Origin of the sequence: Curtobacterium sp. MCBA15_008 (assembly GCF_001865065.1) — a bacterium.
Lineage (GTDB): Bacteria > Actinomycetota > Actinomycetes > Actinomycetales > Microbacteriaceae > Curtobacterium.
This window is the reverse complement of record NZ_MJGN01000002.1, coordinates 1-55,184: the sequence shown is the minus strand read 5'-3', so window position 1 is coordinate 55,184 and position 55,184 is coordinate 1. Positions and strand designations below refer to the sequence as shown.

At 71.7% G+C, this 55,184-nt stretch carries 56 protein-coding genes and 1 tRNA gene (1 of these 57 running past the window's edge); 17 read left to right on the top strand and 40 right to left on the bottom strand.

The window, feature by feature from the left end; all coding sequences use genetic code 11:
• Positions 1–788, top strand: partial view of an MFS transporter gene (locus BIU96_RS01425; RefSeq protein ID WP_071290823.1) — the 3' portion only. Its footprint begins 406 nt before the window's first position; 788 of the gene's 1,194 nt are visible here — the last part of the coding sequence; its start codon lies off the left edge, out of view; it ends in the stop codon at positions 786–788.
• Positions 789–856: 68 nt separating this feature from the next.
• Here BIU96_RS01425 and BIU96_RS01420 read toward each other — a convergent pair whose 3' ends face one another.
• Positions 857–1,618 carry a DUF3800 domain-containing protein gene (locus tag BIU96_RS01420; protein ID WP_071290822.1) on the bottom strand — a complete coding sequence of 254 codons (762 nt, stop codon included), beginning with the start codon at positions 1,616–1,618 and terminating at the stop codon, positions 857–859.
• 113 nt (positions 1,619–1,731) lie between these two features.
• On the opposite strand from BIU96_RS01420, the gene BIU96_RS01415 reads away from it, so the two are divergent.
• Positions 1,732–2,160, top strand: coding sequence for a BLUF domain-containing protein (locus BIU96_RS01415; protein WP_083402567.1), 429 nt, complete (start codon positions 1,732–1,734; stop codon positions 2,158–2,160).
• Positions 2,161–2,205: 45 nt separating this feature from the next.
• Here BIU96_RS01415 and BIU96_RS01410 read toward each other — a convergent pair whose 3' ends face one another.
• The 7 genes from BIU96_RS01410 to BIU96_RS01380 form a co-directional block, all read right to left on the bottom strand.
• Complete coding sequence (locus BIU96_RS01410; RefSeq protein ID WP_254785900.1) at positions 2,206–2,655, bottom strand: luciferase family protein; 450 nt, start codon at positions 2,653–2,655, stop codon at positions 2,206–2,208.
• A complete protein-coding gene (locus tag BIU96_RS01405) occupies positions 2,652–2,912 on the bottom strand; it encodes a hypothetical protein (protein WP_071290821.1) in 261 nt (86 codons plus the stop codon). The genes BIU96_RS01410 and BIU96_RS01405 overlap by 4 nt, the downstream gene beginning before the upstream one ends.
• Before the next feature lie 4 nt (positions 2,913–2,916).
• Positions 2,917–3,528 (bottom strand): ScbR family autoregulator-binding transcription factor, encoded by a 612-nt coding sequence (locus BIU96_RS01400; RefSeq protein WP_071290820.1) that lies wholly within the window; start codon positions 3,526–3,528, stop codon positions 2,917–2,919.
• Between the two features lie 90 nt (positions 3,529–3,618).
• Positions 3,619–4,089 carry a BLUF domain-containing protein gene (locus BIU96_RS01395; RefSeq protein ID WP_071290819.1) on the bottom strand — a complete coding sequence of 157 codons (471 nt, stop codon included), beginning with the start codon at positions 4,087–4,089 and terminating at the stop codon, positions 3,619–3,621.
• A gap of 94 nt (positions 4,090–4,183) precedes the next feature.
• Entirely contained in the window at positions 4,184–5,563 is a 1,380-nt protein-coding gene (locus BIU96_RS01390; RefSeq protein WP_071290870.1) for a sugar ABC transporter substrate-binding protein, read from the bottom strand.
• A gap of 23 nt (positions 5,564–5,586) precedes the next feature.
• Positions 5,587–6,528 carry a carbohydrate ABC transporter permease gene (locus BIU96_RS01385; RefSeq protein ID WP_071290818.1) on the bottom strand — a complete coding sequence of 314 codons (942 nt, stop codon included), beginning with the start codon at positions 6,526–6,528 and terminating at the stop codon, positions 5,587–5,589.
• Positions 6,529–6,544: 16 nt separating this feature from the next.
• Positions 6,545–7,516 (bottom strand): carbohydrate ABC transporter permease, encoded by a 972-nt coding sequence (locus BIU96_RS01380; protein WP_254785899.1) that lies wholly within the window; start codon positions 7,514–7,516, stop codon positions 6,545–6,547.
• A gap of 198 nt (positions 7,517–7,714) precedes the next feature.
• On the opposite strand from BIU96_RS01380, the gene BIU96_RS01375 reads away from it, so the two are divergent.
• A complete protein-coding gene (locus tag BIU96_RS01375; RefSeq protein ID WP_139199685.1) occupies positions 7,715–8,950 on the top strand; it encodes a Gfo/Idh/MocA family protein in 1,236 nt (411 codons plus the stop codon).
• 75 nt (positions 8,951–9,025) lie between these two features.
• Positions 9,026–10,039 carry a LacI family DNA-binding transcriptional regulator gene (locus BIU96_RS01370; RefSeq protein WP_254785898.1) on the top strand — a complete coding sequence of 338 codons (1,014 nt, stop codon included), beginning with the start codon at positions 9,026–9,028 and terminating at the stop codon, positions 10,037–10,039.
• Between the two features lie 88 nt (positions 10,040–10,127).
• On the opposite strand, the gene BIU96_RS01365 is transcribed toward BIU96_RS01370, so the two are convergent.
• Genes BIU96_RS01365 through melA form a run of 6 tightly spaced genes read right to left on the bottom strand, consistent with a single transcriptional unit; the run spans position 10,128 to position 16,871 of the window.
• Positions 10,128–11,117 (bottom strand): N-acetylglucosamine kinase, encoded by a 990-nt coding sequence (locus BIU96_RS01365; RefSeq protein WP_083402564.1) that lies wholly within the window; start codon positions 11,115–11,117, stop codon positions 10,128–10,130.
• Positions 11,114–12,262, bottom strand: coding sequence for an SIS domain-containing protein (locus tag BIU96_RS01360; RefSeq protein ID WP_071290815.1), 1,149 nt, complete (start codon positions 12,260–12,262; stop codon positions 11,114–11,116). The genes BIU96_RS01365 and BIU96_RS01360 overlap by 4 nt, the downstream gene beginning before the upstream one ends.
• A gap of 44 nt (positions 12,263–12,306) precedes the next feature.
• Positions 12,307–13,209, bottom strand: a complete 903-nt coding sequence (locus tag BIU96_RS01355) for a carbohydrate ABC transporter permease (RefSeq protein WP_083402563.1) — start codon at positions 13,207–13,209, stop codon at positions 12,307–12,309.
• Entirely contained in the window at positions 13,209–14,165 is a 957-nt protein-coding gene (locus BIU96_RS01350) for a carbohydrate ABC transporter permease (protein WP_071290814.1), read from the bottom strand. The genes BIU96_RS01355 and BIU96_RS01350 overlap by 1 nt, the downstream gene beginning before the upstream one ends.
• Positions 14,166–14,173: 8 nt before the next feature.
• Complete coding sequence (locus tag BIU96_RS01345; RefSeq protein ID WP_254785897.1) at positions 14,174–15,514, bottom strand: extracellular solute-binding protein; 1,341 nt, start codon at positions 15,512–15,514, stop codon at positions 14,174–14,176.
• A 40-nt stretch (positions 15,515–15,554) separates the two neighbouring features.
• Positions 15,555–16,871 (bottom strand): alpha-galactosidase, encoded by a 1,317-nt coding sequence (gene melA, locus BIU96_RS01340; RefSeq protein ID WP_071290813.1) that lies wholly within the window; start codon positions 16,869–16,871, stop codon positions 15,555–15,557.
• Positions 16,872–16,956: 85 nt separating this feature from the next.
• Between melA and BIU96_RS01335 the strand changes: the two genes are divergently transcribed.
• Positions 16,957–17,796 (top strand): DeoR/GlpR family DNA-binding transcription regulator, encoded by an 840-nt coding sequence (locus BIU96_RS01335; RefSeq protein ID WP_071290812.1) that lies wholly within the window; start codon positions 16,957–16,959, stop codon positions 17,794–17,796.
• Positions 17,797–17,893: 97 nt separating this feature from the next.
• Positions 17,894–19,432, top strand: a complete 1,539-nt coding sequence (locus BIU96_RS01330; RefSeq protein WP_139199675.1) for a glycoside hydrolase family 36 protein — start codon at positions 17,894–17,896, stop codon at positions 19,430–19,432.
• A gap of 90 nt (positions 19,433–19,522) precedes the next feature.
• Here the strand turns inward: BIU96_RS01330 and BIU96_RS01325 are convergent, their stop codons facing one another.
• Positions 19,523–19,984 carry a helix-turn-helix domain-containing protein gene (locus BIU96_RS01325; protein WP_071290811.1) on the bottom strand — a complete coding sequence of 154 codons (462 nt, stop codon included), beginning with the start codon at positions 19,982–19,984 and terminating at the stop codon, positions 19,523–19,525.
• An 84-nt stretch (positions 19,985–20,068) separates the two neighbouring features.
• Here BIU96_RS01325 and BIU96_RS01320 point away from each other — a divergent pair, with 84 nt between their 5' ends.
• Together BIU96_RS01320 and BIU96_RS01315 are read left to right on the top strand one after the other, a co-directional pair.
• Positions 20,069–20,767, top strand: coding sequence for an SDR family oxidoreductase (locus BIU96_RS01320; protein WP_071290810.1), 699 nt, complete (start codon positions 20,069–20,071; stop codon positions 20,765–20,767).
• A 37-nt stretch (positions 20,768–20,804) separates the two neighbouring features.
• Complete coding sequence (locus tag BIU96_RS01315; RefSeq protein ID WP_139199673.1) at positions 20,805–21,209, top strand: hypothetical protein; 405 nt, start codon at positions 20,805–20,807, stop codon at positions 21,207–21,209.
• An 18-nt stretch (positions 21,210–21,227) separates the two neighbouring features.
• Here the strand turns inward: BIU96_RS01315 and BIU96_RS01310 are convergent, their stop codons facing one another.
• The 4 genes from BIU96_RS01310 to serS form a co-directional block, all read right to left on the bottom strand.
• Complete coding sequence (locus BIU96_RS01310; RefSeq protein ID WP_071290808.1) at positions 21,228–21,788, bottom strand: GrpB family protein; 561 nt, start codon at positions 21,786–21,788, stop codon at positions 21,228–21,230.
• Between the two features lie 13 nt (positions 21,789–21,801).
• A tRNA-Ser gene (locus BIU96_RS01305) sits at positions 21,802–21,886 on the bottom strand.
• Between the two features lie 87 nt (positions 21,887–21,973).
• Positions 21,974–22,828 (bottom strand): HAD family hydrolase, encoded by an 855-nt coding sequence (locus BIU96_RS01300; RefSeq protein WP_083402561.1) that lies wholly within the window; start codon positions 22,826–22,828, stop codon positions 21,974–21,976.
• Entirely contained in the window at positions 22,825–24,093 is a 1,269-nt protein-coding gene (gene serS / locus BIU96_RS01295; RefSeq protein WP_071290807.1) for a serine--tRNA ligase, read from the bottom strand. Before serS ends, BIU96_RS01300 begins: the two co-directional genes overlap by 4 nt.
• A gap of 140 nt (positions 24,094–24,233) precedes the next feature.
• Here serS and BIU96_RS01290 point away from each other — a divergent pair, with 140 nt between their 5' ends.
• Positions 24,234–25,307 carry a diacylglycerol kinase family protein gene (locus BIU96_RS01290; RefSeq protein ID WP_083402560.1) on the top strand — a complete coding sequence of 358 codons (1,074 nt, stop codon included), beginning with the start codon at positions 24,234–24,236 and terminating at the stop codon, positions 25,305–25,307.
• A 147-nt stretch (positions 25,308–25,454) separates the two neighbouring features.
• Here the strand turns inward: BIU96_RS01290 and pheA are convergent, their stop codons facing one another.
• Genes pheA through BIU96_RS01270 form a run of 4 tightly spaced genes read right to left on the bottom strand, consistent with a single transcriptional unit; the run spans position 25,455 to position 28,805 of the window.
• The gene (gene pheA, locus BIU96_RS01285; RefSeq protein WP_071290806.1) at positions 25,455–26,411 is read right to left on the bottom strand and encodes a prephenate dehydratase; all 957 of its coding nucleotides are present in this window, start codon (positions 26,409–26,411) and stop codon (positions 25,455–25,457) included.
• Positions 26,412–26,463: 52 nt separating this feature from the next.
• Positions 26,464–27,009, bottom strand: a complete 546-nt coding sequence (locus tag BIU96_RS01280) for a MarR family winged helix-turn-helix transcriptional regulator (protein WP_071290805.1) — start codon at positions 27,007–27,009, stop codon at positions 26,464–26,466.
• 9 nt (positions 27,010–27,018) lie between these two features.
• Positions 27,019–27,474: a hypothetical protein gene (locus BIU96_RS01275; protein ID WP_071290804.1), complete on the bottom strand. Its 456-nt coding sequence runs from the start codon at positions 27,472–27,474 to the stop codon at positions 27,019–27,021.
• On the bottom strand, positions 27,471–28,805 hold the full coding sequence (locus tag BIU96_RS01270; protein WP_071290803.1) for a molybdopterin-dependent oxidoreductase: 1,335 nt from the start codon (positions 28,803–28,805) through the stop codon (positions 27,471–27,473). Before BIU96_RS01270 ends, BIU96_RS01275 begins: the two co-directional genes overlap by 4 nt.
• A 54-nt stretch (positions 28,806–28,859) precedes the next feature.
• On the opposite strand from BIU96_RS01270, the gene BIU96_RS01265 reads away from it, so the two are divergent.
• From BIU96_RS01265 to BIU96_RS01255, 3 genes are read left to right on the top strand one after another with little or no spacing between them, the layout of a single operon-like run.
• A complete protein-coding gene (locus BIU96_RS01265) occupies positions 28,860–30,272 on the top strand; it encodes a glycosyltransferase family 87 protein (protein ID WP_139199671.1) in 1,413 nt (470 codons plus the stop codon).
• 5 nt (positions 30,273–30,277) lie between these two features.
• On the top strand, positions 30,278–31,366 hold the full coding sequence (moaA, locus tag BIU96_RS01260; RefSeq protein WP_071290801.1) for a GTP 3',8-cyclase MoaA: 1,089 nt from the start codon (positions 30,278–30,280) through the stop codon (positions 31,364–31,366).
• A 2-nt stretch (positions 31,367–31,368) separates the two neighbouring features.
• Complete coding sequence (locus tag BIU96_RS01255; RefSeq protein WP_254785896.1) at positions 31,369–31,608, top strand: MoaD/ThiS family protein; 240 nt, start codon at positions 31,369–31,371, stop codon at positions 31,606–31,608.
• 129 nt (positions 31,609–31,737) lie between these two features.
• On the opposite strand, the gene BIU96_RS01250 is transcribed toward BIU96_RS01255, so the two are convergent.
• Genes BIU96_RS01250 through BIU96_RS01225 form a run of 6 tightly spaced genes read right to left on the bottom strand, consistent with a single transcriptional unit; the run spans position 31,738 to position 36,994 of the window.
• The gene (locus tag BIU96_RS01250) at positions 31,738–32,838 is read right to left on the bottom strand and encodes a calcium:proton antiporter (RefSeq protein WP_071290800.1); all 1,101 of its coding nucleotides are present in this window, start codon (positions 32,836–32,838) and stop codon (positions 31,738–31,740) included.
• Positions 32,838–33,866, bottom strand: a complete 1,029-nt coding sequence (locus BIU96_RS01245) for an ABC transporter ATP-binding protein (RefSeq protein ID WP_071290799.1) — start codon at positions 33,864–33,866, stop codon at positions 32,838–32,840. The genes BIU96_RS01250 and BIU96_RS01245 overlap by 1 nt, the downstream gene beginning before the upstream one ends.
• The gene (locus BIU96_RS01240) at positions 33,863–34,663 is read right to left on the bottom strand and encodes an ABC transporter permease (RefSeq protein ID WP_071290798.1); all 801 of its coding nucleotides are present in this window, start codon (positions 34,661–34,663) and stop codon (positions 33,863–33,865) included. The genes BIU96_RS01245 and BIU96_RS01240 overlap by 4 nt, the downstream gene beginning before the upstream one ends.
• A 17-nt stretch (positions 34,664–34,680) precedes the next feature.
• On the bottom strand, positions 34,681–35,502 hold the full coding sequence (gene modA, locus BIU96_RS01235; RefSeq protein WP_071290797.1) for a molybdate ABC transporter substrate-binding protein: 822 nt from the start codon (positions 35,500–35,502) through the stop codon (positions 34,681–34,683).
• Positions 35,503–35,528: 26 nt separating this feature from the next.
• A complete protein-coding gene (locus tag BIU96_RS01230; RefSeq protein WP_071290796.1) occupies positions 35,529–36,590 on the bottom strand; it encodes a ThiF family adenylyltransferase in 1,062 nt (353 codons plus the stop codon).
• A complete protein-coding gene (locus tag BIU96_RS01225; protein WP_071290795.1) occupies positions 36,587–36,994 on the bottom strand; it encodes a molybdopterin-binding protein in 408 nt (135 codons plus the stop codon). Before BIU96_RS01225 ends, BIU96_RS01230 begins: the two co-directional genes overlap by 4 nt.
• Before the next feature lie 91 nt (positions 36,995–37,085).
• On the opposite strand from BIU96_RS01225, the gene BIU96_RS01220 reads away from it, so the two are divergent.
• Positions 37,086–38,747 carry a glycosyltransferase family 39 protein gene (locus BIU96_RS01220; protein WP_175477426.1) on the top strand — a complete coding sequence of 554 codons (1,662 nt, stop codon included), beginning with the start codon at positions 37,086–37,088 and terminating at the stop codon, positions 38,745–38,747.
• Between the two features lie 3 nt (positions 38,748–38,750).
• Here BIU96_RS01220 and BIU96_RS01215 read toward each other — a convergent pair whose 3' ends face one another.
• From BIU96_RS01215 to BIU96_RS01195, 5 genes are all read right to left on the bottom strand, one after another.
• Positions 38,751–39,683 (bottom strand): 4-(cytidine 5'-diphospho)-2-C-methyl-D-erythritol kinase, encoded by a 933-nt coding sequence (locus BIU96_RS01215; protein ID WP_071290793.1) that lies wholly within the window; start codon positions 39,681–39,683, stop codon positions 38,751–38,753.
• A 9-nt stretch (positions 39,684–39,692) separates the two neighbouring features.
• Positions 39,693–41,000 (bottom strand): O-acetylhomoserine aminocarboxypropyltransferase/cysteine synthase family protein, encoded by a 1,308-nt coding sequence (locus tag BIU96_RS01210; RefSeq protein ID WP_071290792.1) that lies wholly within the window; start codon positions 40,998–41,000, stop codon positions 39,693–39,695.
• Positions 41,000–42,052 carry an LLM class flavin-dependent oxidoreductase gene (locus BIU96_RS01205; RefSeq protein WP_071290791.1) on the bottom strand — a complete coding sequence of 351 codons (1,053 nt, stop codon included), beginning with the start codon at positions 42,050–42,052 and terminating at the stop codon, positions 41,000–41,002. The genes BIU96_RS01210 and BIU96_RS01205 overlap by 1 nt, the downstream gene beginning before the upstream one ends.
• An 88-nt stretch (positions 42,053–42,140) precedes the next feature.
• Complete coding sequence (locus BIU96_RS01200; protein WP_071290790.1) at positions 42,141–43,139, bottom strand: RimK family alpha-L-glutamate ligase; 999 nt, start codon at positions 43,137–43,139, stop codon at positions 42,141–42,143.
• A gap of 52 nt (positions 43,140–43,191) precedes the next feature.
• Positions 43,192–44,046, bottom strand: a complete 855-nt coding sequence (locus BIU96_RS01195; protein ID WP_071290789.1) for a helix-turn-helix transcriptional regulator — start codon at positions 44,044–44,046, stop codon at positions 43,192–43,194.
• A gap of 101 nt (positions 44,047–44,147) precedes the next feature.
• Between BIU96_RS01195 and BIU96_RS01190 the strand changes: the two genes are divergently transcribed.
• The gene (locus tag BIU96_RS01190) at positions 44,148–44,888 is read left to right on the top strand and encodes an SDR family oxidoreductase (RefSeq protein ID WP_071290861.1); all 741 of its coding nucleotides are present in this window, start codon (positions 44,148–44,150) and stop codon (positions 44,886–44,888) included.
• 30 nt (positions 44,889–44,918) lie between these two features.
• Here the strand turns inward: BIU96_RS01190 and BIU96_RS19655 are convergent, their stop codons facing one another.
• Complete coding sequence (locus tag BIU96_RS19655) at positions 44,919–45,404, bottom strand: hypothetical protein (protein WP_071290788.1); 486 nt, start codon at positions 45,402–45,404, stop codon at positions 44,919–44,921.
• Positions 45,405–45,585: 181 nt separating this feature from the next.
• Here BIU96_RS19655 and BIU96_RS01180 point away from each other — a divergent pair, with 181 nt between their 5' ends.
• A complete protein-coding gene (locus BIU96_RS01180) occupies positions 45,586–46,518 on the top strand; it encodes a pentapeptide repeat-containing protein (protein WP_083402559.1) in 933 nt (310 codons plus the stop codon).
• Here the strand turns inward: BIU96_RS01180 and rsmA are convergent.
• From rsmA to rsmI, 4 genes are all read right to left on the bottom strand, one after another.
• Positions 46,463–47,314 (bottom strand): 16S rRNA (adenine(1518)-N(6)/adenine(1519)-N(6))-dimethyltransferase RsmA, encoded by an 852-nt coding sequence (rsmA, locus tag BIU96_RS01175; protein WP_071290860.1) that lies wholly within the window; start codon positions 47,312–47,314, stop codon positions 46,463–46,465. The genes BIU96_RS01180 and rsmA overlap by 56 nt on opposite strands.
• A gap of 2 nt (positions 47,315–47,316) precedes the next feature.
• Positions 47,317–48,225 carry a TatD family hydrolase gene (locus BIU96_RS01170; RefSeq protein ID WP_071290786.1) on the bottom strand — a complete coding sequence of 303 codons (909 nt, stop codon included), beginning with the start codon at positions 48,223–48,225 and terminating at the stop codon, positions 47,317–47,319.
• Complete coding sequence (metG, locus tag BIU96_RS01165; protein ID WP_071290785.1) at positions 48,222–49,799, bottom strand: methionine--tRNA ligase; 1,578 nt, start codon at positions 49,797–49,799, stop codon at positions 48,222–48,224. The genes BIU96_RS01170 and metG overlap by 4 nt, the downstream gene beginning before the upstream one ends.
• Before the next feature lie 120 nt (positions 49,800–49,919).
• Complete coding sequence (rsmI, locus tag BIU96_RS01160; RefSeq protein ID WP_071290784.1) at positions 49,920–50,741, bottom strand: 16S rRNA (cytidine(1402)-2'-O)-methyltransferase; 822 nt, start codon at positions 50,739–50,741, stop codon at positions 49,920–49,922.
• Between the two features lie 53 nt (positions 50,742–50,794).
• Here rsmI and BIU96_RS01155 point away from each other — a divergent pair, with 53 nt between their 5' ends.
• Complete coding sequence (locus BIU96_RS01155; RefSeq protein ID WP_071290783.1) at positions 50,795–52,426, top strand: dolichyl-phosphate-mannose--protein mannosyltransferase; 1,632 nt, start codon at positions 50,795–50,797, stop codon at positions 52,424–52,426.
• A 159-nt stretch (positions 52,427–52,585) separates the two neighbouring features.
• On the opposite strand, the gene BIU96_RS01150 is transcribed toward BIU96_RS01155, so the two are convergent.
• Positions 52,586–53,242: a TetR/AcrR family transcriptional regulator gene (locus BIU96_RS01150; protein ID WP_071290782.1), complete on the bottom strand. Its 657-nt coding sequence runs from the start codon at positions 53,240–53,242 to the stop codon at positions 52,586–52,588.
• 157 nt (positions 53,243–53,399) lie between these two features.
• Here BIU96_RS01150 and BIU96_RS01145 point away from each other — a divergent pair, with 157 nt between their 5' ends.
• Complete coding sequence (locus BIU96_RS01145) at positions 53,400–54,941, top strand: MFS transporter (protein WP_071290781.1); 1,542 nt, start codon at positions 53,400–53,402, stop codon at positions 54,939–54,941.
• Positions 54,942–55,184 lie beyond the last annotated feature (243 nt).

Below are 55,184 nucleotides of genomic sequence, written 5' to 3'. Positions count from 1 at the left end.
ACGCCTGCTTCAGCCTCGGCACCGTGATCGGCGGCGTCGTGGGCATCGCCCTCACCGCGGTCCGGACACCCGTCCTCGTGCACCTGCTCATCGCGACGGTGGTGATGGCCGGGCTCGCGACCTTCGCGGCGACCAACCTCCGCCCGCTCCCCCGCACGACCCCCGCCGAGCCGTCCGACGTCGCCGCCGCCACGCCCCGGCTCCGCGCCGTCATCACCGTGCAGGTCCTGCTCATCGCGGTGATCACCCTGGCGATGGCCTTCGCCGAGGGGGCGGCGAGCGACTGGCTCCCCCTCCTCATGACGACCGACCACGACGCCCCGGAGGTCACCGGCTCCCTGGTCTTCACCGGCTTCGCCCTGGCGATGTTCGTCGGACGCTCGGCAGGATCGCCGCTCGTGGCGCGGTTCGGTCGGGCGCCCGTCATCCGGGTGTGCGCGATCGTCGGGGTCGTCGGGGTGCTGCTCGTCGTCGTGTCGCCCAGCCCCTGGCTCACCGCGGCCTCCGCCGGCGTGTGGGGTCTCGGGATCGCCCTGGGCTTCCCGCTCGCGATCTCGGCCGCCGGCGACCACCCCACCGACGGCGACCGGCGGGTGTCCGTCGTGGCGACCGCGGGCTACATCGCGTTCCTGGCCGGGCCGCCCGCGCTCGGCTTCCTCGGCGAGCACCTCGGCCTGCAGACCGCGATGCTCGTGCCCGCGGCGCTGCTCGTCGTCGCGCTGCTGGCGGCGCCGGCCACCCGCGGTCGGGCCCACACGGAGACCGCGCGCACGACGGTGGGCACCTGACGACCGGTTGCCGCCCGAACGCTGGTATGGCAGTATTGCGAGTGCAGACCCCCCCGCGGTACCGCGGATCAGGGGGTCTCGCTGTTTCTCTGGCGGTTCCCTGCGCCGACGAACTGCGACTGATCGGCGAGGTCGAGCGGCGCGCGGTCCGGATCACGAGCCGACAGGTAGTGGTCGTACCAGCCCCACGCGAACTCGTGCCGCGACGGTCGCTCGACCGACGTGTACGCGCTCCACGCGACGAGGTCTGCGATCTGCACGAACTGCGACTGCGCCGAGTCGGTCATCACCGGATCCTCGATGACTCGCCGGTCGCGGAGCTCGAGGGCTCGATGCGCCGTTCGGTAACTGTGATCGGTGCCGTTCCCGTCGACGAACACCAGCGCGAGCCCACCTTCGGCCGCCAGTTGCTCCTCCCAGCGGCCGACGAGCTTCCGGTAGACAGACGCTTTCGTGTCCTGGTCCGGATGCGGCGCAAATCGCTGGAAGACGGCCCCCAACGTCAGCCCCTCGAGCGAACCGATCTCTCCGAGCAACAGCCTTGCGACGTCCTGCCCGAAATCCTTCCAGTAGACCCCGCCGCCATGGTGGTATCGGAGCGGAACGCGCTTCGAGACTCTTCCGCGCCCGTTCACGAGGTCGGTCGCGTGCAGTTCCGAGTCGACGTCGATGCCGTACTCCTGCTGCAGAAGCCTCCGTACGTCGAGCCAACGACCGAGAACCGCCGCCCATCGGTCCGGTGCGAAGTGCACCCAGCCGTACACGCACAAGCCTGACGACTGATGACCGGAGTCATCCACGTAGATGAGTCGGGAGAGCGGATCGGGCACGCGGCGAGTGTACGAACGTCGGCTCCCGGAATCGGACTTGTCCACATGTCGGATGCGAAGGCGGATCGCGGACATGATTCGCGCGACCGTGCCCCGTCCACCAGGATGAACCCGTGCTCGTCTCCATCGTCTACATGAGCCGCGCGGTCGTCCCCTTCGACGACGCCGCGCTCGCCGAGCTGCTGCGCGAAGCACGGCTCCGGAACGAGGCCCTCGGCGTCTCGGGCATCCTGCTCGCCAAGGACGGCCGCTTCATGCAGCTGCTCGAGGGTCCCGCGTTCAGCGTCGACGACCGGTTCCAGGTGATCGCGAAGGACCGCCGCCACGGCGAGGTGAAGTCCCTCATCCGCGAGGACATCGAGCGCCGCCGGTTCGACGGATGGTCGATGGCGTACCGCTCGCTCGACGATGCGGACGTGGCGGCCGAGGAGGGCTTCAGCCCGTTCCTGTCCGACACCGTGGACTTCCCGCGGTCGTTCGACCGCACGACCGCGGCGTGGCTCCTCAAGTGGTTCCGCGACCGCGAACTCCGCGACGTCTGAACCCGGCACGCCGGAGCCCGAACGCCGGCGCAGGCGAGCGCGAGCTCAGCCGCGCCCGAACGCCAGGCTCTCCTCGACGATCCCGACCACCACGGCGAGCTCGTCCTCGTCGCGCGGCCCGTAGACCATGAACTCGGTCCCGAAGTCGGCGTAGCCGTGCGGCTCCGCCCAGCCCAGCGCCATCAGCTCCCGGCCCCGCTCCGGCGGCAGCACGAGGTGCACGCTCGTGTCGTCCACGCCGTGCAGGTGGACGGGTTCGAGCCGACGCCCCGGCGCGAGGGAGCGTTCCGGCGCCGACTCGACCTCGCGGTCGGTGGTGAAGACCGCACGCGAGCTCGCCGGTGAGACCTGGCTGTGCCCCTCGACGACGTCGGGCAGCGCGAACACCGCGGCCACGAGTCGCCCCCACATCTCGGGCGGTGCGAGCTGGTCGACCTGACGGTGCGGCCCCTCCACCGAGGTCGTGGGCACCGTTCCTGCACGAGGCTTCGTCATGTCGACAGTCTGCCGCGGATGCGCCGGGTCACGGCGACGACACCGCTCACGACGAGCAGCACCAGGCCGAGGCCGCCCACCACGAGTCCGAAGAGCGCGAGGATGCCGCCGCCGATGTTCGCTCCGCCGCCGTCGTCCACCGTGACGAACAGCGACCACGACGCGACCGAGACGGCGACGAAGCCGACGGTGACGAGGACCGTGGCGACCGTGGTCAGCACGCGGGCTGCGCTCCGCGCACCGTCGGGGAGGCTCATGTCCTCAGTCTGCCGGGGTGAAGGCCTCGTCCGCGACCCCGAGCAGGCGCTCACGGTGCCGCGGGTCGGCGGTCGCCGCGAGCACGACGTGCCACATGGTCCCGACGTGCTGGTGCAGGTCGGCTCGACCGGTCCGGACGTCGGACACGAGCTGCACCCCCGTGAAGTACGGCACGAGCGTCGCGCCGAGCTGCTCGGCGGTCAGTTCCGTCCGGAGCTCGCCGCTGGCGACGGCGAGCCGGAACACGTCGACGATGCCGGCGGTCCACTGTTCGTAGAAGCTCACGGTCGCCGCCGCGAACTCGCCCCGCTCGAGCGACAGCCGGATGCCGGCGCGCACGATCGGGTCGGTGCGGAGCAGGTCGGCGATGCCCTTCGACGCGGCGATGAGCGCTGCCGTCGGCGAGGTGTCGGCGTGGCTCACGACGTCGAACGTGCGGGCGTTCTGCTCGTCGATGACGGCGAGCGCCATCGCGAGCTTGGTCGGGAAGTGGAAGTGCAGGGCGCCCTGCGAGACGCCCGCGGTGCTGGCGATGCCCGCGACGGTCGCGGCGGCGTACCCGGCGCGGTCGAACTCCTCGGCCGCGGCCACCAGGATCAGCGCACGTCGTTCCACGGTTCCAGTCTCACTGACGGGAGGCGCGGTGCGGGCCCGCACCGCGCCTCCAGTCCGAGGGTGGTCGCGTCGGCGACGCGACGGACGGGGTCAGGCGGCGTGCCGGGCCAGGCTGACGCGCTCCTGCGGGACGTCCAGCAGGTCTCGCCCGCGGAACCAGCGGAGGAGCCAGTCGGCGGGCGTTCCTGCCAGGCCGGTCGGCAGACCGGAGCGCTCCGTCAGGAACGTGCTGAAGCCGGGTTCCTCGCGGACCTCGGCGTCCGACGGGTTGCCGAAGGCCATCGCCCAGCCGTCGAAGCGGCGGGCGTCGATCGGTTCGCGCGAGAGCGACTTGACCTCGCGGTGGCGCGGATCGCGTTCGATGGCGGCGAAGCGGTCCTCGACGCTCCACGCCGGCCCCTCGAGGACCTGCATGAAGCGGCCGCCCTTGGCTAGAAGCAGGCCGGAGACACCGAGCGCCTCGTTGCGGAGCCGCGCCTCGCGCAGCATGTCGACCAGCTGGTCGTCGGTCAGGTCGTCCACGGCGACGGACATGTACACGAGTGATTCGAGGGAGGTCATCCCCGCCAGTCTGGGCCGAGCCCCCGACGCCGATCAACGCGTCGTCCGCACACCGCACCGGTGCTCGCGGTGTGCGGACGATCCGCGACGCTCGTCAGGTGAGCGCGAGCAGGTTGTTGACCTCCTCGTTGATCCCGGTGAGCGTGCGGATCGACTTGCCGTTCGCGTAGACGTCGTCGAACGCGGGCTGCAGCAACGCCTGCACGTCGGCCGGGTTCTTCGTCACCGGGAACAGGAAGGTGGTCTGCTCCTCCACCTGCCGGGTGAACGCGGAGACGTCGAGCCCGCGCTCCCGGAACGAGGCGACGGCTGCCTCGGTGCCGGCGGGACGTGCCGGGAACACGATGCCGGCCTTGCCGACGATCTCCTGCGCGGTGTCGCTGCCGAGGAACGCGACCCACTTGGCGGCTGCCTCGGGGTTCTTCGCCTGCTTCGTGATCGAGTCGCCGAGCCCGTTGAACATGGAGGCGCGGTGACCGATCGGCCCGACCGGCGTCGGCGCGAGGGCGATGTCGAGGTCCTTCATGTTGAGGTACGAGCCGATCATCCACGAGCCGTTGAACGACAGCGCGCACTTGCCGGCACCGAGCTGCACCTCCGGACCGGTGGTGGTGGAGAACACCCCGTACTTCGCCATGTAGCCCTTCTCGGCGAGTCCGTAGTACCAGGCGAGGGTGTCCTGCACGACCTTCTCGTCGTAGCGGAACTTGTCGCCCCACGGGTTCTCGTTCGTGTAGAACCAGTCGGTCGACCCGGTGAAGGGCGACCACTGCGTCTGCCCGAAGCCGTCGCCGCCGGAGCCGTTCGACGAGATGCCGTAGACCGCGACGTCGTGCTTGTCGAAGCCGGGCTCGTCCCCGCGCCGGCCCTTCGAGTCGACGGTCAGGTGCGCGAGCATCCGTTCGAACGATCCGCCGTCGTCCGGGTTCCACTCGAGCGCAGCGAGTTCCGCGTCGGAGACCCCGGCCTTCGCCATCGACTTCTTGTCGTAGAACATCGCGATGGTGTCCCAGTCCTTCGGCGACCCGTACCGGTGCCCGTCCTTGCCCTTCCAGAGCGCGGCGAGCCCGGACTGGTAGTCGTCGTCGCGGATGCCCTTGGTGGCCTCGAGCTCGTCGAGCTTGTACAGGACGTCGAGGTCGGAGTACTGCGGGAACTTCGTCAGGTGGTCGGTGAAGACGTCGGGCGCGGTGCCGGCGATGAACCCGGCGGTGAGCTTCGTCCAGTAGTCGTTCCAGCCGAGCTGCGTGATCTTCACGGTGATGTCGGGGTGCTCCTGGTGGAACGCCTCGGCGACCGCCTGGTACGCGGGCAACTGGTTGGAGTCCCACAGCCAGTAGCTCACGGTCGTGGCACCGCTCCGCGACGCCGTGCCGGTCCCCCGGCTCGGCGAGGAGCACGCGGCGAGCGCACCGAGAGCGAGGGCGGAGGCACCGCCGGCGAAGAGTGCGCGGCGGGAGAGTTCGTTCGTCATGGTGTCGTCCTGTCCGACCCGGGTCACTTGATCCCGGAGAAACCGATGGAGTTGACGATGCGCTTGGCGAAGAGGCCGAACAGCACGATCATCGGGAGCGCCGCCACCAGGGTCGCGGCCATCAGGCCCGCCCAGTCGGTGCCGGACTGCGGGGTCTGCGACTTGAAGACGCCGAGCGCGACCGTCAGTACGCGCGAGCTGTCGGTGTACGAGACCATGAGCGGCCAGAAGTAGTCGTTCCAGCTGGTGATGTACGTCAGCACGGCGAGGGTCGCGATCGGCGCCGCGGCCATCGGGATGACCAGGCGGAAGAACACCCGGATCTTGCCGGCGCCGTCGATGAGTGCGGCCTCCTCGACCTCCTTCGAGATGCCGAGGAAGAACTGCCGGAGGAAGAACACCGCGAACGGGGTCATGAACATCGTCGGCAGGGCGATGCCGAGCAGGTTGTCGACGAGGCCGAGCTGCTTGATCAGCGCGAAGTTCGGCAGCAGCGTGAAGATCGCGGGGACCATCAGCCCGGCGAGGAACACCGCGAAGACCTTGTCGCGACCGGGCCAGCGCAGCCGTGCGAAGGCGTAGGCGGCCGCGGCGGAGAAGAACACCTGGCCGACGGTGACCAGGGTCGAGACGACGACGGAGTTGCCGAGGTAGCGCCAGAAGTTCAGCGCCGCTCCGGAGCCGCCCTGCTCGAGGGCCTCCTTCGTGGACTGCAGCCCGAACACCCGCTCGAACCCGCCCAGGCTGAAGCCGACCGGCAGCAGCGAGGTGGGGTCGGAGTTGATCGCGCCGTTCGAGGACAGTGCGGTGCGGAGGATCCAGTAGAAGGGGAACAGGGTGATGACGATGACCGCGATCATCGCGATCCAGGCGAGGACGCGGCCGACCGAGGGACGACGGCGGTGGGCGGCTCCGGGCCGGGGCTGACGCTTCGTGGTGACGGAGCGGGTGAGGGTGGTGGTCATGATCGGAACGCTCCGTTCAGTCCAGGTCCGACTCACCCGAGCGGGTGAGGCGGTACTGGATGATCGTGATGATGCTGAGGACGACGAGGAGCGCGACCGACACCGCGGAGGCGTAGCCGAACTGGAACCGGCCGAAGGCCAGGTTGTAGATGTAGTTCTGCACGACGTTCGTGGCGTTCGCGGGGCCGCCCTGCGTGGTGACGGCGACGGTGTCGAACACCTGGAAGGACCCGATCACGGTGATGATGAGCACGAGCGACAGGATCGGGCGGAGGAGCGGCACGGTGATCCGCCAGAACATCTTCCACTCGCTCGCACCGTCGATGCGTCCGGCCTCGTACACGGTCTCGGGCAGGGACTGCAGGCCGGCGAAGATCAGGAGCGCCGTGTAGCCGACGTGCCGCCAGACGTTGATGAGCGCGATCGAGGGGATGCCCCAGACGTCGCTCTGCAGGAACGGGATGCGGTCGAGGCCGAGGGCGGCGAGCATCTCGTTGCCGATGCCGAGCTGCGTGTCGAGGATCCACAGCCAGACGAGCGCCGCGACGACGTTCGACACCAGGTAGGGCGCGAGGACGATGCCGCGCACGAAGGTCGACTTCGTCAGGCGGTGCATCATCACGGCGATGAACAGCGCGACCACCGTCTGGATGACGATGTTGATGAGGACGTACTCGACGGTGACGACCATCGAGTGCCAGAAGATCGAGTCCTGCACGAGCCGCACGTAGTTCTGCAGGCCGGTGAACTCGGGCGGGGTGAGCAGGTTGTACGAGGTGAAGCTGAGGTAGATCCCCCGGACGGTCGGCCACGCCAGGAAGACCGCGAACCCGATCGCCGCCGGGGCGATGAAGACCAGTGCGAGCCACAGGTCGTTCCTGGGTCGGCGTCGTGGGGAGGACGTCCGTGCACGGGCGAGCTCGGCGGACCGATCCCTCCGTGGGCGGGCGGTCGTCAGGGGTGACGACACGGGGCTCTCGGTGGCCATCGCGACTCCTTCGTCTGCGGTGGACTGACGTGCGGCAGTCCGTGAGCCGGGAATCTACACGTGGGGACACCTGGTGGCAAGGGTTCGTTCTCTGCCGGTATCCAGGGGTTGTCACGAGTAGACAACCGTGCGAGCATGGCCTGCGATCGCATCGGAGCGACCTGCTCGGCGACGCACACCACACCCCTGGAAAGGTCACTGATGATCTCTGTCGGAATGGTCGGCGCGGGCCAGTTCGCCCCCCAGTTCGCCAAGCTGTTCAAGCTGCACCCCGACGTGGACCGCGTCTTCGTCACCGACCTCGTCGACGACCGCGCGTCCGAGCTCGTCGAGTCGCAGCACCTCGACGGCACGTTCCCGGACTTCGACGCCGTGCTCGCCTCGGACGTCGACGCCGTCGCGATCTTCACCCAGCGATGGACCCACGGGCCGCTCGTCGTCAAGGCCCTCCGCGCCGGCAAGCACGTGTACTCGGCCGTGCCGATGGCGATCTCCGTCGACGAGATCCGCGACATCATCGAGGCCGTCCGCGAGACCGGCCTCACCTACATGATGGGCGAGACGAGCTACTACAACCCGGCGACGGTCTTCGCCCGCAAGCAGGTGGCCGACGGCGCCTTCGGTCGCGTCTTCTACTCCGAGGGCGACTACGTCCACGACATGGACCTCGGCTTCTACGCCGCGTACCAGTTCAGCGGCGGCGAGGACTGGAAGCGCACCGCCAGCTACCCGCCGATGCTCTACCCGACCCACTCGGTCGGCGGGGTCCTCGGCGCGATCCCCGGCCACGCCGTCAGCGTCAGCTGCATCGGCGTCAAGGACGACCGCGGCGACGGGGTCTTCGACAAGGACGTCAGCCAGTTCGACAACGACTTCTCGAACGCCACCGCCCTGTTCGAGCTCGACAACGGCGGGGTCATGCGCATCAACGAGATGCGCCGCGTCGGGTACCCGTCGCACATCCGCGAGTCCCGCTTCCGCTACTTCGGCACCGAGGCGAGCTTCGAGCAGCTCGCCAAGGTCAGCGTCTGGCAGGACAAGGAGGACTCGCACGACATCAGCGACAAGATCAACACGCAGGCGACGATGGACCTCGACGACCCGCGTCTGGCCGGCGTCGACCCCTCGCTCCGCGACGCGTTCGTCTCCGGCTACGCCGAGGTGCACGACACCGACCGCCTGCCCGCCGAGTACGCCGGCGTGCCGACCGGGCACGAGGGCAGCCACCAGTTCCTCGCCGACGACTTCGTCCGCGCGGTCGTCGACCGCACCCTGCCGCCGGTGAACGCCTGGACCGCCGCGCGCTTCACCCTGCCGGGGATCATCGCGCACCAGTCCGCGCTGCAGGGCGGCGTCCGCCTCGAGGTGCCGGACTTCGGCGACGCCCCTGAGCCGGCCGCGACGGGGTCCTCGTCTAGTATCGCGAGCGAGTAGCAAGTGGTGTTCGGGTGTCGGTCCGCACGGGCCGGCACCCGAACGCGGCTTCCGGACCCGACGAAGGTGGCTGACGTGACCGTCCCGACGAACCCGAGGGCGGTGACCCGCGCCGACGTCGCCCGCTACGCCGGCGTCAGCACCTCGGTCGTGAGCTACGTCGTGCACGACGGCCCACGCCCCGTCGCCACCGAGACGGCCGCCCGCGTCCGCGAGGCCATCCGCGTCCTCGGGTACCGCCCGAACGCCAGCGCACAGGCCCTCCGCACCGGATCGTCGAAGATGCTCGGCCTGATCGTCCCGGAGCTCGACAACCCCTTCTGGTCGGAGCTCGCCGTCGCGGTCACGCACGCGGCCGCCGCACGGGGGTACGACGTCCTGCTCGCGAACAGCGACGGTGACGCTACCCAGGAACTCGACCGCCTGCGCACCCTGTCCGCACGGCAGGTGGACGGCATCATCGTCACGAGCATCCTGACCCGGCCGGACCTGTCGCGGGTCACCGACCCGGGCATCCCGATGGTCCTGCTCAACACCTTCTTCGAGGTGCCGGACCACCCGAGCATCGGCGTGGACGCCCTGCGCGGCGCGTACGACGGCACGAGACACCTCGTCGAGCACGGGTACCGGTCGATCGGCCTGGTGATGGGCCACACGGGGTCGATGGAACTCCGCGAACAGGGCTGGATGCGCGCCCTCCGCGACGCCGGCCTGCCGGACGGACCGATCGTCCGCACGGACTTCAACCGCCGCGGCGGGTACGAGGCCGGCCTCCGCATGTTCGCCGACGAGAACCGTCCACGAGCCGTCTTCGTCAGCTCCGACATGCAGGCCGTCGGCGTCCTCCGCGCGCTCTGGGAACTGGGACTCTCCGCACCCGACGACGTTGCGGTCGTCTCCTTCGACGGCGCCGCCGAGGCGGACTACACGAACCCCCAGCTCACGACGGTCCGCCAGCCGATCGAGACGATGGCCGCGGCGGCCGTGGACCGGGTCCTCGGCCTGGACGCAGACAACCAGTGGCACCGCGACCTGGTGCCCGCCGAGCTGGTGCTCGGTGCGAGCTGCGGGTGCGACGCGCGTCGGTGACGTCCCCACCTGTGGGCCTGGAGGCACGGTGCGGGCCCGCCCCGCGCCTCCAGGCCCCGGTCTGCCGTCGCTGCGACCGTCCGTCCGGTCAGTGCTGGACCGTCGCGGCCCCGTCCTGCCAGGCCACGGGGACCGGCTCACCGGCTCGCCGGATCGCGTAGACGACCGCGCCGAGCTCGGGCGACAGCGCCGGCTCGACCAGGGCGAAGCGCGGTCGCGCGTCCTCGCCGCGCTCGTCGGCGACGCGTGCGACGAACCGGCCACGGAAGCCGTCGTCCGAGAACATCCCGCCCGAGGACGACACCGTGGTCGGCGCACCGTCCGGGTCGTGCCCGAGCACGTCCGCGACGACGCGCACCTGCTCGACGAGTTCGTCGACGGCGTCGTCGAGGATCTCGGCGGCCACCGGGTCCCCCACCGCGGCGGCTGCGGTGACCACCCGCGACAGCGCGGCGACCGCGGCGCGACCGCCCTGCAGGTCCTGCATGACGAGACCGACGAGGTCCAGGTCCGCCACGATGCCGGTCCGTTCCCGCAGGAGCGCGTGCAACGGCGTCCGCGGGAGCCGTCCGTCGGCCATCCGGCTGAAGGCGTTGAGGCCGCGGCGCGCGACCCAGTGCGCGGAACCCTCGTCGCCGATCAGTTCGCTCCAGCCGCCGACCCGGTGGGTGCGGTCGCCGCGTTCGCCGTAGGCCATCGACCCCGTGCCCGCGATGACGTTGATGCCGTCCCGACCGCCGAGGGAGCCCGCCCAGCCGGCGAGCATGTCGTTGCCGACGGTGTACCGGTCGTGGCCGAGGGCGACGCCGGGCAGGGCGTCGAGCGCGCCGTCGGTGCTCGCGGACTCGCCGTGACCGGGGAGGCCGTAGAACGCGTGCGTGACGTCGTCGGCGGACCGACCCGCCGAGGTCAGGACCCGGCGGGTCCCGTCGGCGACGACGGTCGCCACCGCGTCGAGACCGTCGTCGAGCCAGGAGCACCCCGGCCCGCGCCACCGGGCGACGACCGTCCCGTCGCCGTCGGCGAGGACGACGGCGGTCTTGGTGCCGCCGCCGTCCAGGCCGAGGAACAGCGTCACGGCCGCGCTCCGTGCACGGCGTCGAGCGGGTGGATCACGACCCCCTGGACGACCCGGTTCACCGAGCCGTCCGGGAACGGGTTGTCCGGCGTGCAGCCGAGCCGCACCGAGGCCTGCAGCGCGAGGAGCTGCGCGACGGCGACGAGTGCGACGGCGCGCAGGCCGTCGTCGAGTCCCTCCGCCTCCGGGAAGGCGAGGTCGAGTTCGGCGTCGGCGGTGTCCTGCAGGCCGTCTGCGCCGACCACGACCACCTGGCCCGGCCGATCGGCACGGAGTTCGCGGACGATGTCGTCGTCGTACCGGCGCACCCTCGGGTCCGCCGAGCGGAGGACGACCACGACCGTCTCGTCGTCGAGCACCGCCTTCGGTCCGTGCCGGAACCCGAGCGGGGTGTCGTGGAACGCCGCGATGCCCCCGGCGGTGAGTTCGAGGGTCTTCAGCGCGCACTCCTCGGCGAGCCCGGCGAGCGCGCCGCCGCCCAGGTAGACCATCCGCCGGGGTGCTCGGTCGAGGATCCGGTGCAGGTCGTCCTCGGCGCGGAGTGCCCGCGCCCCCGACGCGACGACCCGGTCGAGCGCGGCGGCGTCGGACGGCGAGAACGCCACGAGGGCAGCGAGCAGCATGCTGGAGAAGCTCGACGTCATCGCGAATCCGGTGTCGTTCGTCTGCGGCGGCATCACGAGCACGAACGAGTCCGCGCGGTCGCGGTGCCCGACCGCCAGCGCACCGGTCGGGTCGCACGTGACGACCAGGTGGTGGGCGACCGGAGCCAGGGCGTCTACGAGCTCCGTCGCCGCGGTGCTCTCCGGGGAGTTGCCGGACCGGGCGAACGACACCAGGAGGACGGGGACGTCCTCGGCGAGCACCGTCCGCGGGGCCGCGACGAGGTCGGTGCTCGACACGGCGTCGAAGCGGCGACCCGTCCGTCCGCGCAGCGACTCGGCGGCGATGCGTCCGACGAAGGCCGACGTGCCCGCGCCGGTGAACACCACGCGGGTGCGGGCGTCCTCGAGTGCCCGCCCCAGGAAGGCGTCGAGGTCCTCCCGCGCCCGGCCGAGGAGCACGGCGAGGTCCCGCCACGCCTGCGGTTGCTGGTGGATCTCGCCGAGGGTGGCGCTGGTGGGGATGGTGACGTCTGCGGTCACGGTCTTCCTTTCGGTGGTGGCGGGGCGGTTCGGCTCGCGGGCGGTCAGCCCTTGAGGCCCGCCGACGCCATGGTCGCGACGAACTGCTTCTGGGCGACCAGGAACAGCAGGATGAGCGGGAGGGTGGCGACCACGTTCCCCGCCATGAGCAACGACCAGTCCGTCCGCCGGAACCCCTGGAAGTTGGTGAGGCCGAGCTGCAGCGTGAAGGCGTGGTCGTTGTTGATCGCGACCAGGGGCCACACCAGGTCGTTCCACGAGCCGAGCAGGGTGAAGATCGCCAGGGTCGCCAGGGCCGGGCGTGCCAGCGGCAGCACGATGCGGAAGAACACCTGCAGTCGGTTGCAGCCGTCGATCATCCCCGCTTCCTCGAGCTCCGCCGGCAGCGACAGGAAGAACTGGCGCATCAGGAAGATGCCGAACGCGGACGCCAGCCACGGCACGATCGCCGCGCCGAGGTGGTCGACCAGGTGCAGCCGCGCGAACATCACGTAGGTCGGGATCATCAGCAGCTGCGACGGGATCATGATCGTCGCGAGGATCGCCAGGAAGCCGAAGGTGCGGCCCGGGAACCGCAGCCGTGCGAAGCCGTACCCGGCGAGCGAGCAGAGCACGAGGTGCGACACGATCGCGGACGACGACACGATCACGGTGTTGAGCAACCAGTGCAGGATGTCCGAGTCGGCGAAGAGCCGCGCGTAGCCGCTGAGCGTGAACTGCGTCGGGAAGAACGACGGCGGGAACTTGTTGATCTCCGACGCCGGTTCCACGGACGTCAGGAACATCTCGACGAAGGGCAGCAGGAAGAGCAGCGACACCGGCAGGAGGAGCAGGTGCCAGGGGCTGAACGGCCAGCGGCGCCGGCGACGGACGGCACCGTCCGAGCGGGACGCCGTCGAGACGTCCTGCCGCAACGGGGTGTCGAGGACCTGGGTCTCGGTGGACATCAGAACGAGCTCCTTCCCGCGCGGCGCTGCACGAGGGTGACGACGACGGTGGCGACGAGGGTGACGAAGAACATCCCGTAGGCGATCGCCGAACCGTACCCGAACTGCAGGTTCTGGAACGCGGTCTTCCACAGGTAGTAGACGATCGTCTGCGTGGCGTCGAGGGGACCGCCCCGCGTGGTGGCGTAGACCAGGTCGAAGAGCTGCACGGCCTGCAGGGTCTGGTAGATCGCGACGAACGCGGTGACCGGGCCGAGGTGCGGCCAGACCACCCGCCAGAACGTCTGCCACGCGTTCGCGCCGTCGATCCGGGCGGCCTCGATCACGTCGCCGGGGACGTCCTGCAGCGCCGCGAGGTAGATGACGGTGGTGAACGCGGCCTGACCCCAGAGCGACATGATGACGATCACGAGCATCGCCTCGCCACGGTCCTCCAGCCAGCCCTGCTGCGGCAGGTGCAGGACCCGCAGCACGTTGTTCACGATGCCGAACTGCGGGCTGAACAGGTACGTGGTCAGGATGCCCGTGGCGGCCACCGACGCGACGAACGGCACGAAGATCGCGGTCCGGTACAACCCGATGAACCGGATGCGCCGGTTCAGGGCGACGGCGAGCGCCAGTCCGAGGAGCAGCGACGCGGGGACGAACAGCACCGTGTAGAGCACGGTGTGCACGACAGCGGCGCGGACGCCGTCGTCGGTCACCAGGTCGGCGTAGTTCTGCCCGCCGATGAAGGTCGCCGGGCTGAAGCCGTCCCAGCTCTGGAACGACAGGATCAGTGCCCAGACGCCGGGGAACACGGTGAGCCCGAGGACGATCAGGAGCGCGGGACCGACGAAGCCCCAGCCGGCCAGCCCTTCGCGGACGGCCGCGGCGGACCGACGACGGCGGCGGGTCTTCCCCGGGTCGTCCGGGCGCTTCGCGGGTTCGGTGGGGCGGAGTGCGAACGTGGTCATGGGTCCTCCTAGCCTTGGCGGAGTGCCTTGTCGGCGGCGACGCTCGCCTGCCGCAGTGCGGTCTTCGGGTCGCCCTCGCCCTGCAGGACGTGGGCGACGGCGTTGCCGAACGCCTCGGAGAGGCCGTTGTAGCCGGGGACGGTCGGCCGGGTCTGCTTCGCGTTCGCGGAGTTCGCCTGCATCACGTCGAGTCCGGGGAGCGCCTTCGCCTGCTTCCGGAACGCCTCGCTCGTCGCCTCGCTCGAGCGCAACGGCAGGTTGCCCACCGCGACGTTGAAGCGCTCGTCCTGCTCCTGCGCGGTCAGCCACTTCGTGAAGTCCGTCGCCCAGTACGCGCGGTTCACGTCGTGGTTGTCGAAGAGGGTCCACAGGTCGGGACCGGACACCGTCTGGTGGTCGCCGTCGGTCCCCGGCAGCTGGACGACGCCGTACGACGTGCCGGCGGTCTTCAGCGCGGAGAGCTCCCACGGTCCGGAGGTGATCATGCCGATCCGGTCGCTCTCGAACAGCTGCGCGAACTTCGTGTCCGTCTGGTCGAGGTAGACGCTCTTGTCCTGCACGGCCATGTCGCGCAGGAAGGTGAGCGCCCGGACGCCGGCCGGGGAGTCGAACGCGGCGCGCTTGCGGTCCTTCGACAGGATCGACCCGCCCTCCTGCCAGAGGTGCGGCCACATCTGCCACGTGGTCTCCTCGCTGCCGGACACCGAGTAGCCGTAGCCGAACGTGTTGCTCTCCTTGTCGGTGAGCTGCTTCGCGGCCTTCCGGAAGTCCGCCCACGTCCAGTCGGCGGTCGGGTACGCCACGTGGGCGCGGTCGAAGACCTTCGTGTTGTAGAGCAGCGAGATGTTGTCGACGACCGCCGGGAACCCGATGACCTTCCCGCCCGTCGGCTGGGCGGTGTCGCGGGCGGCGGCGGTGAACTCGTCCCAGTGCACGTCCGGTTCGGCGACGGTGTCGCGGAGGTCGAGCGTGCGGTCGGACCGTTCGAGCTGGCTCGCCCACGACCCGAACGTGTACGAGATGTCCGGCGAGTCGTTGCCGGCGAAGGACGCCGCGAGCTTCTGCAGGAGTTCGTCCGTCGAGGACGCGCCCGGCGACATGTCGATCGTCACGTTCGGGTGGTCGCGCTCGTACTCGTCGACGAGGCCCTGCAGCAGCTTCTCGGCCTCGTCGCTCTGTCCCGACCACATCGTGAGGTGCACGGGCGCCGTGGTGTCGAGCGTCGTCGCGCCCTTCGTGGCACAGCCTGCGAGCGCCGACGCGGTCACGGCGAGGACGGCCGCCGCGGCGATCCACCGCCCGCGCCGTCGACCGCCGATCGGGGCGCGGCGGGTTCCTGTTCCTGTCACTGCGGACTCCTTCGTCATCGCGTTCGGGTCGGTGGGACGGTCAGATCGCCGACGGGTCGAGCTGGACGCGGAGCGGCTCCGGCAGCAGGTCGCCGTGCGCCGCGACGAGCTCGTTGCAGAGGTCCCAGATCTGCGCGGGCGTGAGCGTGGACGACGCGTTCGGGTCCACGAGGACCGCCTGCCGGACTGCCAGCGGGTCGCCCTCCCGTGCGGCTCGGATCGTGAGCTCGTTCACCGAGACGTACGAGCGGTTCAGGGCCGCCGCGACGGTCGGCAGCGACCCCATCGGCTGCGGGGTGACCCCGCCGGCGCCGACGGTCGTCGGGACCTCGACGACGCAGCCGTCGGGGAGGTTGTCGATGAGCCCGTGGTTGACGACGTTCGCGTGGATCTCGCGTTCGGTGCCCGTCACGAGGGAGTGGATCACCTGCGGCGCGTACTCGGCAGCTCCTTGCTCGAGCTCGAGCGGGGCGCCGTCCGTCAGGGCGCGTTCGGCCGCCTCGAACTCCGCGACGTTCTCCTCCGAGATGCCGACGTACTCGAGCGGGCGCAGCCGGAAGCGCTCGATCTGGTCGGCCGACCGCAGGAACCACGACAGGTACTCGGACGAGTGCTCGCTGGTCTCCGTGGGGTAGGCGCCGACGCGACGGAACACCTCGACGCGCACCCGGCGCTCCAGCTCGGGGTCCTGCCGGATCCGTTCCCGCAGCCGCGGGTAGAGGTCCTCGCCCTCGTGCGTCCAGTCGAGCAGCCACGCCTGGTGGTTGACGCCGGCCGCCCGGAACCGGGTGTCCTCGACGCGCAGGCCGAGCAGTTCGGCCAGGTCGTTCGCCGTCCAGTAGACGCTGTGGCAGAGGCCGAGCGTCGTGATCTCGGGTGCGACGACGTTCGCCCACCAGACGTTCATCGCCATCGGGTTCGTGTAGTTCAGCAGGATCGCGCCCGGGGCCACGGCGCGCATGTCCTCGAGCAGGCCGGTCAGGAACGGGAACGTGCGGAGGGCCCGGAACACCCCGCCGACACCGATCGTGTCGCCGATGGTCTGCTGCAGGCCGTGGCGAGCCGGGATCTCCAGGTCGCGCCGGGTGGCCTCGATGCCCCCGATCTGCACCATGTCGACGACGAAGTCGACTTCGGCGAGCGCACGGCGCCGGTCGGTGGTGGCCGTCACCGTGAGCGGGCGTCCGAGACGCTCGCTCACCTGACGGGCGGTGCCCTCGGCGACGGCGAGGCGGCGCTCGTCGACGTCGTGGAGCCGGAGGTCGAGCGTGGGCAGGTCCTCGTAGCCGAGGAGGTCGGCCAGCAGCTGTCGGGTGAAGACGACGCTGCCGGCACCGATGAACGCAACACGGGTCATGGTGAGGAATCCTGGAACCTTCGGCGCGATCCGACCAGCATTCCGATCGAAACGATCAGAACGACTGACCGCTACGCTCGCTCTCATGTTCGACGACCGCACATCCGCCCTGGCATCGACGCCACCGGCGTCCGGCTCCGGCAAGCGGTCCCGTCGGATGCGCGCGATCCTCGAGCTGCTGACCGAGCAGGGCGCGATCACCCTGCAGGACCTCGTCGCCACGCTCGGGGTCTCCGCCGCCACGGCCCGTCGTGACCTGGCGGACCTCGAACAGCAGGGACTGCTGGCGCGCACGCACGGCGGCGCGCGGATGGCGGTGCCGACGTCCGAGATCCCCGTCCGGTTACGCGAGGGACAGGCACCCGGTGTGAAGCAGCGCATCGGTCGGGCCGCCGCCGCGCTCCTGCCCGACGGGCCCTTGGCCGTGGCGATCGGCGGCGGTACCACGGCCGCCTCGGTCGCACGCTCCCTGGTGTTCCGGAACGGCCTGACCATCGTGACGAACTCGCTCACGACCGCCAGTGAGATCGGCGCCCGACCGAACCTGCGCGTCGTGATGACCGGCGGCACGATCCGCCCGCACTCGTTCGAGCTCGTCGGTGTCCTGGCCGAGAACGCCTTCGCGGCGATGAACGTCGGTGCCGCCATCGTCGGCATGGACGGGGTGAGCGCCGTCGGCGGGGCGACCACGCACGACGAGACCGAGGCCAGGACGAACGCGGCGATGGTGCGCAACGCCCAGCGGACGATCGTCGTGGCGGACTCGTCGAAGATCGGCCGGACCACACTCGCCCCCGTGGTCGGCATGCGCGGCGTGCACGACCTCGTCACGGACGACGGAGCGGACCCGGCGGAGCTCCAGCGGATCACCGACCTCGGCGTCCGGGTGCACGTCGTCAGCACCCGGGCGCACGAGACGAACTGACGCGCGGCACGACCGCCGCACGGGATCGCGCAGACCGACTGCGCACCTGCCGTCGGCCCCTGGTCACGCCGCCGGCACCACCGGCATACTGCCGACCGTGCAGGACGACGACGTGACCCCGCAGGCGCTCCGGACCGGACGGACCGTGCGACTGCCCGCCGCCGGCGAGCCGGACGACCCGGCCGCGGTCCCGGTGCCCGGTGGCTGGCTCCTGCCCGCGGGCCCGATCACGATCGCGCACGGCGGGGACGCCGTCGAGGTGCACCGGCACGGCTGGACCTCGTGGTCGCCGACGGGGTGGACGCCGATCGACGAGGCACCCCTGCGCATCTCCGGCGACCCGGACCGGACCGTCACGGCCGACGACGCGGCGAACGACGCACCCGACCGGCACGAGGGCAACGGCGCCGTCGCGGTCGCCCTGGCCGACGGCCGAGTGGTGCTCCTCGGCGCGCTCGGACTCGGCGTACCACGTGCGGGCGCGGACGCCGGCACGCTCTGGGGCCGGACCGAGACCCCCGGCGGCCCGTGGTTCGTCGGCACCGGCGACGAGGATGCCGTCTTCGCCGCCTACGCCGCGCAGCTCGCCGAGCACTTCGGCACCTCGGCGGACGCCGGGTCCGTCTCGACCGTCTGGTGCAGCTGGTACTCGTTCTTCGAGGACATCGACGCCGAGCGGATCGAGCAGTCCGTGGACGCCCTCGGATCGTTGCCCTTCGACGTCGTCCAGGTCGACGACGGGTGGGAGGAGATGGTCGGCGACTGGACCCCGAACGACCGGTTCCCCGACGGACTCGTCCCGATCGCGGAGCGCATCGCAGCACGCGGCGCCCGACCCGGCCTGTGGCTCGCGCCGTTCATCTGCCTGCCCGACTCGCGAACCGCCCGCGAGCACCCGGACTGGCTCGTGCAGCGTGAGGACGGCGGTGGTCCGATCGTCGCCGGGCACAACTGGGACACGCACTACTGGGCGCTCGACACCACGCTGCCGGCGGTGCGGGACCACCTGACCGCCGTGTTCCGTTCCGTCGTCGACTGGGGCTTCCGGTACTGCAAGCTCGACTTCCTGTCGGCCGCCGCCCTGCGCGGCGTCCGACACCGCGACGGGGACCGCGAAGCCGTCTACCGCGACGCGATCCAGCTCGTCCGCGACGTCGTCGGCCCCGACGTGCACCTGCTCGGCTGCGGCGCCCCGATGCTCCCGTCGATCGGCGTCCTCGACGCGATGCGCGCCGGACCGGACACCGCCTCGTTCTGGGCGAGCGCCGCCACCGTGCCCGACCCCAGCCACGAGGGCGGTCTCAACGGGCTCGTCGGCCCGCTGGAACGCGTCTGGATGAACCCGCTCTACCGCATCGACCCGGACGTGGTGTCCTTCCACGACGGCGACGACACCCTCGCTCCCGACCAACGCGCACTGCTCGCGGACCTCGCTCGGGTCTGCGGGTTCCGGTCCACGTCGGACCCGGTCCAGCAGCTGGCGCCGGCGGAGCGCGCGGGACTCGCGGACTTCCTCGGACGCGAGCCGCGGGTCCGTCGCCTGGCCCGGTACCGCTTCGAGGTCGACGGACGCGTGGTCGACTTCGGACCGGCCGTCGCCGAGGCGCGGATCGGGCGCGAGTCGCTCGGTCGCTGACCCCGCCAGGGCGCGTCGCCCTGGTCGCGACCACTCGCGGGCCGGGAGGCGCGGTGCCGGCCCGCACCGTGCCTCCAGGCCGTCAGCCGGTCACGCGACCGACGCGCGCTCCGTCACCGCGGTGAGTCGCTCCAGCGGCACGCGCTGGTGCGTGCCCTGCGTCAGCGCGGCTGCTTCGACCGGGTCGCCGGTCTCCGCGTCGACGAACCGGAGGTCCGTCGTCCGCTCGGACGGACGGTGACGGTCCGCCCAGCCGCCGAGGGCAAGGAGGACGAGCGAGAGGTCGCGGCCGGCCGCCGTGAGGACGTACTCCTCGCGCGCTCGACCCCCGTCCGGCTTGTAGGAGGTCCGCTCGAGCACGCCGCCCTCGACGAGTGAGCCGAGGCGGGCCGTGAGGACCTCGCGCGGGGTGCCGAGGTTCTGCTGGAACTGACTGAAGCGCGTCGAGCCGGCGAGGGCGTCGCGGACGATCATGAGCGTCCACTTCTCGCCGAGGACGTCGAGGGACCGTGCGATGGGGCAGCGCTCGTCGCCGCCGAGGATGCCGAGCATGGGATCACCCTACCTGGGTTCGGAATCCGGACACAACGTGCTAGGTTCACTTTTCGTACCCAACTTCCTCGACTGGAGCCCCTCATGACCGACCTCACCAACGCGATCGTCCTCGTCACCGGAGCGAACGGCGGCCTCGGCGCCGAGTTCGTCCAGCAGGCGCTCGACCGCGGCGCCGCCAAGGTCTACGCGACCGCCCGCTCCCCGCGCACCTGGGACGACGAGCGCATCGTGCCGCTCGTCCTCGACGTCACCAGCCAGACGAGCGTCGAGGCCGCAGCCCGCGCCGCGTCCGACGTCACCATCGTCGTGAACAACGCCGGCGTCGGCGGGTCCGCCCCGCTGCTCGAGACCAGCGTCGAGGACGTCGAGCGCGTCTTCGCCACCAACGTCTTCGGTGCACTCCGAGTCGCCAAGGCGTTCGCGGGATCGCTTCGCGGCGGCGCGCTGGTCGACATCCACTCCGTGCTGAGCTGGATCGCGCTCGGCGCCGGCTACTCGGCGTCGAAGGCCGCGTTCTGGTCGCTGACGAACTCGCTCCGGCTCGAGCTCGCGCCGCAGGGCACGCAGGTCGTCGGCGCCCACCTCGGGTACACCGACACCGGGATGACGACCGACCTCGACGTCGAGAAGGCCGACCCGGCCGTGATCGTCGGCGCGATCTGGGACGCGGTCGAGGCCGGGGAGCACGAGGTCCTCGCCGACCAGATCAGCCGCGACGTCCGTGCCGGGCTGAGCGCGCCGCTGGTGGCGCTGTACCCGGGGCTCGCCGCGGCGGTCTGACCTCGGCGGACGCAGCCCCCGCCGTTACCATGACCGCATGGTGACGACGGGGGTTGTTGTGTCCGGACGACGGTCGGGCTGGACGTCCCCGGGCTGGGCGGCGCTGTACTGGGTCACGGTCGCGCTCGGCGTGGTCGGCGGGGGCGGGTCCTGGCTCTGGCTGTACCTGGCCTCCGAGGAGTCCACGCGCGGCGCGACCCCGGACCGGACGGGCGCGAACCCGGGCATCCCGACGGGAGTGGCCGGGCTCGTGATCGGCCACGTGGTGGGCGTGGCCCTGCTGCTGCTCACGGCGCGGCTCGCTCGACTCGGGGGTCGTTCGGCCGTCGCGTTCGCGGTCCTCGGGCTCGTGATCGCGTCCGGCATCGGGGTGGCGCCGTCCCTCCAGCTGACCGGCGGACGACTCGTCGTGCCCTGGCCGCACGAGCCGTACACGCCCTGACGGCAGCGTCCCGCGGGGTCAGCCGTGGGCGCCGCGGCCGGTGATGCCGCGGGTGCTCGCGGTGATCGACGCACGCTCCTCGTCGGTGAGCCCTGCGGCGCGGAGGATCCTGCCGAGCACGTCGCTCTTCTGCTCCAGGTAGTCGTCGATGTCAGCCGCCGTTCCGGCAGCGCGCCGCTTCACGGCGGCGTACTCATCGCGCAGGGCGGTGTCCGATCGCAGGACGTCACGCACGCCCAGGTGGTTCCGCAGCGCGAGCGACCCCTCGGCGACGACGTACGTGTTGCTCGGGGCGAAGCGGTCGGGCGTCCGGAAGGCCTGCCTGCCGGGGATGCCGAGGTCGCCGCGCGGTTCGAAGCCGATCGTCGCGAGCGCCTGCACCGCCGCCGTGACGTGCTCGGGATCCGCCACCACGTCGACGTCGATGACCGGCTTCGCGGCGAGGCCCGGCACCGCGGTGCTGCCCACGTGCTCGACCCGGTGCGGGACGGCAGCGGCGTCGAGCGCGGCGGTGTACGCCGCGTGGAGTTCCGCGAACCGCTCGGGCCACGAGGCGCGGTACTCGACGACCTCGATCACGATCGCGCTCCTGCGGAGGGTGTGGGATTCGAACCCACGAGACATCTCTGCCCACCTGTTTTCAAGACAGGCTCCATCGGCCGCTCGGACAACCCTCCAGTGACGCGGCCACGTGGCGAGACGTGACCGCGTCCCGGGAAGTCTAGCCGAGCCTCCAGGCCCCACCGCCGGAGCACGCGACCGCGTCAGCGCGGCAGGGAGTCCAGCGCCGCGGCGAGTCCGTCGTCCGTCACTCCGCCGGTCAGCTCGTTGCCCGCCTCGATGACGTCCTCCGGCGCCTGCCCCATCACGATGCCGCGGCCCGAGGTCGACGCCCACCGCAGCATGTCGATGTCGTTGCGCCCGTCGCCCGCGGCGAAGACCCGAGAGCGCGGGATGTCGAGCCACTCGCGCACGCGTTCCATCGCGGTCGCCTTCGTCACGCCCTCGGGAGCGATGTCGAGCCACGACGTCCAGCCGACCGAGTACGAGACCTTGTGCAGACCCATCTGCTCGACGATCTGCAGGAAGTCCTCGGTGTCGTGGCCGGGCGAGATGACGACGACGCGGGTGGCTTCGACGCCGAGCAGCCGTTCGAAGGGCACGTGCTCCCCGGTGACGGTCATGGCGTCGTCGGGGAAGTTGCCGGAGAGCAGGAAGTGGCCGGCCTCGTCCTCGACGCCGAACGCCGCGTGTTCGAGTGCGCCGTGCACGGTCTGCAGGACCTCGGACGGGTCGAAGCGCTCGACGTGCACCCGCTCGTAGCTGCCGTCGGACCGGCGGGCGAGGGTGAGTGCGCCGTTCGCGCACACGAGGTACTTCGGTCGGATGCCGAGCGTCTCGAGCAGCGGGACGGTCATGCCCTCGCTGCGGCCGGTGGAGAGCATGACCTCGTGCCCGGCGGCCTCGGCGTCGCGGAGTGCGGCCACCACGGTCTCGGTGACGACGCCGTCCTCGCGCATGGTGGTGCCGTCGATGTCGAGCGCGACGAGCCACCGCTTGGTCCGGACGGACCCCCCGGAGTCCGAACCACCGTCGACGAACCGCCCCTGCACGCTCATCGGGGCTCGATCACCTCGACGCCGCCGAGGTACGGACGGAGGACTTCCGGCACGACGACCGAGCCGTCGGCCTGCTGGTGGGTCTCGAGGATCGCGACGATCCAGCGGGTCGTCGCGAGCGTGCCGTTCAGGGTGGCGACCGGCGCGGTCTTCCCGCTCTCGGTGCGGTAGCGGATGTCGAGGCGTCGGGCCTGGAACGTGGTGCAGTTCGACGTCGAGGTGAGCTCGCGGAAGGTGCCCTGCGTCGGCACCCAGGCCTCGATGTCGAACTTGCGCGCGGCACTCGTGCCGAGGTCGCCGCCGGCGACGTCGATCACACGGTAGTGCAGCCCGAGGTCCTGCAGCATCTGCTCCTGGTACCCGACGAGCTTCTCGTGCTCGGCCTCGGCCTGGTCCGGGCGCACGTAGGCGAACATCTCGAGCTTGTTGAACTGGTGCACGCGGAGGATGCCGCGGTTGTCCTTGCCCGCCGACCCGGCCTCGCGCCGGTAGCAGGTCGACCAGCCGGCGTAGCGGAACCCGTCGCCGAAGTCGTCGAGGGGCAGGATCTCGTCGGCGTGGAAGCCGGCGAGCGCGACCTCGCTCGTGCCGGTCAGGTAGAGGTCGTCGGCCTCGAGCCGGTAGACCTCGGCCGCGTGCTCGCCGAGGAAGCCGGTGCCGGCCATCGTCTCGGGGCGCACGAGCGTCGGCGTGATGAGGGGCTCGAACCCGGCGGCGATCGCACGGTCGAGGCCGAGCGACATGAGCGCGATCTCGAGGCGCGCGCCGAGGCCGCGGAGGAAGTAGAAGCGCGATCCGGAGACCTTGACGCCGCGCGGGATGTCGATGATGCCGAGGTGCTCGCCGAGGTCGGCGTGGTCCTTCGGCTCGAAGTCGAACTCGGGCTTGGTGCCGACGGTGCGGAGCGTGACGAAGTCGTCCTCGCCGCCCTTCGGCACGTCCGGCAGCACCACGTTCGGGATCGCGCGGACGACGGTGTTGAAGGTGTCCTCGGCGGCGGTGACCTCGGCCTGGGCCTCCTTCACCTTCGCGGCGAGCGCCTGGGCCTGCTGCACGAGCGCGGCCTTCTCGTCCTTCGGGGCCTTCGCGACGGTCTTGCCGAACGCGTTCTGCTCGGCCCGGAGGGACTCGAACGCGGTGATCGCGCCACGCCGTGCGGCGTCCGCGGTGACGGCCTCGTCGACGACGGCGACGGACGCGCCGCGCGCCTCCTGCGAGGCCTTGATGACGTCCGGGTTGTCACGCAGCAGCTGGGGATCGATCACCGGGTCATCCTACCCAGCGCCGGTTGCGGGCCGGGTCCGAGCCGGCCTGGAGGCGCGGTGCGGGCCCGCCACGCGCCTCCAGGCCGATTCTCGGTCGCGTCCCGTATGCCACCGGCGCTCCCCGTCGGTACCGTTGGAGCATGTCGACCCCTTCGGAGACCGCGCCTGCGGAGCAGGACGCCCTCCAGACCGAGCAACGGACGGCCGCGGTGGTCTACAACCCGGTCAAGGTCCACCTGCCGACCCTCAAGAGCACCGTGGCGAAGCACCAGCAGGAAGCCGGCTGGGCCGAGACCCTGTGGTTCGAGACCACCGAGGAGGACCCGGGCGGCGGCCAGGCCCGTGCTGCCCTCGAAGCGGGGGCGGACGTGATCGCCGCCGCCGGTGGTGACGGCACCGTCCGTGCCGTCGCCGAGGTGGTGCACGGTTCCGACGCCTCGCTGGCGCTCCTGCCGAGCGGGACCGGCAACCTGCTCGCCCGCAACATGAAGCTGCCGCTCGACGACCTGGGCGGGATGGCGAAGGCGATCTTCTCCGGGCACGACCGGCCGATCGACTTCGGCCTGCTCGGGGTCGAGCGTCCCGACGGTTCCCGCGACAAGTTCGGCTTCGTCGTGATGGCCGGCCTCGGGCTGGACGCCCGCATGCTCGCGAACACCCGGCCCGAGCTGAAGAAGCGCGTCGGCTGGCTCGCGTACCTCGACTCGCTGCTGCGCTCCGTGCGGGACACCGACGGCTTCGAGTTCCGGTACCGACTCGACGAGTCGGCGCGCAACGGATCGGTGCGGGCGCACTCCGTCATCGTCGGCAACTGCGGCATGCTGCAGGCCAACGCGATGCTGCTGCCGGACGCCGAGATCGACGACGGGGTGTTCGACATCGTCGTGATGCGTCCGCGCGGGTTCTTCGGCTGGGTGCGGATCGGCGCGCGGGTGTTCTGGGAGAACGGGATCCTGCGCTGGTTCCGGCGCTCGGCACTGTCCGACACGCTCATCGGCCGTCGGATCACGAACGCCGCGAAGCAGGAACGGCCGCTCCGCTACATGCGGGGCGAGGAGTTCACGCTGCGCCTCGAGAAGCCGGACGAGTTCGAGATCGACGGCGACCCCGTGGGCGAGATCGTCGCGTTCCGGGCCCGGATCGACCCCGGGTCGCTCGACGTCCGCATCCCTGCGGTCGAGCCGCACCCGGCGCGCGGCGGGCGCAGGCGGTAGCTGGGCTGCGCTGCGCTGGCCGAGCCGAGCCGAGCCGCGCCCGCAAAACGCAACTGTGGCGGTTGCTCGCAGCGGTACTGCGCTGCGAACAACCGCCAACGTTGCGTTTTGCGGAAGTGGACGCGTCAGCGCGCGAAAGCCCGCGCGTCAGCGCGCGTCAGGCTCGCCGGCCACGATCGCGCGCAGCCAGTCCCGCGCCTCGACGAACGCCTGGTCCGAGTAGCGCGCCGGCACCTCGGGGCGGACCCCGTCGGCACGCGGGTACGACCCGAGGAACGTCACGCGCGGGCTGAACCGGCGCAGGCCGAGCAGCGCGTCGGCCACGCGCTCGTCCTGCACGTGCCCGTCGAGGTCGATGACGAACCGGTAGCGTCCGAGCTCGTCGCCGATCGGCCGCGAGGACAGCAGCCCCATGTTGATGCCCCGCGTCGCGAACTGCTCGAGCATGTCCACGAGCGCACCGGGGTGGTCGGCGGGCAGCTCGACGATGACGCTCGTCTTGTCGGCGCCGGTCGGTTCGGGCAGCGCGAGGGTCTTCGACACCAGGACGAAGCGGGTGACCGCGGAGGCGTTGTCGCCGATCGAGGACGCCAGCACCGCCAGCGCGTAGTGGTCGGTGATGCCGGGCGGTGCGACCGCGGCGTCGGCGACGGGGTGCTCGTCGAGCAGGGCAGCGGCGGCCGCGACGTTCGAGGACGCCGGGATGTGCCCGTGCCCGCGGACGTTCGCTTCGAGCCAGTGGTGCGTCTGCGCGTACGCGACGGGGTGGGCGTTCACGGTCCGGACGTCGGCGAGCTCGGTGCCGGGTCGGGCGACCAGGACGAAGTCGACGGGGACGAGGTACTCCCCCACGATCCGCACGCCGGGGATGCGGGCGAGGGCGTCCTGCGTGGCGCTGACCCCGCCGTCCACGCTGTTCTCGATGGCGATCACGGCGCCGACCGAGCGGCCGCTGACGACGTCGTCGAGGGCTTCGCCGACGTTGTTCACGCTCCGCCACGGCTTGCCGGCCGCCGCGTCGACGAGCTTGAGGGCCGCCTCGGTGAACGTGCCGGCGGGTCCGAGGTAGGAGTACGTGTCGGACGGCGCAGCCTGCTCACTCATGCGGCGAGCCTATTGCAGCGCCGGGGCGCACCCGGCGCGTGTGACGACCGGCTCAGTCCGTCGCCGTGCCGGTGAGCCGCGCCTCGCAGATGGCGGTGTCGGCGTCGTCGCGAGGATAGTTCGGGGCCGCGAACCGGCCCTCCGGGTCGAGCCGGGTGAGGAGCGCCGCGGCGATCCCGTCGAGCTGGCCGACCTGCTCCTCGGACAGCGCGTCGATGACCACGCGGCGAGCGGTGCGGACGTGGTCGGGTGCCGCGTCGACGATGGCCGCGTAGCCGTCGTCGGTCAGCCGGACGTCGGTCGCACGGCGGTCGTCGGTCGACGGGCACCGGGCGACGAGGCCGCGCTTCTCGAGGCGCGACACCACGTGGGACAGCCGGGGCAGCGACGCGTTCGTGGCCGAGGCGAGCGCCGACATCCGGAGGGTGCGCGAGTCGGTCTCGGACAGCATCGCGACGACCATGTAGTCGAAGTGCGTGAGGTCCGCGTCGCGCTGGAGCTGCTGGTCGAGCGCCGCGGGCAGGAGCTCCATGACGGCGACGAGCTTCATCCACGCGCGCAGTTGTTCGCGCGTGAGCCAAGGGGTCTCGTCGGTCATGGTGGCATCCTACCGAATGGTTGTCGCTTTAACCAGTGGTTTGCGGTCGCCCCGTCCGACCACGACCGCGATCACGAGCACCGCGACGACGACCAGGAGCAGGACGCCCTCGACGACGAGCAGCCGCGCGCCGTAGTCGAACGGCAGGACGGTCGGGTTCTTCTGCCCGTGGTGCTTCGCGGCGATCTCCGGCAGCACCACGAGCGCCAGCACGCTGCCGAGCACCACGGCCGCCTGCACGACGACGAGCGCCCACACCCGGATCGTGCGACCGGTCCGGCGCAGGAGCAGCCCGGCCGCCACGACGAACGGCGACAGGATCGCGTCGTGGAGCACCACGGCGCCGAGCAGCCACGTCGCCAGGCCCCAGATCCGGTTCGGTCGGACCGTCGTCACCATGACGTACGCCCCGAACGCGATGACGAGCACGCCGACCACGACGAGCACGATGCGCGCTGCCTTCATGCGATCACCTCGATCTTCTCGATCCACTTCGTCTGCAGCACACCGGGTCGTCCGGGGGCGATGATGCGCGCCGGGAACCCGTGGTCGAGGTCGAGCTTCTGCCCGTTTAGCTCGAGGGCGATGAGGGTGGTCGGGTCCTCGGCGTACTCCGGCCCCATGTCCATCACCCGGTACCCGCCGTGCTGCTCGAGGCTCGTCACCCGCACCTGCGAACCCGGCTCGGCCTGCACCGCGGCCAGCAGGTCGCGCATCCGCACGCCCTTCCAGGTCGCCATCTGGCTCCAGCCCTCGACGCACGAGATCGGCAGTTCCGCCTCGGCCGTGCCGAGCGCCACGAGTTCGACGCGCGAGAACGAGCGGGTGACGTCACGGCCGACGACGGTCAGGCTCCAGTCGGCGGCAGTGGCGGTCGCGAGCACCCCGGCCGCGCGGGCGGTCCGGTTCACCGGCAGGTCGTTCGGTCCACGGTGCCGCTGCCGTGCGCCGAACACGTTGAACGGTTCGGCCAGGCGGTTCGACTGCCCCGCCGTCAGGACGACGACCCCCGCCGTCGCGGCCGTCACACCCGTCAGGAACCCGCGTCGTGCGATCCGCTCACGTCGACCCTGGGTCGCGTCCGGTGTCGGCCTGGAGGCGCGGCTCGTCTCCGTCGGGTCGGCCGGCGCTCCTGAGGCGGGAGCGCCGTCGACCCAGCGGAGCACCCGGCCGGTGAGGCCGCGGGGGTAGGCGGCGACCGTCGGCGCGGCGGTGGGCTGCGAGGCGGACGCACCCCGTGCCTCCTGTCCGGGCGGGAGCAGCTCGCTGCCGGCGTCGGGATCCGCGACGAACCGTCCGTCGGCGTCGTAGGAGTCACGCTTCCGCCAGTACCGCCCGATGAGCCGCAGCTTCACGCCGATGTGCACGATGAGCGACCCGATGATGACGTAGGCCAGCGCGTTGTGCACCTGCTTGAACGGGAAGGGGAACGGGTACCACTGGTACGTGTTGAGCAGGCCGGTGCCGACCTGCACGATCGCCGACGCGACCAGGACGGCGATGGACAGCCGCTCGAGCAGGTGCAGCACACCGCGCACCGGCGGGACCTGCACGAGCGCCGGCATCACGGCGTTGAGCTTGGCGAGGAGCAACGGGATGATCGCGATCCCCGTGGTGATGTGCAGGCCCTGCGTGAACTGGTAGAGCTGCGCCGGCTGCGTCGGGAACCGCATGCCGGGCAAGGGCTGCTGGAGCAGGTAGCTGTAGACGCCGGTGCCGAAGCAGACGAGGAACGCGACCCCGAGCAGGCGACCGAAGACGACGGCCGAGCGGGCGTTCCGGTTCGGGGACGCCATCGCGGATCGTGCATCCAGCAGCAGCCCCCGGACCGCCGATAGCCTCGACGCACCATGAGAGAACGACTTCGGCCCGGCCGACTCCTGCCGACCGTGCTGGCCGTCGTCGGCGTGCTGGCCCTGGCGGGCGTCATCGCCTTCGGCATCACGCATCTGGGGTTCCTCCGGTCCGGTCATCGTTCCCCATTCGTTGCGTGGACCCTCATCGCTTGGACGGTGTTCGCCGGAGCCGTGTTCGCGCTCCGCTTCGTGCCCGCCCGCTGGATGACCTCGCTCGTCGTCGGCGGCGCCGTGGTGATCGGTCTCGCGGCCCTCGTCGGCCCACCGAACACCAGCACCGACTCTGCTCGCTACGCCTGGGACGGCATCGTGCAGCATGCCGGAGTCTCGCCGTACGCGCACACGCCCCAGTCCGGGGCGCTGGCGCACCTGCGGCCCGACTGGTTGTTCCCGGACAAGGTCGACGGCACGTGCGACCCCCTCAAGCCGCGGTACCGGGGGCTCGGCGACGGCGCCTCCGGACACTGCGTGGCGATCAACCGGCCGGACGTCACGACGATCTACCCACCGATGGCGCAGCTGTGGTTCGCCGTCGTGCGAGCCTTCGTCCCCGCCACCGCGCAGTACATGCCGTTCCAGATCGCCGGGCTCCTGGTGTCCCTCGGCGTGACGCTCGGACTCGTCGCCGTCCTGCGTCGGGTCGGGCGCCCGACGTGGTGGGCGGCGCTCTGGGCGTGGTCGCCCCTCGTCGCGTCCGAGGCCGTGACGAACTCGCACGTCGACGTCCTCGGCGCCGCGCTGGCCACCGCCGGGGTCGCACTCGTCGCCTTCGGTCGACCGATCTGGGGCGGGATCGCCCTCGGCGCGGCGACCGCGACGAAGCTCATCCCGGCGATCGTCTACCCGCCGCTCCTCGGGCGGTGGCGGAACTGGTGGGCGATCCCCGTCGGCATCGCCGTGTTCGGGTTGCTGTACGTGCCGTACGTGCTCTCGACCGGGCTCGACGTGCTCGGCTACCTGCCCGGGTACCTGTCCGAGGAGGGCTACGAGGACGGCTCCCGGTTCGCGCTCGTGTCCCTCGTGTTCCGGGGCGACGCCGGCACCGTGGTCGTCGGCCTGCTCGTGCTGCTCGCCGCGTTCGTGGCCTGGCGGCTGGCCGACCCCGCGCGGCCGTGGTCCGGCGAGGTGCTCATGATCGGCGTGACCTTCCTCGCCGTGAGTCCGCGCTACCCCTGGTACGCGCTGCTGCTCATCCCGTTCGTGGTGCTCTCCGGCCGGTGGGAGTGGCTGTCGATCGGGCTCGCCATCGCCCTGCGCGGGGTGTGGCCCTCCGTCGACGCGTACCGGTGGTGGCTCGCTGCGGCGGTGCTCGTCATCGTGGTCGTGACGGTCGCCCGCACCAGCCGGACCGAGTGGGTGCGCTGGGGACGGCGGCTGTCGTTCCGGCGGCTCGACCCCGTACGCTGACGCTCATGGCACCAGCGACCCTGCTCGGTTCGACCGGCGGCGACCCCGCGCGCGGTGACGCCGCTCGCCCCGGTGAGGCGGCTGGGCTCGTGGACCGCTTCGGGCGTCGCGCCGTCGACCTCCGGGTGTCGCTGACCGAGCGCTGCAACCTGCGCTGCACGTACTGCATGCCCGCCGCGGGACTGCCCTTCGCGCCCGACGACGCGCTGATGACCGCGGCCGAGATCGAGCGGCTGGTCCGCCTCGGCTCCGAGCGGTTCGGCGTGCGGAAGGTCCGGTTCACCGGCGGCGAGCCGATGCTCCGGCACGACCTGGTCGACGTGATCGCTCGCTGCGCCGCACTGCCGGACGCCCCGGAGCTCTCGCTCACCACGAACGCGATCGGCCTGGCGCACCGTGCGCAGGCACTCTTCGATGCCGGGCTCCGCCGGGTGAACGTGTCGCTCGACACCGTCGACCCCGACGTCTTCACCACCGTGACCCGGCGTCCGTTCCTCGATAAGGTCATCGCCGGACTGTCGGCCGCGCACGACGCCGGACTCGCGATCAAGGTCAACGCCGTGCTGCTGCGCGGGGTGAACGACGAGCTCGCGCCCGACCTGATGCGCTGGTGCCTCGACCGCGGCTACGAGCTCCGGTTCATCGAGCAGATGCCACTCGACCCCGACCACGCCTGGGACCGCACGTCGATGATCACCGCCGCCGAGACGCGCGCGATGCTGTCGGAGTCGTTCGCCCTCGTGCCGGACGACGCCCCACGGGACGGCGCCCCCGCCGAGCGCTTCCGGGTGCTCGAACGCCGCCCCGACGGCGGCGTCGGTGCCGAGCTCGGCACGATCGGCATCATCGCGAGCATCACCGAGTCCTTCTGCGCCGACTGCACCCGGACCCGCCTGACCGCCGACGGCAACGTCCGGAGCTGCCTGTTCTCCGACGACGAGACGAGCGTGCTCGGCCCGATGCGCGCCGGCGCGACCGACGACGACGTCGCCGAACTCTGGCGCCGCGCCATGTGGGCGAAGCCGCGCGACCACGGCGACGACACCGACGACCTCGTGCACCCGACGCGCGGCATGAGCGCGATCGGCGGCTGACCGTGACGACGCTGCGGTTCTTCGCGGCCGCGCGGGCGGCGGTCGGCGCTGACGAGGTCCGCACCGAGTCCGACGTGCTCGACGACGCGCTCCGAGCGGTGGACGCTGCCGATCCGGCACGGTGGGCGACGCTGCAGGAGCGGTGCTCGTACCTGGTCGACGGGGTGACCACCCGCGACCGGTCGACGTCGCTCGCCGGGGTGGCCGTCGTCGACGTGATGCCGCCCTTCGCCGGCGGCTGAGCGGGTCCTGTCGAGCGTTCCTGCCCATCACGCGTGCAATGGGAAGCGGAATCGCGCATTGGGTGCAGGAAGTTCCTGCCTCCTACGCGCGAATCGTCCTCCTACGCGCGAAACATCCCCCGCCCCGCCCTACGGGGAGACGGACAGCACGATGAACGCGGCGAAGATCACCAGATGCACGCCGCCCTGCAGCCGCGTCGCACGCCCGGGCAGCACGGTGAGCACCGCCGCGACGATCGTCAGCGCGAGCAGCACGATCTGCGCCGACCCGAGGCCGAGCAGCAGCGTCCCCGGCATGAACAGCGACGCCACGGCGATCGACGGGATCGTCAGGCCGATCGACGCCATCGCCGACCCCATCGCCAGGTTGAGGCTCGTCTGGATCCGGTTCCGCGAAGCGGCCTTCGACGCCGCGATCCCCTCGGGCAGCAGGATCAGCAGCGCGATCACCACACCGACGAACGACGGCGGGAACCCGACCGCGGCGACGCCGGCCTCGATCGCGGGCGACTCGACCTTGGCCAGACCGACCACCGCGACGAGGGCGAGCAGCAGCAGGCCGAGCGACACCAGCGTGGCGCGGCTGGTCGGGCGAGCGGCGTGGGCGTCCTCGGACTCCTCGAGCACCCCGCCGGTGCGGTTCACCGGCAGGAAGAAGTCCCGGTGGGCCACGGTCTGGGTGACGACGAAGAGGCCGTAGAGCGCGAGCGAGGCCAGCGCCACGAAGACGAGCTGGGCGCCGGTGAACGACGAGTCGTCGGTGCCGGTGGTGAACGTCGGCAGCACGAGGGTGAGCACGGCGAGGGCCGCGACGGTCATCGTCGCCGCGGAGGCGCCCTCCTGGTTGAACCGCACGGTGTTGTGCCGGATCGTGCCGATCAGGATCGCGAGCCCGACGAGCCCGTTCATTGTGATCATCACCGCCGAGAAGACCGTGTCCCGCGCCAGCGTCTCGGCCTGCGCGCCGCCGGAGCTCGACAGCGAGATGATGAGCGCGACCTCGATGATCGTCACGGCGACGGCGAGCACGAGGGACCCGAACGGCTCCCCCACCCGGTGCGCGACCACCTCGGCGTGGTGCACGGCGGCGAGGACGGTGCCGGCGAGGACGACGGCGACGAGCACCACCACGGCCGTCCCGAGGTCGTACCGTCCCCACGAGGACACGAGCACGATCGCCGCGATGACGGGGACCCCGACGGGCCAGGCCTTGGCGATCCAGGTGCGCATCAGGACATCTTCGCACCGCCCGGCTCGTAGACCGCCACCTCGGCGGCGTCCACGGCGATCCGCACCGTCTCGCCCGGCACCAGGCCGAGCCCGGCGGCGGTGGACACGGTGACGTCGGCGACGAGTCCGCCGGCTCGCACCCGGACCAGGCCGTCGCGCGGTTCGAGCGCGGTCACGACGCGCTCCGGCCCGGCACCGGTGCGGCTCGGGACGGCGGCCGTCGGGTGGTAGGCGGCGAGGGCGGGGCGGCCGGGAGGCACGGTGCCGGTCGCCGACGCCAGCTCGCCTCCGCCGTCCAGCGCGATCCCACCCGCCGTGGCCGTCCCACGGACGAGCGTCAGCCCGGAGAACGAGGCCGCGAACGCACTCGTGGGGCGCCCGAGGACCGCTGCGGTGGGACCGGCCTCGGCGACCCGGCCGGCCTCGAGCACCACGATCCGGTCGGCGAGCGCGACGGCCTCGAGCGGGTCGTGCGTGACGAGCAGCGTGGGTCGACCGGTGCGCGCCGTCCGGAGGGCCGTCCGGACCTCGGCGCGGGCGTCGACGTCGAGGGCCGAGGTGGGCTCGTCGAGGAGCAGCAGCGCGGGGTCCGTGGCGAGGGCCCGGGCGATGGCGACGCGCTGCGCCTGCCCGCCGGACAGCGTCCCCGGCGCCCGGTCTGCCAGGCCGGCCACTCCGACCGCGGTGAGGGCCGTGGCGGACCGGTGGCGCGCCTCCCGGCCGCCCGAACCGGTGGCGCGCGGACCGTACGCGACGTTGCGGGCGACCGACAGGTGCGGGAACAGGTCGGCGCGCTGCGCGACCAGGCCGACGCCGCGGCGGTGGGCCGGTGTGCCGGTGAGCACGCGTCCGCCGAGGACGACCTCGCCGGTCCGTGTGCGCAGCAGGCCGGCGAGCGCCTCGACGACGGTCGACTTGCCGGCGCCGTTCGGGCCGACCAGCGCGACGCACTCGTCGGGGCCGATCTCGAGGTGGACGTCGACGTCGCGCTCCGGCACCACGACGTGGGCGCGCAGTCCGCCGTTCACGCGAGCACCGTCCGTGTCCGCAGCGTGGAGGCGCCGATGACCACGAGGGCGACGACCACCAGCACCAGGGCGAGCGCGACGGCGGTGTCCGGGTCGATCTCGCGCTGCAGGTAGATCTCGAGCGGCAGTGTGCGGGTGACGCCCTGCAGGCTGCCCGCGAAGGTGAGTGTCGCACCGAACTCGCCGAGCGCCCGCGCGAAGCAGAGGACCAGTCCGGACAGGATGCCGGGCAGCACCCGCGGGGTCGTGACGGTCAGGAAGGTGCGGGTCGGACCGGCGCCGAGCGTCGCAGCGACCCGTTCGTACCGGTCGCCGCCGACGCGCAGGGCACCCTCGACCGAGGAGACCAGGAACGGCATCGCGACGAAGGTCTGCGCGATGACCACCGCGGTGGTGGTGAAGGCGATGCGGAGTCCGTGGTCGTCGAGGAACGCTCCCACGACGCCGAGTCGGCCGAACGCCGCCAGGAGCGCGAGCCCGCCGACCACCGGCGGCAGCACGAGCGGCAGGAGCACCAGGGCCCGTGCGACGCCCACCCAGCGTGACGTCGAGCGGGCGAAGAGCACGGCGAGCGGGTACCCGAGCACGAGGGCGATGCCCGTCGCGGCCGCCGCCGTACCGAGGCTCAGTCCGAGGGCACTCAGCGACGCGGGCGACGTGACGAGGGACCCGAACGACGTCCAGTCGACGCGGCCGATCATGGCGAGGACGGGCACGACGACGAAGAGCCCACCGAGGACGGCGGGGAGGGGGAGCCACCACGGAACGGGGGTCCGTGCGCTCGCTGCGGCGGTCATGCTGGTGCGGGCACGGCTCAGGGCTTCCCGAAGCCGGCCGCGGCGAGCACCTTCTGGCCCGACGCGGACCGGACGTACGCAGTGAACGCCCTGGCGAGGGACGGGTTCGCTGCGTCGCGGAGCACGCCGATCGGGTACGTGTTGACGGCGTCGGCCGCGGCGTCGAAGGGGACACCGTCGACCTTGCCGTCAGCACCCCGGACGTCCGTGACGTAGACCAGTCCGGCGTCCGCCTGCCCGGACTCGACCTTCCCGAGGACGTCCGTGACGGACTGCTCCTCGCTGACCGGCCGGAGGTCGACGCCCGCTGCCCGCTCGACCTTCGCGGTCGCGGCGCCGCACGGCACCGGGGCCGCACAGGTCACGAGCTGGATGTCCGACGACGTCAGGTCGCGCAGGCCCCCGATGCGCTTCGGGTTGCCCGGTGCCACCGCGATCTCGAGCACGTTCGTGGCGAAGTCCTTCGGGGACCCGGCCGCCAGGTCGGTCTGCTCCAGCTTCGCCATGTTCGCCTCGTCGGCGGAGGCGAACACGTCGGCCGGGGCGCCGTTCTGAATCTGGGTGACGAGGTCGCTCGACCCGGCGAACGAGAACGAGATCGTCGTGCCGGGGTGGGCCGCCTCGTACCGCTTGCCGAGCGTGGTGAAGGTCTGCTGCAGTGAGGCGGCGGCGAAGACCGTGATCGTCCCGGTGGGCCCGGCGGCGGCGCTGCCCGTCGTGGTCGGGCCGCCGGCTCCGCCGTTCGCGCTCGGGGCGGTCGTCGAGCACCCGGCGAGGACCAGGATGGCGCACGCGGCAGCGGCGATCAGGGCGGAGCGCGTCCGCGCGTGCGTCGTCATGGGTCGATCGTAGCCGCAGGTGCGCGTCAGTCCAGCGACGCGGTCGGGTGCCCTTCACGGCGCCAGGCCTCGATGCCGCCGTCGAGCACGGTCGCCGCACGTCCCTCGGCGCGGGCGCTCCTGGCCCAGGCCGTGGCACGGACGCCGCTGGCGCAGACCACGACGACCGGAGCGTCGCCGGTGTCCCCGGCCCCCAGGGCGTCCGGACGGAGGCTGCCGGCGATGACCCCGGTGGCCAGCTCCGCCGGTGTGCGCACGTCGACGAGCACGGGGCGGTCACCCGGTCCGTGCAGCTGCTCGGCGAGTGCCGACGGCGCGATCCGCGGCGGGGCGTCGTCGACGGTCGGCAGCGGACGTCGGGACGCCGGGCCACGGCGGAGCGCGCTCTCGGTCCAGCGCCAGCGGCGGGCGTCGACCGTCAGGACCCGACCGAGCAGGGGCTCCCCGATCCCGGCGACCAGGGCGGTGACCTGCGCGGCCATCACAGAGCCGATCGCACCGCACAGTGCGGGCAGCACGCCGTCGAGTGCGCAGGACCCCTCGTCTGGGAGTGCGTCGGGATGGAGGTCGTGGAAGTCGATCGGCTCCGAACCACTGTCGTGGAAGACCGAGACCTGGCCGTCGAGCCCGAGCACCGTGCCCCAGACGAACGGCACCCCGGCGCGCGCGCACGCGTCGGAGATCGCCCGCGTCACCTCGACGCTGTCGGCCGCGTCGACCACGACGTCGTGCCCGGTGACATGGTCGGGGTGGAACGACCCGGCGATCGCGACGACCTCGAGCTCGGGGTCCACGCCGCGCACCCGCTCCGCAGCGCACTCGGCCTTCGACCGGCCGATGTCCGCCGCGGCGAAGAGCGTCTGGCGTGCGAGGTTCGACGCGTCGACGACGTCGTGGTCGACGACCGTGACCCGGCGGAGTCCGGACCCGGCGAGGTAGGTGAGCACCGGCGCCCCGAGGCCGCCGGCACCGACGACCAAGACGCTCGCCCGGGCCAGGGCACGGACGGCTCGGTCCCCGGCGCCGTCGAGCGCCGCGGTGCGGGAGGTCAGTCGGCGTCGACCGGCCGAGACGTCGTCGGTCGTCATCCCACTGCCTCCACCGGCACCTCGACGGACACCATCGTGGCCTTCACCGAGGCCACCGCGACCGCGCCGACCTCGAGCCCGAGGTCACGGACCGCCTCGGCGCTCATCAGCGACACGATGCGGTGCGGGCCGCTCTGCAGCTCGACCTGCGCCATCACGCCGTCCACGACCAGGTCGGTGACGATGCCGACGAACCGGTTGCGTGCCGAGCTCCTCGAGCCGGACGGATCGGAGAGCTGCGCGCCGCTGCCGCGGATGTGCGCGGCGAGTTCTCGTCCGTCGACCACGGTGCGGCCGGAGGCATCGGAGGACCGGGTGAACGTCCCACCGTCGACCATCCGGCGGACGGTGTCGTCGCTGACGCCGAGGTACCGCGCGGCGTCGCGGATGCGGAGCTTCGTCATGGTGTTCGCACCATACCGGTATGCGGAACTCTCAGAGACGGCCGCGAGGACGTCGGGTCCCCGCCCAGCCGGTCCGGCTACCGTCCAGACCGTGACTGCACCACCCACCGGCACCATCAGCGTCCCCGCATCGACGGGTGTGGCGCCGGTCCGGTCACGGGTGCGCGCGGTCGGCTCGAGCATGGCCGGCGCCGTCGTGCGGACCCCGGAACTGACGATCGGGGCGCTCGGCGTGCTCGTCACCGCGGCATTCGCGTGGGTGCCGTCCCTCTGGTACGACGAAGCGGCGACGGTCACCAGCGCGCAGCGGACCTGGGCGCAGCTGTGGGCGGAGCTCCACAACGTCGACGCCGTGCACGGGCTCTACTACTCGCTCATGCACGTCTGGTTCTGGCTGGTCGGGTACACGCCGTTCACGCTGCGGTTCCCGAGCGCCCTGGCCGTCGGCGTCGCCGCGGGCCTCGTCGTGGCGCTCGGCCGACGACTCGGCGGGCGGCGGCTCGGCATCACCGCCGGCCTGGTGTTCCTCGCCCTGCCGCGCGTGCAGTGGGCGGGCTCCGAGGGCCGCCCCTACGCCACGATCACCACGCTCGCGGTGTGCCTGACGCTCGTCGGGCTGACCGCGGTCCGCCGAACCCGCACAGGCCGGAGCCTGCACTGGTGGCTGGCGTACGGCGCGCTCGCGCTCGTCGCGGTGACGTTCAACGTGTACCTCTCGCTCGCGGTTGTCGCGCACGCGGTGACGCTGCTCTGGACCATCGCGGTCCGCCGGCTCGAGGTGCGGCGCGCGACCGTGCACCGCACGCCGACCCTCCCCGGGGCCCCGCTCGTGACGGGCGGTGTCCTGCTCCGGTGGGCCGTCGCGTCCGCGATCGCCGCCGTCGCGGTGTCCCCGGTCGTCGTGACGATCGCATCGCAGTCGAAGCAGGTGTCCTGGATCGCCGGCATCGGTGAACGGACCGGCGCGCAGGTGTTCGCGACGGCCTGGTTCGGGGCCGTGGACGTGTACGCCGCGGTCGCCTGGACGCTGATGGTGCTCGGCGTGGTGGTCGTGCTCGTCGAGGCACACCGGCGCTCCCCCTCCGTCCGCGCGCTCGTGCGGGCCCAGGCCGTCCGCGTCGCGGTGCCCCTCGTCGTCATCCCCACCGCCGCGCTCGTGCTCGCCACCGCGATGGGCAAGCACCTGTACTCCCCGAAGTACGCGACCCTGAGCCTGCCGTTCGTCGCGCTGCTCATCGCCCTGGCGCTCACGCTCATCCGGCCGAAGGCGCTGCTCGCCGGCGCCGTCGCGGTCGTGCTCGTGCTGTCGGTGCCGACCGCGATCGCCGTGAAGGAACCGCTCGCCAAGCAGGACTCGACCTGGGCCCGCGCCGCCTCGATCATCGAGACCGAACGGAGCGCCAACCGCGTCGACGCGGACGAGGGCGTCGTCTTCGGCAGCGTCTACGGACACCCCGGCACCACGGCCGACATCATCCGGGTGTCCTACCCGGAGGCGTTCGCCGGCATGACCGACCTCGGCGTCCGCAAGGTCGGCGCCGAGACGGGCGTGCTCTGGAACCAGACGGGCGACCTCGCGACGACGATCCCGAGCCGGCTCGACGACATCGACACGGTGTGGTTCGTCGGCGGCACCGTGAAGGCGCGGAACATCGAGCCGGAGACCGCGTCGGTCCTCGCCGAGCACGGCTTCACGGCGAAGGAGCACTGGACGACGGGCACCGTGGTCATCACGGAGTTCGTGCGCCGCTGACGCTCAGTGCACCACGCGTGCGCCGTGCACGGGGCCGGCGGCACGCACGGCGACCATGCCCGCAGCGCTCAGCTCGACCTGCACCTCGAGTGCGGTGTCGCGGTCGGCCACGAGGAACGCCACCGTCGGACCGCTGCCCGACACGAGCCCCGCGAGCGCCCCGGCCTTCTCACCGATCTCGAGCGTCGACGCCAGGGACGGCTGCAGGCGCATCGCGGGCGCCTGCAGGTCGTTGTGCAGGCAGTCGGCGAGCAGGTCCGGGTCGCCGGCGCGCAGGGCCTGCAGCACGTTCGCCTCGACCACGGGGGTCGTCGGCGCCGGCGCGATGTCGGCACGGTAGCGCTCCCGGTGCTCGTCGAGTGCGCGGTACACCGCCGGGGTGGAGAGTCCGTCGTCGCTCAGCGCGAGCACCCAGTGGAACTCGCCCTTCGCCAGTGCCGGGCTGAGTTCGTCGCCGCGGCCGGTCCCGACCGCGGTGCCGCCAGCGAAGGCGAAGGGCACGTCGGCGCCGAGCTGGGCCGCGAGCCGGAGGAGCTCCTCGCGCCCCAGGGCGGTCCCCCACAGGGTGTCCACCGCCAGGAGCGTCGCGGCGGCGTCGGCCGACCCGCCACCCATGCCGCCGGCCACCGGGACCTGCTTGTCGATCGTCAGCCGGACCCCGCCGCGGTAGCCGGACGCGTCGGCCACCAGCCGAGCGGCCCGGATCGCCAGGTTCGACTCGTCGACGGGCACCGAGCTGGTGTCGATCGGCCCGGTGAACGTCACCGAGAACTCGTCGTCGAGCTCGGCGGAGACGTCCTCGTACAGCGAGACCGCCTGGTACGCCGTCGCGACGTCGTGGTAGCCGTCCTGCTGCAGCGCACCGACGGACAGGTACACGTTGATCTTGCCGGGGGCGCGCGTCCGCACGCGGGTCGGTGCGGCCAGCGTGGTCATGCCCCCAACCTATCCCGATGCGGCTGCTGCGAAGCCCCGCGCCAGATCGGCCGTGATGTCGTCGATGTGCTCGAGGCCGACGGACAGCCGGATGAGCCCGTCCCCGACCCCGGCGGCCGCTCGCTCCGACGCGGTCATCTGCACGTGCGTGGTGGACGCCGGGTGCACGACGAGGGAACGCACGTCGCCGATGTTCGAGACGTGGTCGAAGAGCTCGAGCGCGGCGACGAAGCGGCGTCCGGCGTCCACCCCGCCGTCGAGGTCGAAGGCCAGCACCGCGGAGGGACCGGCCGGCACGTAGCGCTGCTGCAGGTGGTGCCACGGCGACGAGGGCAGCCCGGCGTAGTGCACGCCGAGCACCTGGTCGTGGGCGTCCAGCCACGAGGCCACCGCGGCCGCGTTCGACACGTGGCGGTCCATCCGCAGCGACAGGGTCTGGATGCCCTGCAGCACGAGGAAGGCGTTGAACGGCGCGATCGCCGGACCGAGGTCGGCGGACAGCTTCGACCGGGTGCGCTGGATGAACGCACGACGCCCGAACTTCGCGGCGAAGTCCGTGTTCGCGAACCCGGACTCCGCCGCCGTCGCGAGCTGCGGGTACTTCTCCGGGTACGCCGCCCAGTCGAAGTTCCCGCTGTCCACGATGAGCCCGGCGATGGTGCTGCCGTGCCCGGCCAGGTACTTCGTCGCCGAGTGCACGACGATGTCCGCGCCGTGCTCGATCGGACGGACCAGGTACGGCGTCGCGATGGTGTTGTCGACGATCAGCGGGACGCCGGCGTCGTGCGCGACCCCGGCCACCCCGGCGAAGTCGAGGACGTCGCCGCGCGGGTTCGGGATGGACTCACCGAAGAACGCGCGGGTCTCCGGACGGACGGCCGCGGCCCACTCGTCGAGGTCGGTCGGGTCCTGCACGAAGGTGAACGCGATGCCGAGGTCGCGCAGCGTCGACGCGAACAGCGTGTACGTCGCGCCGTAGAGCGAGGCACTCGACACGACGTGGTCGCCGGCGCGGGCGACCCCGAGCACCGCGAGCGACGTCGCGGCCTGCCCCGACGCCAGGGCCAGCGCGCCGACCCCGCCCTCGAGGTCGGCGATCCGACGTTCGAGCGCCGCGGCCGACGGGTTGTTCACCCGCGAGTAGGTGTGGCCCGGGGCGTCGAGCATGAACCGCGCAGCCGCGTCCTCGCCGGACGGGTAGACGAACGCCGCCGTCTGGGCGATCGGCGGGACGTTGCCGCCGAAGCCCGGGTCCGACTTCCAGCCCGCGCGGATCTGCCGGGTCTCGAACGCCCAGCCGTCCTCGGCGCTGCCCATCAGACGACCGCTTCCGCCGGCACGCCCACCGACGGCCGCACGAGCGGGATGACCTGCTCGCCGAACCGGTCCATCTCCTCGAGCTGCGGCGAGAACTGCAGCAGCAGCGTGTCCACACCGGCGTCCTCGAACTCCCGGATGCGGTCCGCCACCTGCGACGGCGTCCCCACGAAACCGGGGCGGAGGCCGCGGTTCGACACCGAGTAGTCCTCCAGCGAGGGCACGTGCTCGAGCTGCGACTTCGAGATGAAGTCCTGGTAGGACTCGTAGGCCTTGCCGTGCTGCACGTCGGTGATCCGGGCGAGCTCGGCCTGCGCCTCTTCCTCGCTCTCGCGCACGATGACGTAGGCCGCCATGCCGAACGCCTCGAACGGCGGCAGGCCGGCGTCGACACGGCGCCGCTTCATCTCGTCGATCTTCGTCCGCAGCTCGTCGACCGTGCCGCCGTGCGTGACGTACGCGTCGGCGTACCCGGTGATCGCGGCCTTGCCGGCCTCGCTCTCACCACCGGCGTAGATGCGCGGGGTCACGCGGGGCTTCGGCTCGAGGTGGGCGTTCTCGATGTCGTAGTACTCCCCCGAGAACGAGTACGGGGTCTCACGCCACAGGCCCTTCATGACCTCGACGAACTCCGCGGTGCGCTTGTACCGGTCGTCGTGCTCGGAGAAGATGCCGCCGTACTGCTTGGCCTCCTCCGCCCACCAGGCGCTCACCACGTTGAAGGTGAACCGGCCGCCGGAGATGTCGTCGATCGTCGCGGCCTGCTTCGCCGTCACGGCCGGCAGGTGGTAGCCCGGACGCATCGCGGCCATGATCTCGAGGCGCTCGGTCGTCGCCGCGATCGCCGCCGCGAGGGACCACGCCTCGAGCGAGGGCGCGGCCGTGCCCTTGATGTCGTTGAGGTTGAGCTCCGGCACGAGCGTCAGGTCGAAACCGATCCGCTCGGCGCGCTGCGCCAGGCGCTTCACGTAGTCGAAGGTGACCGGCATGTGCTCGTTGTCGACGTTGCGCAGCCAGCCGCCGAAGAGCGGGGTCCAGTATCCGAATCGCACGGTGGGGTTCCTTGGGTGGTGAGGGAAGGCAGACGGGAGGCGCGGGGCGGGCCCGCCACGGGCCTCCAGTCCGGTGGGTCTCGCGTTCTCAGGCCGTCAGCTGCGCCGCGTACTGCGTCTCCAGCAGGCCGCCGAGGTACCGCGCGATCGAGCGCGGGCCGGAGGCCGGCGCGGTCTCCTCGACGGCGGGGTTGTAGTTCGTGTTCGTGTTGATGTCGTACACGACGGTCCGTCCGTCCGTGGTCTCCATGAACTCGACGCCCGCGATCTGGATGCGCTGGTCCGCCAGGAACCCGCGCAGCTGCTGGACCAGCGGGTGCTCGGCGGTGACCTCGGTGCGGACGGCGAACGCCGGGGGCGCGCCGACGGCCTCGGTGCCGGGGACGTCGCAGACTGCTCCCGCGATGGTCTGTGGGACCTCGCACGCGTCCGCCGGGCACAGTTCGAAGCTGCCGGCGCTCGTGTCCACGCGGACGGCGTAGACGAACTCGCCGCCGACGAACTCGACGCGGGTGATGAACGGCTCGCGGGCCGTCAGGTACTCCTGCAGCAGGGTGATGCCGTCGACCGGGGCCTCGAACTCGGGGCTGTCGACGTAGCCGTCGAACTCGGCGAGCGAGTCGAACCGACGCACGCCGAGGCCCTTGCCGCCTTGGTTGTGCTTCGTGATGAAGGGGACGTCCTGACCGTCGGTGAAGGTGCGGGCGGCGTCCTTGAGCGTCGTCGTGCCGAACACCGCGGTCGTGCGCGGTACGTCGAACCCGGCGTTCTTGAGCAAGCCGTGCTGGGCGACCTTCGAGACCTCGAGCTCGAGCACGTGGCTGCCGCCGACCACCTGGCGACCCGCACGCTCGAGCCAGCCGAGCACCGCGCGGGTGTACTCCTTGCTGTGCTCGTGTCCGCGGGTGTGGCTCGACGCCGACATCCGGCTCCAGTAGACGCCGGGCTCCGGCTCCGCGCCGAGGTCGATCTGCCCCTCGGTCAGGAGGATCTCCTCGACCGGCACACCCTCGGCCTCGAAGGCGGCGGCGAGCGGCGGGAACCACTCGGGGTTCTCGTGGATGACGTACACGCGGGGAGTGCTCACCCGCCCACCTTAGGCACGGTATACCGCACGCGCCCAAGTGTGTGACGCGGTGCTACCTCGTGGACTCCGGCTGGAACTGCTGCGTGCCGAGGACGCCGAGGAGCTCGAGCTTCTGCGCATCCTCGGAACCCGGAGGCGCCGTGAAGAGCAGGAGCGCCTGCGCCTGGTCGTCGGCGTGGAGCACCTGGCAGTCGACCGTGATGGGGCCCAGCTCGGGCTGCACGATCGTCTTGTTGTCCGACCAGCGGCTGGCGACCTCGTGCAGCGCCCAGATCTCCCGGAACTCCGGGCTCCGTTCCTCGAGCTCCGCGATGAGCGCGACGGCTCGACGGTCGCCCGGGCCGGCGAGCCCGACGGCCGCCCGGAGGGACGCGACCACGACGCGGGCCAGTCGCTCGTGCTGCTCCGGTGCGTACTTCGTTCGTTCGTCGCCGGTCACGAACCACCGCCACGCCTGGTACCGGTCGTTGCCGGCGAGCCCGACCGAGCTGCCGAGCAGGGCGGCCGCGAGCCGGTTCTCCACGAGGGTCTCCCCCAGGTGGCTGACGACGATCGCCGGGGTGTCCTCGAGCCGGTCCAGCACGCGGAGGATCGCCGGGTCGACGTGGTCGGAGCGGTGCAGCCGGACCGGGGCGTTCTGGCCGGCGAGGTGGAACAGGTGATCGCGTTCGTCGAGGCTGCAGCGGAGCGCCCGGGCGATCGCCGCGACCATCTGCTCGGACGGCTGCGGGCCGCGCTGCTGCTCCAGGCGCGTGTAGTAGTCGACGCTCATCCCGGCCAGGGCTGCGACCTCCTCGCGCCGGAGACCCGGGGTCCGTCGCCGTGGCCCGGTGCCGAGCCCGACGTCCTCCGGGCGCAGGAGCTCGCGGCGGCGGCGGAGGAAGTCGGCGAGTGCGGCGCGGTCCATGCTCCGATCCTGGACCGTTCCGTTCGGGGTTGCCAGGGATCGGCGGTCCCCCGATGAGCGCGCTCTGGTTGTCACCTCGGCGCACGCGCATCGTGGTCGACATGGACACCACGAACAGCACCGTCTTCATCCCCGGCGCCACCTCCGGCCTGGGGCTCGCACTCGCCCAGCGGCTGCAGGCCGCGGGCAGCACCGTCGTCATCGGCGGACGCCGCGCCGCGCTCCTGTCGTCCCTGCACGACGAGTACGGCTTCGGCACGGTCGAGATCGACGTCAGCGACGCGGCCTCGATCACCGCCGCCGCCGCGAGCGTGCTCGACGCCTACCCGTCGCTCGACACCCTCGTCACGATGTCGGGCATCATGCGGAACGAGGACCTCCGCTCCCCCGCCCACATCGACGACGCCCTCGCCACGATCGAGACGAACCTGGTCGGCACCATCCGGCTCATCGACGCCTTCCTGCCGCACCTGCTCACCCGTCCGGCTGCGACCGTCGTCACCGTCTCGTCCGGCCTGGCGTTCGTGCCGCTCACCGCGACCCCGACGTACAGCGCCACGAAGGCCGGTGTGCACGCCTACACCGAGGCACTCCGACAGCAGCTCGTCGGGTCGTCCGTGTCGGTGCTCGAGCTCGTGCCGCCGGCGGTCAAGACCGACCTGATGGGCGGCGCGGACTTCGGCGGGATGGAGCTCGACGCGTTCTCGGACGAGGTCATGACGCTGCTGGAGTCCGGCGCCTCCCCGGAGATCCTGGTGCAGAACGTGCAGCCCCTCCGGTTCGCCGAGCGCGACGGCACCCACCAGCAGTTGCTCGAGATGCTCGCGTCCCGCGGACACTGAGCGCGCTGTCGCGGGCCCATCGGGGACGGCCTACGCGGTCCCGTCCGCCTCGTCCGCCTCGTCGGCACGGCGGCGGCGGATCCGTGCGTCGAGGCTGCGGTTCAGCAGCCACAGGCCGAACACGATCACGGCGACGACCACTGACTCGGCGACACCACGGTCGAGGGGCCCGCGGAGGAGCCAGTAGCCACCCGCGACGATGATCCCGGCGATCGCGGCCGTCCCGATCAGGCCGGAGTGCGGTGTCGGCGTGCGTTCTGCCTCCGGCACCGTGCCCGGGGTGCCGACCTCGGAGCGGGCGTCGGCGTCGGCGTCGGCGTCGGCGTCGGCGTCGGCGAGCCGGTGGAACCACACGCCCCAGGCGGCGAGGGCCACGCCGAGGACGATCGCGGCCCACGCGGCGTCGTCCCGGACGTCCCGTGCCACGGCGACGACCGCGAGGACCACGACGAGGGCACCCCCGACGAGGAACAGGAGCGTGATCGCCGAAGCGATCCGGGAACGTGGTGCGCGCACGTCCGCGAGCCTACGGCGTCGGCGAACGGTGGCGGCGCGTCGCGCGGGTGGTCGGTGCCGCCGCCGGCGGTGTCGGATCCGGACCGTGATCCCCGGGTTCCGCCGTCCGGATCGGACATCGACGTGGACGAAGTTGGCCCCGCGACGCGGAGGACCCTGCCCGGCACGACATGATGGATCGATGACACGGACACGCGTGGCCCTCGGCCGCCGCGAGGACCTCGGCGCCGACTGCGCGAACTGCTTCGGGCTGTGCTGCGTCGCCCTGGCGTTCGCGAAGTCCGCCGACTTCCCGTTCGACAAAGCCGCCGGTGAGCCCTGCGAGAACCTCGACGAGGCGGACGGCTGCCGGATCCACCCGCACCTGCGCGACCGCGGGTTCTCCGGCTGCACGGTCTTCGACTGCTCCGGCGCCGGGCAGAAGGTCTCGCAGCACACCTTCGCCGGGCGGTCGTGGCGGGACGACGCCGAGACCCAGCGGTCGATGTTCGCGACGTTCCCGATCGTCCGGCGACTGCACGACCTGCTGCGGTACCTCGACGAGGCGGTCACGCTCGCGAGCCGCGACCGGCCGGACGCCGACGCCGACGCCGACGCCGCTCGGTGGCTCGAGGCGTTCGAGCGCGTCCGTCGACTGAGTGACGGCACCCCCGAGGACCTCGCCGCGCTCGACGTGGACGCCGAGTACGACCGGGCTCGCCCGCTCCTGGTCGAGGCCAGCGAACGCGCTCGTGCGGGGGTGCGGACGGGACCGCCTGAGCCTCGACTCGTGCCCGGGTCGGACCTCGTCGGTGCCGACCTCCGTCGCGGCGACCTCCGCGGGCGGACCCTGCGCGGCAGCCTCGCGATCGCCGCCGACCTGCGCGGGACGACGCTCGACCGGTGCGACGTGCTCGGAGTGGACCTCCGTGACGCGGACGTGCGCGGCGCCGACCTGCGCGGCGCGCTGTTCCTGACCCAGATGCAGGTCAACGCTGCCCGGGGTGACGCCGAGACGCTGCTGCCGGGCGGGTTCCAGCGCCCCGGCCACTGGCGCACGGGGCCAGCGACGACGGGTGCTACTCCGCGGCGCTCAGGACCGTCCGGCCGAGGCGCACGAAGTCGTCGGCGCTGAGCATCTCGCCACGAGCGGTCGGGTCGACCCCGGCTGCCGTGAGGAGCTCGGACGCACGAGTGCTCCCGCCGAGCACGCCCGACAGGCTCTGCCGCAGCATCTTGCGCCGCTGCTGGAAGGCACCGTCGACCAGCGCGAACACCTGCGCACGCAGCCGCTCGTCGCCCGGCTGGTCGTGCCCGTCGAAGCCGACGAGCACACTGTCGACGTTCGGCACCGGCCAGAAGACCTGGCGGCTGACCTGTCCGGCGATCGACCACGAGCCGTACCAGGCGGCCTTCACGCTGGGCGAGCCGTAGACCTTGCTGCCCGGGTCGGCGGCGATGCGGTACCCGACCTCGGCCTGCACCATCACGAGTGCCCGCTCGATCGAGGGGAACGTCGCCAGCAGGTGCAGCAGCACCGGGACGGAGACGTTGTACGGCAGGTTGGCGACGACGTGCGTCGGCGCTTCCGGAAGGTCGTCGGCGGTGACGGCGAGGGCGTCCTGGTGCACGACCCGGAGCCGGGCGTCCGGCTGCATGGCGGCGACGGTCGCGGGCAGCTGGGCCGCGAGACGGCCGTCGATCTCCACCGCGGTGACGGACGCGCCGGTCTCGGTCAGGCCGAGCGTCAGCGAGCCGAGCCCGGGGCCGATCTCGAGCACCTTCGAGTCCGGCGTGACCCGGCCGGACGCGACGATCCGACGGACGGTGTTGGCATCGTGCACGAAGTTCTGGCCGAGCTTCTTCGTCGGGGTGACGTCGAGCTTGGCCGCGAGGTCCCGGATCTCCGCCGGGCCGAGCAGGCTCGCCACGGTCACTCGTCCACGGTGACGGGCTCGGCGTCCCACGCCCCGTAGACGAGCTCGGTGGTCGAGGCGATCTGCGCCGCGAGCATCGAGGCGTCCGTCCCGAGGGTGTCCGCCATCGACCGCAGCGTGATCGGGATGAGGTACGGCGCGTTCGGCCGGCCGCGGAACGGCGTCGGGGTGAGGAACGGCGCGTCCGTCTCGATCATGACCAGGTGCCGCGGTGCGACGCGCAGGGCCTCGCGCAGGTTCTCGGCGTTCTTGAACGTGACCGTGCCTGCGAAGGACATGAACCAGCCGCGCTCGGCGCAGAGCCGAGCCAGGTCGGGACCGCCGGAGAAGCAGTGGAAGACCGTCTTCTCGGGGGCACCGACGCGGTCGAGGACCTCGACGACGGCGTCGTGCGCGTCGCGGTCGTGGATCGTCAGCGCGAGGTCGTGCTCCTTCGCGATGCGGATGTGCTCCTCGAAGGAGCGGATCTGGGCGTCGCGGCCGTCCTCGCCGGTGCGGAAGAAGTCGAGCCCGGTCTCGCCGATCGCCCGGACCCGCGGCAGCGCGGCCAGCCGTTCGATCCCGGCGAGGTGCTCGTCGAGCAGCCCCTGGTCGTGCAGCACCGGTGCTTCGTTCGGGTGCAGCGCGACGGCGGCGAGGACCCGGGGCTCGCGCGCGGCGATCGCGGCCGACCACTCCGAGGTCGCCAGGTCGGTGCCGACCTGCACGACACCACGCACTCCGACGCTCGACGCGCGGTCGAGGTGCTCGCGGTAGTCGAGCGCACCGTCGCCACCATCGGCGATCTCCATGTGCGTGTGGTTGTCGTAGACCGGCACCACGAGCGCCTGGGGCAGCGGCGGATAGGTCAGGTCACGCTTCGAGCCGTCCCCGTCGCCGCGGGCACGAAGATGGGCGTCGGTCACGCTGCGCCCTGCTCCGCCTGCTCGATGCGCGGGAAGAGCCCGCTCTCGAGCGGCACGACCTGCGATGCACCCTGCCACTCCCACGCACGGTCGACGCGCTGCTCGGCGACGGAACCGCCGGCACCGATCGAGGCCCAGAGCTTCTCGGTCGCCTTCGGCATGACCGGGGAGAGCAGCACCGCGACGGTGCCGAGGCCGCGGAGCGCGGTGGCGAGCACGGTGCCGAGGCGTTCGCGGTTCGCGTCGTCCTTCGCCAGCGCCCACGGCTGCTGCTCGGTGATGTAGCCGTTCAGGGCGTCGACGAGTTCCCACACGGCGGCGATCGCCTCGTGCGGGGCGAAGGCCGCGATGGCCGCGTCGGCGCGCTCGGTGACCGACACCGCCAGGTCGTCGATCGCCTGGTCGGACGCGGACAGCTCGCCACGGGACGGCACGGCACCGTCGAAGTACTTCTGCAGCATGGCCACGAGTCGCGAGGCCAGGTTGCCGAAGCCGTTCGCGAGCTCGGCCTGGTAGCGGGCTGAGATGTCCTCCCAGCTGAAGTTGCCGTCCTGCCCGAAGGTGATCGCGCGGAGGAAGTAGTAGCGGAAGGCGTCCGACCCGAAGGTGTCGGTGATCTCCGACGGCGCGATGCCGGTCAGCTTCGACTTCGACATCTTCTCGCCGCCGACGAGCAGCCAGCCGTGGCCGAACACCCGCTCGGGGACGGGCAGCCCGGCCGCCATGAGCATCGCCGGCCAGATCACCGCGTGGAACCGGGCGATGTCCTTCCCGACGATGTGCACGCTCGGCCAGAGGCGCCGGAACGCCTCGTCGTCGTCGCTGCCGTAGCCCAGCGCCGTGACGTAGTTGAGCAGGGCGTCGAACCACACGTAGAGGACGTGGTCGCTGTCCCAGGGGATCGTGATGCCCCAGTCGAAGCTGGACCGCGAGATCGACAGGTCGCGCAGCCCCTGCTTGACGAAGGAGATGATCTCGTTGCGGACGCTCTCCGGCTGGATGAACAGCGGGTTCGACTCGTACAGGTCGAGCAGCCGCTGCTCGAAGTCGGACATCCGGAAGAAGTAGTTGCGCTCGGACAGCACCTCGACCGGGATCGAGTGGATCGCGCAGACCTGCTGCCCCTCGTACGCACCGGTGCCGGGGACGAGGTCGCTCGGCTGCTTGTACTCCTCGCACCCGACGCAGTAGAAGCCCTCGAACTCGCCGGCGTAGATGTAGCCGTCGTCGTAGAGCTTCTGCAGGAACGCCGTGACGCCCCGCTCGTGGCGCTCGTCGGTGGTGCGGATGAAGTCGTCGTTCGCCACGTCGACGGTGTCGAGCAGGGGCTTCCAGGCGTCGGTCACGAGCCGGTCGGCCCACTCCTTCGGAGTGACGTCGTTCGCCGAGGCGGTCCGCAGGATCTTCTGCCCGTGCTCGTCGGTGCCGGTGAGGAGCCAGGTGTCGTCGCCGCGCTGCCGGTGCCAGCGTGCGAGGACGTCCGCGGCGACCTCGGTGTAGGCGTGCCCGATGTGGGGCACGTCGTTCACGTAGAAGATCGGCGTGGTGATGCTGAACGAGGACCCGTCGGACATGCGGACCATCCTACGGGCGCACCGGGACCGCATGACGCGCCCCGCGCGCAGCCTGTGGAGAACCGGACGGGAGGCCCGTGGCGGGGCCGTCCCGCGCCTCCAGTCCGGCATCCGGTCCTGTTACCGAGCGGCCAGCGCGCCCTCGTAGAGGTCCCGTTTCGACAGCCCTGTCGCGTCCGCGACGGCCGCCGCCGCTTCCTTCATGCGGGAGCCGGCGGCGACGCGTTCGAGCACGAGCCGGACGCCGTCCTCGAGCGAGACGTCGTCGCCGGAACCGGACGACGCCTCGACCACGATGCAGATCTCGCCCTTGACCCCCTCCGCAGCCCATTCCGCGAGCTCGGTGACGGAGCCGCGTCGCACCTCTTCGTAGAGCTTCGTGAGCTCGCGGCACACGACGGCTCGTCGGTCGGCGCCGAAGCCGGCGGCCATGTCGGTGAGCGTGTCCGCCAGCCGGTGCGGCGACTCGAAGAACACCATCGTGCGCTGCTCGCCGGCCAGGGACGCGAACAGCCGGCGGCGCTCCCCCGCCTTGCGCGTCGGGAACCCCTCGAAGCTGAAGCGGTCGGTGGGCAGCCCCGACACGGCGAGCGCCATGAGCACCGCGGACGGCCCGGGCAGCGCCGTGACGGTCACCCCTGCGGCCGCGGCGGCCTCGACCAGCGGGAAGCCCGGGTCGCTGATCGCCGGCATCCCCGCGTCGGTCAGGACCACCACGTCCTCGTCGCGGGCGAGCTCCACGACCTCGGCGGCCTTCGCCCGTTCGTTGTGCTCGTGCAGTGCGATGAGCCGCGGCCGGTTCTCGATGCCGAGCGCGCGCATGAGGTGGATCGCGGTCCGGGTGTCCTCGGCCGCCACCACGGTCGCGTTCGAGAGCGTCTCGACCAGCCTCCGGGAGGCGTCGCCGAGGTTGCCGATGGGCGTTGCTGCGAGGACGATCACACGACCATTGTCGTCGCAGCACGGCCGTCGCCCGCATCCGTAGGATGTGCGCGATGACCAGCGAGCTGACCGACGACCGCACCGCCGTCCCCGCGGGGCCGGTCGGCTCCCGCCTCGACGACTGGTGGGGGCGTGTCCTGTCGGTCTCGTGGCGGGTCGCTGCCTGGCGCTGGGCCGGTCCGCTCGCGGTGACCCTGCTGGCCGCGGTGCTGCGCCTGGTGAACCTCGGGCACCCGCACTCGCTGGTGTTCGACGAGACGTACTACGTCAAGGACGGCTGGTCGATCGTGCACCTCGGGTACGAGGGCACGTGGCCGGCGAACCCGAACGACGACTCCCTGCCGACGACGGACCAACGGTTCGCCTCCGGTGAGACCTCGCTGTTCACCAGCGCGGCGGAGTTCATCGCGCACCCGCCGCTCGGCAAGTACCTCATCGGTCTCGGGATGCTGCTGTTCGGCGCGGACGACTCGGCCGGCTGGCGCTTCGCGGTGGCGGTGCTCGGCATCGCGACGGTGTTCCTCACGGCGGTGATCGCCCGGTCCCTGTTCCGCTCGACGCTGATCGGGACGCTCGCCGGGTTCTTCCTGGCGGTCGACGGGCAGGCGATCGTGCTGTCCCGGGTGACGCTGCTCGACGGCATCCTGACGTTCTTCGTGGTCCTCGGCTTCGGTGCACTGCTGCTCGACCGGCGGTGGACCGCGCGTCGGCTCGACCGCTGGGTCGCGGAGCGTTCCGCGGCCGGACGCGACACCCTGTGGGGCCCCGTGATGTGGTGGCGGCCCTGGCTGTTCGCGATGGGGCTCGCGCTCGGACTCGCGACGGCGACCAAGTGGTCCGGCATGTTCTTCCTGGCCTTCTTCGCCGTGTACTCCGTCCTGACGGACATGATGCTGCGGAAGCGCGCCGGCGTGGAGTTCTGGTCGTCGAGCGCCTGGCTGCAGCAGGCCCCCGTCTCGTTCCTGCTCACCGTGCCGATCGCCGCGGTGACGTACCTGGCGTCGTGGACCGGGTGGTTCGTCTCGAAGGACGGTTGGGACCGGAACTGGATCGCCTCCGGCGGGCAGCGCTGGACCGGGGTGCTGTCGTGGGTGCCGGACAGCCTGCAGAACTGGTGGCACTACCAGTCCGAGATCTACGGCTTCAACATCGGCCTGCACACGCCGCACTCGTACCAGGCGAACCCGCTGCTGTGGCTCGTCATGCAGCGGCCGACGTCGATGTACTACGTCGGCACGAACGCCGGGCAGGACGGCTGCACGGCGACCCGGTGCGGCGAGGCGATCACCGGCATCGCGAACCCGTTCATCTGGTACGCGGCGGTGATCGCGACCGTGGCCCTGCTCGTGCTCTGGGTCCTGCGGCGCCGGTGGGAGTACGCGTTCGTCCTGATGGGCATCGCGGCGGGGTACCTGCCGTGGCTGCTGTACGTCAACCGGACGGTCTTCCAGTTCTACACGATCGCCTTCGAGCCCTTCATGGTGATGGCCTTGGCTGCCGCGGTCGGGTTGGTGCTCGGGTCACGGACGGACCCGCGGCCACGACGGACCCGTGCGGTGATCTGGGTCGGCGTGTACCTCGGGGTCGTGGTGCTGGCGTCGGCGTACTGGTACCCGATGTGGACCGGCATCCAGATGCCGTGGGACTTCATCCGGTCGCACTACTGGGTGCCCAGCTGGTTGTAGCGGCTCGCTGACTGTCTGGCTGTCGCAGTCGGGCTGTCGCGTCGGGCTGTAGCGGTCGGGCTGCCGCGGGCGGCCGGCCGGTACACGGCCTGGAGGCGCGGTGCGGCTCCGGCAGGCGCCTGCGGCCCGTCAGACGGTCACGACGGCGCGGAGCGCCCGTCAGGACTGGGCGTGCAGCGCCCGCTCGATCGATTCGCGGTCGAGCGGCGCACCGAGCATCGGGGCCTCCGTCCCGCCGGGCAGCACGCCCTCGATGACGAGCTCGGCGTAGCGGCGCCACGCGTTGGGGTCGTGCGCACGAGTGGCGTCCGCGACGGCGCCGACCATCGTGGTCAGCATCGGCAGGTCCCGGTAGTCGAACCCCGCCCGCACGACGCCGGCGGCGCTGGCTCGACCGATGATCTCGCTCACCTGCGACTCGAGGCGGTCCCGCTCGTGCACGATCGACGGGCGGGACTTGCCGGCACGGACGATGGCGTCGGCGAGCGCGCGGTCGCGTGCGCGGAACTCGAACACGCCCATCAGGTAGACGCGGAGCGCCTCACGCGGGTCGGTCTCGTCGGCGGCGCGCGCCGCGGCGTCGTTCATCGCCTCGAACTTGGTGGCGAGGAGCGCTTCGATCAGGGAGTCCTTGTCGGCGAACCGGCGGTAGACGGTCCCCACGCCGACCCCGGCCTCGTGCGCGATGTCGTTGAGCGTGACGGACAGGCCGCGCTCGGCGAAGCACTTCCGAGCGGTCTGCAGGATGAGCTCGCGGTTGCGGGCGGCGTCGGCTCGGAGGGGGCGCTCGAGTTCAGCGGAGTCGGTGGTGCTCACGACGTCGAACGTAGTTGAACTTTCTGGGAATAAGTGGATGCGGACCTTCCGTTTCGGTCTACACTGCTCACAAACGGATGCGTCGCATCCAGTTGTTCCTCCCCGAGGACGCCCGACGGCGCGCGTTCCTCCCTCCACCTTCTCGAAGGAGGCTGCCGTGACGGCAGAACGAACCGTGCCGACCCCCACCGGGGCAGCACCCACGAATCCCGGCACCACCCCCGCCAAGGCCAACCACCGCTGGATCGCCCTGGCGGTCATCGCCCTCGCGCAGCTGATGGTCGTGCTCGACGCGACCATCGTGAACATCGCGCTCCCCTCCGCCCAGGCGGACCTCGGCTTCGGCACCGACCAGCGCCAGTGGATCGTCACCGCGTACTCGCTCGCGTTCGGCTCACTGCTCCTGCTCGGTGGTCGCCTCGGTGACCTCTTCGGGCGCAAGAACACCTTCATCATCGGCCTCGTCGGCTTCGCGGTCGCGTCGGTGCTCGGCGGTCTGGCGGACTCGTTCGGGCTGCTCGTCGCCGCCCGTGCCCTGCAGGGCGTGTTCGGCGCGCTGCTCGCTCCGTCCGCGCTCGGCATGCTGACGACGACCTTCCGTGACCCGAAGGAGCGCGGTCGTGCGTTCGGCATCTTCGGCTCGATCGCCGGTTCCGGTGCGGCCATCGGTCTGCTCCTCGGTGGCGTGCTCACCGAGTACGCGTCGTGGCGCTGGTGCCTCTACGTCAACGTCGTCTTCGCCGTGCTCGGCGTGATCGGCGCGCTCGTCTTCATGGAGAAGCCGCCGAAGGTCGAGCGGCCGCGCATCGACGTGCTCGGCGTGATCACGATCACCCTCGGCCTGGTCGGGGTCGTCTACGGGTTCTCGAACGCCGAGACGAACGGCTGGGACTCCCCCGTCACCATCGCGATGCTCGCCGTGGGCGTCGTGCTGATCGCCGCGTTCGTCTTCATCGAGACCCGTGTCGCACACCCGCTGCTCCCGCTCCGGGTCGTGCTCGACCGTGACCGCGGCGGATCGTTCATCGCGATCGGCCTGGTCGCGATCGGTATGTTCGGCATCTTCCTGTTCCTGACCTACTACCTCGAGCAGACCCTCGGGTTCTCCTCGCTGCAGACCGGTCTGGCGTTCCTGCCGATGCCCCTGTCGATCATGATCTCGGCGACCCAGATCGGTGGTCGCCTGCTCCCCCGCGTCGGCCCGAAGGTGCTCATCTTCGCCGGTGGCCTCGTCGCGGCGACGGGTCTGCTGCTCCTCCTCCGCACCGACCTCGACAGCTCGTACGCCGGCACCGTCCTGCCCGCGCTGATCGTCATCGGCCTCGGCATGGGGACGATCTTCTCGTCCGCGATGAACACCGCCACGACCGGGGTCGCCCGCGCCGATGCCGGTGTGGCCTCGGCGACGGTGAACACCATGCAGCAGATCGGCGGCTCGATCGGCACCGCGCTGCTGTCGACGATCTTCGCCGACGTCGTGAAGGACAGCCTCTCCGGGCTGTCGGCGGCGCCCACGAAGCTGCAGCAGGCGCAGGCGGTGCTCGACGGGTACCACGTGGCGTTCGGCATCTCGGCGGGCGTGCTCGTCCTGGTCGCTCTGGCCGGTGGGCTCCTCATCAACCGGCAGAAGGTCCGGCTGGACAAGCTCGCGCACGCCAGCGCAGCGGTGACCGGGAGCATCCCGACCGCCGCGCACTGACGTCCGGCGCGCTGACGCTCGGCGCGCACTACGGCCCGTCCCGGTCTGCCGGGGCGGGCCGTTCGTCGTGCGGGGTGGCGGGCGCGGGACGGGGGACGCCGTGCGGCGGGGCGGTGCGGGGCGGGGCTGCGTCGACCCCAGACGACATCGTCGACGTCGTCCGACAACGGCGTCGTCGCTCCTTGCACACGCCAGCGGTTGCAGGCGCGCGCGTATGACATCTTCGACGGGTGGATTCAGGTG

What these genes read in the sequence shown, in the direction of transcription:
- BIU96_RS01410 (WP_254785900.1), bottom strand. Translation starts at nt 2,655, where the DNA reads ATGACGAAGCCTCGTGCAGGAACGGTGCCCACGACCTCGGTGGAGGGG.
- BIU96_RS01405 (WP_071290821.1), bottom strand. Translation starts at nt 2,912, where the DNA reads ATGAGCCTCCCCGACGGTGCGCGGAGCGCAGCCCGCGTGCTGACCACG.
- BIU96_RS01395 (WP_071290819.1), bottom strand. Translation starts at nt 4,089, where the DNA reads ATGACCTCCCTCGAATCACTCGTGTACATGTCCGTCGCCGTGGACGAC.
- BIU96_RS01390 (WP_071290870.1), bottom strand. Translation starts at nt 5,563, where the DNA reads ATGACGAACGAACTCTCCCGCCGCGCACTCTTCGCCGGCGGTGCCTCC.
- BIU96_RS01385 (WP_071290818.1), bottom strand. Translation starts at nt 6,528, where the DNA reads ATGACCACCACCCTCACCCGCTCCGTCACCACGAAGCGTCAGCCCCGG.
- BIU96_RS01380 (WP_254785899.1), bottom strand. Translation starts at nt 7,516, where the DNA reads ATGGCCACCGAGAGCCCCGTGTCGTCACCCCTGACGACCGCCCGCCCA.
- BIU96_RS01355 (WP_083402563.1), bottom strand. Translation starts at nt 13,209, where the DNA reads ATGTCCACCGAGACCCAGGTCCTCGACACCCCGTTGCGGCAGGACGTC.
- BIU96_RS01350 (WP_071290814.1), bottom strand. Translation starts at nt 14,165, where the DNA reads ATGACCACGTTCGCACTCCGCCCCACCGAACCCGCGAAGCGCCCGGAC.
- melA (WP_071290813.1), bottom strand. Translation starts at nt 16,871, where the DNA reads ATGACCCGTGTTGCGTTCATCGGTGCCGGCAGCGTCGTCTTCACCCGA.
- BIU96_RS01335 (WP_071290812.1), top strand. Translation starts at nt 16,957, where the DNA reads ATGTTCGACGACCGCACATCCGCCCTGGCATCGACGCCACCGGCGTCC.
- BIU96_RS01325 (WP_071290811.1), bottom strand. Translation starts at nt 19,984, where the DNA reads ATGCTCGGCATCCTCGGCGGCGACGAGCGCTGCCCCATCGCACGGTCC.
- BIU96_RS01320 (WP_071290810.1), top strand. Translation starts at nt 20,069, where the DNA reads ATGACCGACCTCACCAACGCGATCGTCCTCGTCACCGGAGCGAACGGC.
- BIU96_RS01315 (WP_139199673.1), top strand. Translation starts at nt 20,805, where the DNA reads ATGGTGACGACGGGGGTTGTTGTGTCCGGACGACGGTCGGGCTGGACG.
- BIU96_RS01300 (WP_083402561.1), bottom strand. Translation starts at nt 22,828, where the DNA reads ATGAGCGTGCAGGGGCGGTTCGTCGACGGTGGTTCGGACTCCGGGGGG.
- BIU96_RS01290 (WP_083402560.1), top strand. Translation starts at nt 24,234, where the DNA reads ATGTCGACCCCTTCGGAGACCGCGCCTGCGGAGCAGGACGCCCTCCAG.
- pheA (WP_071290806.1), bottom strand. Translation starts at nt 26,411, where the DNA reads ATGAGTGAGCAGGCTGCGCCGTCCGACACGTACTCCTACCTCGGACCC.
- BIU96_RS01280 (WP_071290805.1), bottom strand. Translation starts at nt 27,009, where the DNA reads ATGACCGACGAGACCCCTTGGCTCACGCGCGAACAACTGCGCGCGTGG.
- BIU96_RS01275 (WP_071290804.1), bottom strand. Translation starts at nt 27,474, where the DNA reads ATGAAGGCAGCGCGCATCGTGCTCGTCGTGGTCGGCGTGCTCGTCATC.
- BIU96_RS01270 (WP_071290803.1), bottom strand. Translation starts at nt 28,805, where the DNA reads ATGGCGTCCCCGAACCGGAACGCCCGCTCGGCCGTCGTCTTCGGTCGC.
- BIU96_RS01265 (WP_139199671.1), top strand. Translation starts at nt 28,860, where the DNA reads ATGAGAGAACGACTTCGGCCCGGCCGACTCCTGCCGACCGTGCTGGCC.
- moaA (WP_071290801.1), top strand. Translation starts at nt 30,278, where the DNA reads ATGGCACCAGCGACCCTGCTCGGTTCGACCGGCGGCGACCCCGCGCGC.
- BIU96_RS01250 (WP_071290800.1), bottom strand. Translation starts at nt 32,838, where the DNA reads ATGCGCACCTGGATCGCCAAGGCCTGGCCCGTCGGGGTCCCCGTCATC.
- BIU96_RS01240 (WP_071290798.1), bottom strand. Translation starts at nt 34,663, where the DNA reads ATGACCGCCGCAGCGAGCGCACGGACCCCCGTTCCGTGGTGGCTCCCC.
- modA (WP_071290797.1), bottom strand. Translation starts at nt 35,502, where the DNA reads ATGACGACGCACGCGCGGACGCGCTCCGCCCTGATCGCCGCTGCCGCG.
- BIU96_RS01230 (WP_071290796.1), bottom strand. Translation starts at nt 36,590, where the DNA reads ATGACGACCGACGACGTCTCGGCCGGTCGACGCCGACTGACCTCCCGC.
- BIU96_RS01225 (WP_071290795.1), bottom strand. Translation starts at nt 36,994, where the DNA reads ATGACGAAGCTCCGCATCCGCGACGCCGCGCGGTACCTCGGCGTCAGC.
- BIU96_RS01215 (WP_071290793.1), bottom strand. Translation starts at nt 39,683, where the DNA reads ATGACCACGCTGGCCGCACCGACCCGCGTGCGGACGCGCGCCCCCGGC.
- BIU96_RS01210 (WP_071290792.1), bottom strand. Translation starts at nt 41,000, where the DNA reads ATGGGCAGCGCCGAGGACGGCTGGGCGTTCGAGACCCGGCAGATCCGC.
- BIU96_RS01195 (WP_071290789.1), bottom strand. Translation starts at nt 44,046, where the DNA reads ATGGACCGCGCCGCACTCGCCGACTTCCTCCGCCGCCGCCGCGAGCTC.
- BIU96_RS01190 (WP_071290861.1), top strand. Translation starts at nt 44,148, where the DNA reads ATGGACACCACGAACAGCACCGTCTTCATCCCCGGCGCCACCTCCGGC.
- BIU96_RS01180 (WP_083402559.1), top strand. Translation starts at nt 45,586, where the DNA reads ATGACACGGACACGCGTGGCCCTCGGCCGCCGCGAGGACCTCGGCGCC.
- metG (WP_071290785.1), bottom strand. Translation starts at nt 49,799, where the DNA reads ATGTCCGACGGGTCCTCGTTCAGCATCACCACGCCGATCTTCTACGTG.
- BIU96_RS01155 (WP_071290783.1), top strand. Translation starts at nt 50,795, where the DNA reads ATGACCAGCGAGCTGACCGACGACCGCACCGCCGTCCCCGCGGGGCCG.